The organism is Rhodoferax sp. ZS1R25 (assembly GCF_056521335.1).
Genome location: NZ_JBWMAZ010000002.1, coordinates 736,864 through 792,328 on the forward strand (window position 1 = coordinate 736,864; position 55,465 = coordinate 792,328).

A 55,465-nucleotide genomic window follows, 5' to 3' on the forward strand; every position below is an offset into this window, starting at 1 on the left:
GCCCTCATGTCTGTGGAAGGCGAGCTGGACGATATCTCTGGCGCCGGCCAGACCGAGGCGGTACACGACATCTGCAGCGGCGTGCCCAAGAGCCAACAGCGCCACTTTGAAGCCAAGGGCGCAGGCCACTACGGCATCTTCTCGGGCCGCCGCTGGCGCGAGCATGTGTACCCGCAGGTCAAGGCCTTCATCAAGGCCCATGCCGCGCCAGCAGCCAAAGCAGCTCCGGCTGCAAAACCGGCACCAGCGGCATTGGCCAAACCCGCCACCAAGGCGGTTGCAGCTAAAAAAGTGGCTGCAGCCCCCGTGAAACCTGCGCCAGCAGCTCCTAAAAAGGTAGCAGCCAAGCGCAGCGTCAAGGCCAAGTGAACGCCGGCACCACCGCTGCACCGGCCCTGGTGCAGCGCCTGCTGGACGCCCTGCCCCAAACCCAGTGCACGCGCTGCGGCTACCCCGACTGCGCGGGCTACGCCCAGGCTGTGGCTGCGGGTGAAGCAGGTATCAACCAATGCCCTCCGGGCGGCGCCGAGGGCATCAGTCGCCTCTCCGCCCTCACTGGCCAGCCCATCGTTCCTCTGGACCCCGCGTTTGGTGTGGAGGGCCCGCGCAGCGTGGTCTTCATCGACGAGAACTGGTGCATAGGCTGCACACTGTGCATCGCCGCCTGCCCCACCGACGCCATCATTGGCAGCAACAAGCGCATGCACACGGTGCAAGAGCAGCACTGCACCGGCTGCGAACTGTGCCTGCCCGTCTGCCCAGTGGACTGCATCCTGCTGGAGAACGTGAGTGGCACGCAGACTGGCTGGAGCGCATGGTCACAGCCGCTGGCCGACCATGCCCGCGCGCGCTACAGCGCCAGCCAGGCGCGCCGCACGCGCGAAGAGGCGGAGCAAGCCCAGCGATTGCAAGAGAAAGCAGAGATGAAGCTGGCCGACCTGCCCGCCCATTCCCAGCACACCGACCCCACCGTGCTGGACAAAAAACGTGCGGTGATTGAAGCAGCCCTGGCGCGTGCGCGCGCCAAGCAGGGCCCCAAGCCTTCCTAGCTCGCCACCAGGTTCTTGTAGACGCCGCAGCCCACGTAGACATCGTCCACTTGCTGGACAAACGAGAGCTTGGTCTGCACCTTGCCAGTGGCAGGGTTGGTGATTTCGTATTCCACCCAGCCCGGGCCCTGGCTGGCCTGGTGGATGATGGACGCGATCAGCGCGTCGCCATCGATACCGGCCACGTCTTGCACCCGCGTATTCACCTTGGCCGCATTGCCACCGAAGGCCAGGTAGGTGCCCTTGCCGTCCAGCACAAACACATACATGTCGCGGTCAAACAAACCCGTCTCTTTGGGCGTGACATCGCGCAAGAAACTATCGCGCGAACCGCTGCGCTGGCGCAGCGCAATGGCGCGCTCCACCAGGGCACGCGCCTCGTCGGTGGTGCCCTGTTGCAGCTTGAACACCTCCACCGCCTTGGACAGCGTGGAGGCACGCTCTTGCAGATCGGTGGACTGGCTCACCGCACGCTCCACCATGGCCGCGTTCTGCTGCGTGATCTCATCCAGTTGGCGCACTGCCGCGGTGATTTCAGACAGGCTGGAGCTTTGCTCGGCGCTGGACGCCGAGATCTGCGACATATTGACCGCCACGCCGCGCACACCTTCGACGATGCGGTTGATGTTCTCGCCCGCCGCACGGATCTGCGCCACCCCCGTGGCCACCTGGGCGCTGGACGAGGTGATGAGCTTGCGGATTTCCTTGGCCGACTCGGCCGAGCGCCCGGCCAGCGAGCGTACTTCCGACGCCACCACGGCAAAGCCACGGCCCGACTCGCCGGCCCGAGCGGCTTCCACCGCCGCGTTCAGCGCCAGGATGTTGGTCTGGAAGGCCAAGCCGTCAATCACGCCCACGATCTCGTCCATACGCTTGGTACTCGCCTCAATCGCCTCCACCGAGGCAATGGCCTGCACCATGCCGCGCGCGCCTTCTTCGGCCGTTTCGCGCACGCGCTGCGTGGTGGTGTCCGACTGCTGCGCCACCTGGGCGTTGCCCTCCACGGTGGACGAGAGTTCTTCCACGCTGGCCGCGGTTTGCTCCAGGTTGGCCGCTTGCTGCTCGGTGCGGCCCGACAGGGCCTCGTTGCCGCGCACCAGGCTTTCACCGGCATGGGCCACCAGCGCCGAGTTGCTGCGCACGCTGGCCACCATGATGGACACATTGGTCACCATGGCCTGCATGGCCACGGCCATGTCCGACAGTTCGTCTTTGCCCAACACGTTGGGCTTGTGGCGCAGGTTGCCGCTGGCGGTCTGCTTCATGAACTCCAGCACTTCTCTCAAATCGGCCATGAAGCTCATGTTGAAGGCCAGCATGAAATACACCACCAGAAGCACGGCCACACCACTGCCCACTGCGGTTATCCAGAGCATGCGGGTGACAGAGTCCTGTCGGCTTTGCAGCAACTGTTGCACACCGGTAACGGCCGAGCGCTGGAACTTGGCGACCTCGCCAATCGTCTGGGTGCCGGCGGCGAAATAGGTTTGCGAATCGCTGATGGCAGCACCCGCCGCAAAGCGCTCCCGCGCCATGCGTGAAAACTCGGTGGTGGCCGTTTGGGCCTGGGTGGCCGCAGGGTCTTTGAAGCCGAACTTGGCCATGAGGCTCTGCGAGTACTGCGCATCGCGCACCCAGGCGTCCAGCGCATCCAGCTGCGAGCGCACGCGCGTCGCGCCCACTTCGTCCAGCGTGGGTTGGCTCAGCAAACCAGCGCCCAGGCCACGCAGCTTGCCCACCTGCTCGGTCCAGGGGATGACGCGTGACACCACGGAATCCATCAGCAAATAGGTCAGCGGGTCGGGGTCATACAGCAGGCTGGAACTGTCGGCCACACCGTAGACAAAGCGGCCCAGGTCTTCCACCAACGCAGTGTGCTGGGCAAAACTCTCGGGCGCGGACTTGCCCTCCAGCGAAGGCACCAGACCGTCAATGCGGCTGCGCAGGTCGGCCCAGCCAGCGGGCACGGCAAAGGTGGTGACGGCGCCCAGTTTTTTGTCCAGGCTGTCACGCGCGGCGCGCAGGGCTTCGCGGGTTTTGTCGCGCCCGGCCTGGGCACCGGTGTTGCCCGACAGCACCATGTTGGATTGGCCGCGGTGCGTCTGGATTTGGCGGATCAGCTCGCTGGTGTCGTCCACCAGCGCAATGCCTTCCAGTTCGGCGCGGGCGATCTCCATGTCGCTCACCTCGCGCGCGACCAGCTGCCAGACGATGGCCAGCATGGGCAGCAGCAGCACGGCCGAGAGCACGCCCAGCTTGGTGCCAAAGCGCATCTTGCGCATGACCCACATGCCTGCCGAAAAAATCTGACCCAGCTTCATTGTTTTGTCTCCTGAACGGCTTTGCCGTCATTCAAGCACTGCTAGCTGACTCTAAACCTACCGAAAGCGGCGCAAATACCAAGAAACCCACAAAAAGCCCGGCCAAATGGCCCAAAAAATGGCTATTCAGGCCGTCAGGGCGGCCACCACGTCCGGCGGCGCCTGCACCAGCTCGATCAGCACGCCCTCCCCCGCAATGGGGAATTCGTCGTTGCTTTTGGGGTGCAAAAAACAGATGTCATACCCCGCCGCGCCTTTGCGGATGCCGCCCGGTGCAAAGCGCACGCCTTTGGCGGTGAGCCATTCCACGGCCACGGGCAGGTCGTCGATCCACAGGCCCACGTGGTTCAACGGGGTGGTGTGCACTGCCGGTTTTTTGTCCATGTCCAGCGGCTGCATCAGGTCCACCTCGACCTTGTACGGCCCGGTGCCCATGGAACAGATGTCCTCGTCCACATTCTCTTTTTCGCTTTTGAAGGTGCCGGTGACTTGCAGGCCCAGCATGTCCACCCACAGCGTCTGCAGGCGTTTTTTGTCAGGGCCGCCGATGGCGATTTGCTGGATGCCCAGCACCTTGAAGGGACGTTGGGGCGTGGCCTCGCTCATACAAACTCCACAATGGCCTGGTCCACGCTCAGGCTCTCGCCCTTGGCGGCCAGCACCTTGCCCACCACGCCATCGGCCGCGGCAAACAGCACGTTCTCCATCTTCATGGCCTCGATCACGGCCACACGCTCACCCGCCTGCACCTTTTGGCCAGGCACCACGGCCACATCCACCAGCAGGCCCGGCATGGGCGAGAGCACATAGCGGCTCATGTCGGGTGGCGCCTTGTGCGGCATCATCTTGTGCAGCGCGGCCATGCGTGGCGAAATCACCAGCGCGTCGATGCGCGTGCCGTCGTGCTGCACACGCAGGGCCAGCGGGTTCTTGGGGGTTCCACGTTCGATCTGCGCAGTGAACGGCTTGCCATTCACCGTGCCGTTGATAGCAATGTCGTTCAGGCGCGACTTGCTACGAATCACATAGCTGTTGCCGCCCACCAGCACCCGGGCCGAACCGGTTTCGCCCTCAAACTCGTCCACATGCACCGCGGTATAGGCGTTCTGGCCGTCGGCGGCCAGGGTCACCACCACATAGTCCTTGCCCGCGTTCACCGCATAGCCGGGAAGCTGGCCCGTCAGGCCAGTCGCACGCTCGCGCGATTTGCGGCGCACAAAGGCTGCCAGCGCCACCAGAAAATTCGCGTCGTCGTGCGGCACGTCTTCTGCATGGAAGCCCTTGCCGTAGTTCTCGGCAATAAAGCCGGTGTTGAAATCGCCCGCCACAAACCTGGGGTGCGCCAACAGTGCCGCCTGGAACGGGATGTTGCTGCTGATGCCGCGGATCACAAAGCCATTCAGCGCTTCGCGCATCTTGGCAATCGCATCCAGCCGGTCCTTGCCATGCACGATGAGTTTGGCAATCATCGAGTCGTAAAACATGGGGATCTCGCCGCCGTCCTGCACACCGGTGTCGACCCGCACGCCCAGCAAGTCAGCCGTGTTGCCCTGCCACATAGTTTGCTCGGGCGGTGCAAAGCGCACCAGGCGCCCGGTAGAAGGCAGGAAGTTGCGGAACGGGTCTTCGGCATTGATGCGGCACTCAATGGCCCAGCCATTGCGCTGCACATCTTGTTGCTCCAGCGGCAACTTCTCTCCGGCCGCTACGCGGATCATCAGCTCCACCAAGTCCAGCCCGGTAATGCACTCGGTGACCGGGTGCTCCACCTGCAGGCGCGTGTTCATTTCCAGAAAGTAGAAGCTCTGGTCCTTGCCGACCACAAACTCCACCGTGCCCGCGCTCTGGTACTTCACGGCCTTGGCCAACGCCACCGCCTGCTCGCCCATGGCCTTGCGCGTCGCGTCGCTGATGAAGGGGCTTGGCGCTTCTTCAATGACCTTTTGGTGGCGGCGCTGGATCGAGCATTCGCGCTCGTTCAGGTAAATCACATTGCCGTGGCTGTCTCCGATCAGCTGGATCTCGATATGGCGTGGCTCTTCGACAAACTTCTCGATGAACACACGGTCATCGCCAAAGCTGTTGCGGGCTTCGTTGCGGCATGACGTGAAGCCTTCAAACGCTTCCTTGTCATTGAAGGCGACGCGCAGACCCTTGCCACCGCCGCCGGCCGATGCCTTGATCATCACCGGGTAGCCAATGCCATTGGCAATCTCCACGGCTTTCTCGGCCGTTTCAATCGCATCGTTGACGCCGGGGATGCAGTTCACGCCGGCCTTGCCCGCCAGCTTCTTCGATTCGATCTTGTCGCCCATCGCGCCAATCGAATAGTGCTTGGGGCCGACGAAGATGATGCCTTCTTCTTCCACGCGTTTGGAGAATTCGGCGTTCTCGCTCAAGAAGCCGTAGCCCGGGTGTACGGCTTGCGCGCCGGTCTGCTTGCAGGCGGCAATGATCTTGTCGGCCAGAAGGTAGCTCTCGCGGCTGGGGGCCGGGCCAATGTGGACAGCCTCGTCGGCCAGCGCCACGTGGCGCGCCTCCTTGTCGGCGTCTGAGTACACGGCCACGGTTTGGATGCCCATCTTGCGGGCGGTCGCAATCACACGGCAGGCGATTTCGCCGCGGTTGGCGATCAGGATTTTGGTGAACATTCGCAGTCTCCTATTCGGGAATCAGTTTTTGTGCTTTGCGCAGCGGCGTGAAATGCCACCAGGGTTGCGCGGGGCCGCCGTTCATAAAGTCTTTGGCAGCCAGAAAGGTGTCGAGTACGCAGGGGTCATGCCGCGCCCCCATGGGCGTACGCAGCGCCTCATAGGTGGCGATCGGGTCCATTGCGGCCACGTCGGCGGGCGTGTGCACGCCCAGGCCGCGCAGGTCCCCCGCAATGGATTTGCCGATGTTGGGGATATCAGTCAGCACGCGGGCTTGGGCCGCATGGGTAGCTTTAGGCATGACGGGGTACCTCTGGCTGGACTTGCAACAAGGCCTGCACAAATCGCTGCGGGTTTTCCAGATCAGGAAAGTGCCCGCAGTCCTCCAGCACCACCACCTGCGCGTGCGGCACATCGTGCAAGATGGCATTGGGCTGCGTGAACTTGTGCGAGCGGTCTTGCGTGCCCCACAGCACGGTGCAGGGAATGCCATGCAGGCGCGCCGCATCCGCCGGCTCGCGCAGCAGGCCCTGCACCACGCCGGCCAGGCTGAAGCAGCCGCCACAGCGAAGCGCGTGGTGGGACACGCTGTGGAAGGGCTCCGCATTCGTCGCCTTTGGCAGTGCGATGCGGTACCAAGCAGAGGCCATCTTCTGGCGGAACACACGGCTCAGCAATTGGCCGAGCAATGGCACCTTCAACACCTTGGGCACCACGCGGTCCGTCCATCGGTGCATGGCTTCCAGCGACGGTGTTTGCGACAACACCAAGCGCTCCACACGCTGCGGCGCCATCTGTGCCACGCGGATGGCGTAGAAGCCATTGGCGCAGCTCAGCGCCAGCGTGGCCTTGGCCACACCGAGCTGGTCCATCAACTCCAGCATCGCTTTGGCGCCGCGCTGCAGGCTATGGTCGTAACTGCTGCCTGGCGCCGAGAAACCAAAGCCCGGCATGTCGAAACACAGCACACGGTAGTGCGGTGTTAACAGCGCAATCACCGCCGCGTAGTGTTCGATCACGTTGGGACCATCGGGCGACAGCACGATGCAGGGCTTGTCACCGCCCGAATCGAACACGCGGATGGCCCCCTGCGTGGTGTCCACCCAGCGTGTGGGCAGGCTGGAGGGCGGTGTCAGGCGCGCACGCCGCACCGCACCAGCACTCAGCCATGCGTCTAACCAGGTACTCCAGCTCGCCATACCGCTGCGCTTCAGAGGGGGATGTTCCCGTGCTTGCGCCACGGGTTTTCCAGCTTCTTGTCTTTGAGCATCACCAAGGACCGGCAGATGCGCTTGCGGGTTTCGTGCGGCAGGATCACATCGTCGATGAAGCCGCGGGCGCCAGCGACAAACGGGTTCGCAAACCGCGCCTTGTACTCGGCCTCTTTAGCGGCCAGCTTGGCCGGGTCGCCCTTGTCTTCGCGGAAGATGATTTCCACCGCGCCCTTGGCGCCCATCACCGCGATCTCGGCATTGGGCCAGGCAAAGTTCACGTCGCCGCGCAGGTGCTTGGAGGCCATCACGTCATAGGCACCGCCATAGGCCTTGCGCGTGATGACCGTAATCTTGGGGACTGTGCATTCGGCATAGGCATAGAGCAACTTGGCGCCGTGTTTGATGATGCCGCCGTACTCCTGACTGGTGCCGGGCATGAAGCCGGGCACGTCGACAAAGGTGATGACGGGAATGTTGAACGCATCGCAAAACCGCACAAAGCGCGCGGCCTTGATGCTGCTCTTGATGTCCAGGCAACCGGCCAACACCAAGGGTTGGTTCGCCACGATGCCAATGGTTTGCCCGTCCATGCGGGCGAAGCCGATGATGATGTTCTTGGCGTATTCGGGCTGGATCTCAAAGAAGTCGCCATCGTCCACGGTCTTGACGATGAGTTCCTTCATGTCATAGGCCTTGTTGGCGTTCTCGGGCACCAGCGTGTCCAGGCTCGCGTCCACACGGTCGATGGGGTCACCGCTTTTGCGAACGGGGGCTTTCTCGCGGTTGTTCAGCGGCAGGTAGTTGTACAGGCGGCGCAGCATCAGCAGCGCTTCCACGTCGTTCTCAAACGCCAAGTCCGCCACGCCACTCTTGGTGGTGTGGGTGATGGCACCGCCCAGCTCTTCGGCAGTGACTTCCTCATGCGTCACCGTCTTCACCACCTCGGGGCCAGTGACAAACATGTAGCTAGAGTCTTTCACCATGAAGATGAAGTCGGTCATGGCCGGGCTGTACACCGCGCCGCCGGCGGATGGTCCCATGATCATGCTGATCTGCGGAATCACGCCGCTGGCCATCACGTTGCGCTGGAACACGTCGGCATAGCCGCCCAGGGACGCCACGCCTTCCTGGATGCGCGCGCCGCCGGAGTCATTGAGGCCAATCACCGGTGCACCGACCTTCATCGCCTGGTCCATCACCTTGCAAATCTTCTCGGCATGTGCTTCGCTGAGCGCACCACCAAACACCGTGAAGTCCTGGCTGAACACAAAGACCAAGCGGCCATTGATCATGCCGTAGCCGGTGACCACACCGTCGCCGGGGATCTTCTGGTCCTGCATGCCGAAGTCCACGCAGCGGTGTTCGACAAACATGTCCCACTCTTCAAACGTGCCCTCGTCCAGCAGGATCTCCAGCCGCTCACGCGCGGTCAGTTTGCCTTTTTTGTGCTGCGCAGCGATGCGCTTTTCACCACCGCCCTGGCGCGCGAGTTCGCGCTTGGCTTCGAGTTGTTCAAGAATGGCTTGCATGGAAAATCCTTCTCGTCTGAAACGTTCTGATTGCTATTTATTTAGGAGCTGCTGGCGCAATGGATTCGAGGGCTGCAAGCAGATTTCGTGCTGCAGTGCTGGCTGCCAGCTCACCTGCCTGCACCGCCGCCGTGAGCCGCGGCAAAGCCGCGCGCACCGCCGGGTTGTGCTTGAACGCGTGCTTGAGCCCCGCGTCGATGCGCTCCCACATCCACGCCAGCGACTGGTTTTGGCGGCGGGTGTTGAAAAAGCCATTGGCGGTTTGCAGGGTCTGGAATTCGTTCACCGCGGCCCAGAAGGCGTCCACACCCGTGCCATGCAAGGCACTGAGCGACATCACTTTAGGCTGCCAATGTTTGTCGCTGTGCGGATCGTTCGGATTGCCATGCATGCCCAGCAGCCGCAGGCTGGAGGTAATCATGGCCTGTGCCCTGGTTGCTGCATCGGCGTCGATGTCCGCCTTGTTGATGACCACCAGGTCCGCCAGCTCCATCACACCCTTCTTGATCGCCTGCAGGTCGTCGCCCGCATTGGGCAGCTGCATCAGCACAAACATGTCGGTCATGCCCTGCACCGCGGTCTCGCTCTGGCCCACGCCCACGGTTTCGACAATCACGATGTCGTAGCCCGCGGCCTCGCAGACCAGCATGGCCTCACGCGTCTTCTCGGCCACGCCGCCCAGCGTGCCGCTGCTCGGGCTGGGGCGGATAAACGCTTTCTCGTGCATGGAGAGTTTTTCCATGCGCGTCTTGTCGCCCAGGATGGAGCCGCCGGACACACTGGAAGACGGGTCGATAGTGAGCACCGCCACGCGGTGGCCTTGCGCTATCAGGTACAGGCCCAATGCCTCGATGAAGGTGGACTTGCCAACGCCCGGCACGCCGCTGATGCCCAGCCGCAGCGACTTGCCGGTGTGCGGTAGCAGCGCAGTCAGCAGCGCGTCACCCTGCGCGCGGTGGTCCCCCCGCGTGGACTCCAGCAGGGTGATGGCTTTGGCAATGGCACGGCGCTGCGCAAGGGATTCCCCCCCGAGCAAACCGGCCTGCACGGCTTCAGGTGTCACCCGATGGCCTTTTCGATTTGACTCAGCACATCCCGTGCGCTCACCGGGATTGGCGTGCCCGGGCCGTAGATGCCTTTGACGCCTGCGGCGTACAGGAAGTCGTAGTCTTGCCGCGGGATCACGCCGCCGACGAAAACGATGATGTCGTCTGCGCCCTGCTTCTTCAGCTCGGCAATGATGGCGGGCACCAGGGTCTTGTGGCCGGCGGCAAGGGTGGATACGCCGACCGCGTGCACGTCGTTCTCGATCGCCTGGCGGGCGCATTCTTCGGGGGTCTGGAACAGCGGGCCCATGTCCACGTCAAAGCCCAGGTCGGCAAACGCGGTGGCTACCACCTTGGCGCCGCGGTCGTGGCCGTCCTGGCCCAGCTTGCTGATCATCACGCGCGGGCGGCGGCCCTGCTTTTCTGCAAAGCCCGCGATGTCGGCCTTCAGGGCGTTCCAGTATTCCATGGTGTCTCCATTGGAAGAATCGTAAGCCGCAGCGTACACGCCCGAGACCTTGTTGGTATCGGCGCGGTGGCGGCCAAAGGCTTTCTCCAAAGCGTCGCTCACTTCGCCCACTGTGGCGCGCAGGCGCACGGCCTGAATCGTCAGGTCCAGCAGGTTGCCCGTGCCGCTCTCTGCTGCAAAAGTGATAGCTGCCAACGCACTGCCTAGGCGGGCTGCGTCGCGTTTTTCCTTGATAGTTTGCAGGCGGGCGATCTGCCCGTCGCGCACCGCGACGTTGTCGATATCGCGCGCTTCAATCGCGTCTTCGGTCTTCAGCTTGTATTTGTTGACGCCGACGATCACGTCCTGCCCGCTGTCGATGCGCGCCTGCTTCTCGGCGGCGGCGGCTTCGATCTTCAGCTTGGCCCAGCCGCTGTCCACGGCCTTGGTCATGCCGCCCATGGCTTCGACCTCTTCGATGATGGTCCACGCTGCGTCGGCCATGTCCTGCGTCAGCTTCTCCATCATGTAGCTGCCCGCCCACGGGTCGATCACATTGGTGATGTGGGTTTCTTCCTGGATGATGAGCTGCGTGTTGCGGGCGATGCGCGCGCTGAACTCGGTCGGCAGCGCGATGGCTTCGTCAAAGCTGTTGGTGTGCAGGCTCTGCGTGCCGCCAAACACCGCGGCCATCGCCTCGATGGTCGTGCGCACCACGTTGTTGTATGGGTCTTGCTCGGTCAGGCTCCAGCCGCTGGTCTGGCAATGCGTGCGCAGCATCAGGCTCTTCGGGTTCTTCGCGTCAAAGCCCTTCATGATGCGGCACCACAGCAGCCGCGCCGCGCGCATCTTGGCAACCTCCAGATAGAAGTTCATGCCAATCGCCCAGAAGAATGACAGGCGCCCGGCAAAGTCGTCCACATCCAGCCCGGTGGCAATCGCCGTCTTCACATACTCCTTGCCGTCGGCCAACGTGAAGGCCAGCTCCAGCGCCTGGTTCGCGCCCGCCTCCTGCATGTGGTAACCCGAGATGCTGATCGAGTTGAACTTGGGCATGTTCTTGGCTGTGTAGCCAATGATGTCGCCGATGATGCGCATGCTGGGCGCGGGCGGGTAGATGTAGGTGTTGCGCACCATGAACTCTTTCAGAATGTCGTTCTGAATCGTCCCGCTCAATTGGTCTTGCGCCACGCCCTGCTCTTCGGCCGCAACCACATAGCCCGCCAACACCGGCAACACCGCGCCGTTCATCGTCATCGAGACCGACACCTTGTCCAGCGGAATCTGGTCGAACAGGATCTTCATGTCCTCGACCGAATCAATCGCCACACCGGCCTTGCCCACATCACCCGTTACGCGCGGGTGGTCCGAGTCATAGCCACGGTGCGTGGCAAGGTCGAACGCGACCGACACGCCCTGCCCGCCCGCAGCCAGCGCCTTGCGGTAGAAGGCGTTGGATTCTTCGGCGGTGGAGAAACCGGCGTACTGGCGGATCGTCCATGGACGCACCGCATACATGGTGGCCTGCGGGCCGCGCAGGTAGGGCTCAAAGCCGGGCAGCGTGTCGGCGTGTTGCAAGTGGGCCGTGTCTTCCGCGGTGTACAGCGGCTTGACCGCGATGCCGTCGGGCGTGATCCAGTTCAGTGCGTCCACATTGCCACCGGGGGCGGACTTGGCGGCCGCTTTGGCCCAGGCGTCCAGCGTGGCGGTTTTGAATTCGGGGGTCTTGTCGGTCATGGCGTGGTCCGCGGGTCGTTCATGGGCTCCCCCAAAGGCGTAGCCGCGAGGGTAATCCCGTCAGCGTTTGGGTGGAAGCGAGTTTACATTATTCATAATTATTGATTCAGAATATTGGTTGGAGCTTACAATTAGCCAACTTTTTTGAACTGGCCGCGCCAACTCTGCATGTCTGCACTGATGTCTGAAACCCGCCCCGCTGTCTCGCTGGCCCCCCGCCCTCTGTATGAGGAAGTGGCCGAACTGCTGCGCCAGCGCATCTTCCAGCGCGAGCTGGAGCCGGGTAGCTGGATTGACGAACTGAAGATTGCCGAAGAATTCGGCATCAGCCGCACCCCCCTGCGCGAGGCGCTCAAAGTGCTGGCCACCGAAGGCCTGGTGACCATGAAAGTGCGCCGCGGTGCCTATGTGACCGAGGTGTCGCAGCAAGACCTGTCGGACGTGTACCACCTGCTCAGCCTGCTGGAAAGCGACGCCGCCGGTGTGGTGGCCACCCAGGCCACCGACGCTGAACTGAAAGAACTGCAGACCCTGCATAAAGCGCTGGAGACAGCAGCCAAACCTGGAAAGGCCAATACCGACCAGTTCTTCGCGGTGAACGAACAGTTCCACATGCGCCTGCTGCAGATCGCCAACAACCGCTGGCGCGACCAGATGGTGGCCGACCTGCGCAAGGTGATGAAGCTGAACCGCCACAACTCCTTGCTCAAGACTGGTCGCATCGCCGAGTCACTCGCTGAACATCAGGCCATCATGGATGCGCTGACCGCGCGGGATGCAGTTGGGACGCAGTTGCGCATGCGGGAGCATTTTGCTAATGGGTTGGAGGCGGCGGAGTAGGGGCGATCATCTGCATTCACAGCAGCGTCGTGTCTTCACTGGGTCTTGCGCCAAGCAGATGCAGTACTAAATTTCTCAGGGACTCGCTCAAGTTGACCCAGATCCTTCAACCTGATGAATACATCCTTCATCTGATTTGAGTCTTTAATCCCTGTAATTTCACGCCCAAGAGCATTGGTTATCTCATCATGGTCCTGCATATATTGCATCACAAGCACTTCTGCTGAGGCCAGGGGCTCATGACGAATCCTGACAATGACCGAATTTTCGCCCTCAGAAATCTCAGGTGGCTTGAGCTTCAAATTCTTCATGGCCTCAAAAGCGGTGTTCAGCCCTTCACCTACATCCTTGTTTGGGGGGTTTGGAAATTTATTGATGAGCCGCACAATCTGCGGATTGCGGGCGCTCTGTGTTTCAAGAATATTTTCGACAGTGACATGCCCGGGAAGCTTCCCGGGACTCTCGATTTCTACGCGATTATCGAAGATTCGAATCAGGGTATCTGCAGTGATGCTGTAGTCACGATGTAGTACGGCATTAGTGATGACCTCATGTAGGGTTTCGTCCGGGTACTGCACAGCTTCCAAGCCTTCCGCACCAAGCTTTTTCGCGTCCTCAATAATTTTCTTTGTTTGCTCGACAGCCAAGTAAATTTGGCTATAAATATCTCCTTCCACAGTCAACGGTGTACCGGAGAGATGCTCCCTGCTAATTTCCTCCAGCTTTGTCTTGTAGCGCATAATTTTTATGCTGGACCTTTTAGGCAAGAAGACTGCGGGCTCATCGCAGAAGAGAAGAATTCCCGACACTCTTGAATGTTTTTCCTTGATTAAATCTTGATTCTCGAGGTACTTTTTCGGCTCCCCCGTTGGAATTACATTAATCATGAAACCAATGATGCTCTCGCTGTTTTCCACACGCTGGAGAGGACACTCAACCCACTCGTTCTCAAAAGTAATAATGCCCTTGTCGAATTCAAGTCGCTTTATTTTTTCATCTGTATCTAACTTAATCTTTCCAGCGTTGACGCGGAGATAAACCTCCCCAGCGGTGGATTTCACAATCTCTTTCACCTTCTTTACGGTGATGTGAAGAACATGGCCTGTAAAGCCATTGCAGGTTAGATACTCGAATGCAAGGTGGTTACCTAAATTGTGGCAGCTGAGAAGCGTTTGCGTGACTGCATTGGCGTCCTCAGGTGTATTAAAGCCGCGCCAAGTGCGAGACTTGTTAGCTTTGTCCTCATCGATGCCAATATAAATATCACCACCGATTGAGTTAGAAAATGCTGAGACGGTCTCGGAGAGTTTGGAGGGCTTAATCTCAATTGCCTTCACATCATTCAGGTAGTCTTCTTCTTTGCTGATGATGTCATTCGCCTGATCATGGCGAATTTCATAAACTGGATATGTCATTTGTCACCCTTCCCATTTTTTGTGCTTAGTGCCGCCTTGGAATAATAAGCTACCTGCCACCAAACAGGCAGACGGTGTTTGATTGCCTCTTTCATCGCCGACTGCGAGCTGCCTGCCTCTGCTTCTTAGCAGAGCTCGACGTCTAGTCGGTTAGTAACCGCAACGGTTGCGTTGTGGCTGTCGTCCAACTCGCATTTCCAAAGAATCCAGACGCTGCCTGGACCTATAAGCAAAATCCATAGTTCTGGTGCAGTAGCGGTGGCACCAGCTATTGATCGCGGAGCATCTGTAGCAAGCTCCGCCAAGAGCGTCCTCCCTCATTTCGTCACCCACCAAAGCATTCCCCGCATTCGTCCTGGAGACTCCTCTGATCACCCAGAGGAGCCGTCATGACCATGACCTGTTTCATCCGCTACGAAATCGACCCGTTCAAGAAAGACCAGTTCACGGCCTATGCTGAAAACTGGGCCCGCATCATCCCGCGCCTGGGTGGGCATTTGCTGGGCTACTTTGTGCCACACGAGGGCAGCGATTACGATGTGTGGGGCTGATCTCCTTCTCCAGTCTGGAGACGTATGGGGCCTACCGCCTTCGCGGGGACGGATGCGCCGCCATGAGGGGGAACGCGCGCCGTAGGTGACGCCGTTGGGTCGCAAGCACCTGACAGGTTTGCTGCCGTCCATCAACGCTTTAAGAACGAAATTGGCCTCTAGCCCCCGTAGAATATGCGCGAGCAGCTTCTGTTTTGATAGCAAGCAGCGAGCGCTGTGATCATAAGATCCATGCTGCCGAAATGCCGCGCGCCTCAAAGTAGGCGGCCAAACCATCAGCTTTGCGCGATGAATCCGCCATAGCGACATGCATGTCCGGGCGGATCAAATATACGGCTCCGCGCTCAAAGCCAGCCTTCTCAAATTCATCGTGCCATTCAAAGGCATGCAGCGGAACGCTCCGCTCCAGGCACCAGGCGGATACCTCCGCGGGGGGCTCTCCATAAACATGGACCTGCCAGCGTATGGCCTTGAGTGGCCCTAAGTTGTCAGAGTCACCGATGCGCACCCAGGGCATGCGGTCGCCAGCGTGGATGTCGCCAACCGATCCGGCGCTTAAGGGGCCGCCGCGGTAGTTCACGCGGGTTTGCGAGACGATCTCGAACATCTCCTCGCGCACCGCGTCGAACTTGAACGCAAGGGGCGCGACGACCGGAGCGATGTGGTGGCGGACCAGACCGGCAAGTTTGCTGTCGGAGGTCACGGCGGTGAACACGCGGTCGGTGGTGGCGACGAGCAATTCGGCAAAGGCTTTGCGCTCGAACTCGTAGGAATCCAACAGCGAGTCGGGCGCCGTGCCTTTGATGACGGCGGCGAGCTTCCAAGCCAGATTGACTGAGTCGCCAATGCCCGTGTTCATGCCCTGGCCGCCAGCGGGGCTGTGCACATGCGCGGCGTCGCCCAGAAGAAATGCGCGCCCGCGCCGGTACATATTGGTCACGCGGTGGTGTACCCGGTAGGTGGAGAACCAGTTGACCTCTTCGATCTGGATGCCCATGGCTTCAATAGCTTCTTTGCCCACGTCATCAAACGTCAGCTCCCCGGCATCTGCGCGCTCGGCACGCTCGCCGCGCACGGCCCCGATCAGGCGAGCACGCCCTTGATCGTCGTAGCTCATCAAGAGCACGAAGTCGGAGACTTCGAGAGAGATATGGATCTCGCCCAAAGGCGTCGGGCTGGCGGTCTTGATGTCCGCGACATAGAAGACTTGCGGATAGGTTCCGCCTTCGAACGTGGCGCCCAACGCATGCCGCACGACGGAGCGCGCGCCATCACAACCGGCCAAGTAGCGCGCGCGGCAGACGGACTCGTTACCCTCGCCGACATTTACGCGCTTGACGCGGACTTCGACGATGTCGCCCTTCTCTTCGAAGCCGATGACTTCTGTCTCACGCTCCACCTCCACCCCGAGTTTGCGCAGCGCGTCGACAAGGGTTTGCTCGTGGCGGTCCTGCGGATAAACGAGGACGTAGGGATAGGGCGAGATTTGCGCGCCCGCCGCCGCCAACTCTATCCGCGCCCTCCTCTTGCCACCTGCCCAGATGTTGAAAGCCGGGTTCTGCATTCCGGCTGCGACCACCGTGTCCGCAAGGCCTACCTGCGTGTAGAACTCCAGCGTGCGGGCCTGGACAGCCATCGCACGCGAGGTGGTTCCGGGGCCGGCGGTCTTGTCGACGATGCGGACCGACACGCCCTGGTGCGTCAGCCACAGTGCCAGGACGAGGCCGGTGGGGCCTGCTCCAACAATGAATACGTCAGTTTGGGTTGATTCGTATGTCATCAGTTCTCCGAAGTTGTGGTTCAGCGCCCCAGCTCAAGGCCAGCAGTCAATCAGGTACCTGACCACCATACACCGGCGACGATGGCAAGAAGAACCAGCACCAACACCCAGACGGGCACCCGCTCGTCGTCCCGCTCGAACTCAAAGATGCCGTTGATGACCACGCCGATGAGCGTGCCCACGAATGGTCCAAATAGCAGGCCGACGGCGCCAAAGCCGATAGCGCTCCAAGCAACCCAGTGGCCGAAATCCACCGGCATCCTGGATGGCCCCATCGTGCTGGAGTAGACACCAAAGAGCCACGCCAGCGCTAAACCAACGATGCCTCCAAACAAGGCGCCTAGCGCTGCAGCTGTGAGGCGATCGCCAAGGGTGAGTTTTGTCATCTTTGTGCCGGAATTGAGATAGAGATAAACCTGTTTTGTGAGGGTTTTATAACGGATTGGCCAAGCAATTGGGCTGCACCCTGAACACTGGGTTTTGAATAAATATTGGCCTGTATCCCCCGTGGAATATGCGCAAGCAGCTTCTTTTTTCATAGCAAGAGTCGAGTAATCAATCAGTAGTTCTGGTGCAGCAGCGGTGGCACCAGCCGCGGGTCGCGCAGCTTTTCCACCCACCATTGCAAGGCCGGCCCGGCACGGTGCGAATGCCAGCCTACAAACAGCAGATTCGGCTCGCGCGGGTCTTGGGTTTCTAGCGCCACCAGCGTGCCCTGCTCCAGATGCTGGCGCACTTTCTCTAACGGCAGCCAGCCCACGCCCAGGCCTGCTACTTGGGCGGCAATCTTCGCGCGCATGCTGGGCATGGCCAAGCGCTCCTGGTGCGTCTGCACGCCGTAGCTGCGGGCAACGGCAAGGCGCGAGGTATCGGCCACCACGACCGAGCGGTGCGCGGTAATCGCTTCCATCGACAGCGGCTGCCCTTTCTTCGCTGCGCGCGCAAGCGAGTGCCGCGGCGATACGGCGAAGACCCATTCCAGCTGCGTCAACTCAAACCATTGCAGATGCGCCATCGCAGGTGGTTCGTTGGTGGCGGCGACCACCAAGTCGGCGCGCTGGTCCAGCAGCGCCTCCCAGGTGCCACCCAGCACCTCGTGGGCAAAGCGCAGGCGCACGCCGCTGTTCAGCGCATCGAAGTCGGTAACCAGCGGCAGCAGTGCCTCGATGTTTGCCAGCTCGTCGGTCACGATGCGCAGCTCGGACTCCCAGCCGCGCGCCACCTGCTTGACGCGCTCGGTCAGGCGCCGAGCCTGGGCGTGCAACTGCGCGCCCTGCTCGACCAGCAGCAGGCCGGCAGGCGTGAGCGCGATGCGGTAACCGGCGCGGTCAAACAGCAGTGCATCCAGCCGCTCTTCGAGCTGGCGCGCGGCGTAAGACACGGTGGACGCGGCCTTGCCCAGGCGCTCGGCCGCACGCGACAGGCTGCCGGTGGCGCGCACGGCCTCCAACAGCTGTAAATCTTCCAGGCTCAACATATTCGATAGTTTCGCATGAGTTCATCGAATTTGTGATGTCTATAGACCCACCTAAAGGCAGAAACTTCATCCATCAACCCTGCAGTGGGGTTGAAAGCCCCGTAAATCATCAACGAAACAACTGAAGGAAACATCATGAACCGCTTTGAAGGAAAGAATATTTTGGTCACCGGTGGCAGCAGTGGCATCGGCGCCGCAGCCGCTATCGCCTTTGCCCGCGAAGGCGCCCGGGTGGCGATCACGGGCCGAGACGCCGAAGGCCTGGCCCGCGTAAAGGCCGAGTTGGGTCCGAACGCGCTGGCTTTGGTCAGCGAAGCTGGCGATGTGTCAGCCCAGACCGCGCTGGTCGCAACGCTGCAAGCGCAGATGGGCGTGATTGACGGCGTGTTCATCAACGCCGGCGTGGCGAAGTTTGGCCCGCTGGCGCAGATCGACGAAGCGCTGTGGGACAGCAGCTTTGACACCAATGTCAAAGGCCCCTACTTCCTGATCCAGCGCCTGGCTGCGCTAATGACGCGCGGCGGCTCCATCGTGCTGAACGGCTCGATCAATGCCCATATCGGCATGCCGAATTCCAGCGTCTACGCTGCCAGCAAGGCCGCGTTGATTTCGCTGGCCAAGACCTTGTCGGCCGAGCTGCTGCCGCAGGGCGTGCGCGTCAATGTGGTCAGCCCCGGCCCGGTGACCACGCCGTTGTACGGCAAGCTGGGCTTGGCGCCAGACCAACTGCAGGCGATGGCCGCAAGCATTCAGACGCAGGTACCGCTGGGCCGCTTCGGTACGCCAGAAGAAATAGCCGCCACGGTGTTGCATCTGGTTTCCAAGGAATCTGGCTTCATTGTCGGCACTGAGATCATTGCCGACGGCGGTATGAGCCAGATGTGAGGCAGATGCGCAGAGTTTTACAACGGGTCCCCCGCTCGCTCCAAATAACTCTGCGCCATCAGCCCTAGCTGCTTCTTGATCGCCTCACGCTGGGCCACGGGCGGCAGCGTGGTCACCAACACCTGGGCGGGGCCAATGAGGGAAGTGGTCAACACAAAGCTCACCAGGCTCGGGTCCTGAAAGCGCCGGTCGGTGCAGCTGGCCAGCAGATCGCAGATGGCCAACTGGGCGCGTTGCGTCATGGTGGCGGTCACTGCATCGCGCCCCTGATCAGACGGAATCGCGTACAGCGCCTGCGACACGTCAGAGCGTGCCATCTTGGCGTCGATAAAAGCATTCACCAAGGCGTGTGCCATCTCGGCAGCAGTGCGGGCCCTGTAGCTGCTGCAAACGGCCTCCATCTGCCCAATCACGTCTTCCAGGTGTTGCTGCAACACAGCCGCCAACAGCGCCTGTTTGTTGGGGTAGTACTGGTAGACCGAACCCACTGATACGCCCGCCCGCTCTGCCACGCGGGTCGTCGTCAGGCCATGGATTCCGTGCGACAGTAAAACCTGAATACTTCCTTCGTGAATGACCTTCAAAGTCTCCTGGGAACGCCGCTGAACGGGCGGTTTCCTTGGCGACAAGCTGGGTTTTGGCGGCATGGTGGAACGCGAATATTAAAACTGAATTATTGTTCATATTATCCATTCCTCACTGCTTTTCCTTGAGGATTTCCATGAACAAAACCATTCTGATCACCGGCGCCAGTTCGGGCCTGGGCCTGGCCCTGGCACAACGCCTGTCTACCCAGCCCGGCCTGCACCTGGTGCTGCCGGTGCGTAACCCCCAACGTGGCGAACAGTTGCGCGCTGCCCTGCCCCACACCAGCTTGAGCACCCCGCTGCTGGACCTGTCACAGCTGGACAGCGTGCGGCGCTTCGCCCCGCAGGTGCAGGCGCCGCTGGACGCGGTGATGTTCAATGCCGGCGTGCAATCGGCTGACTCGCTGATCCGCACGGCCGACAACCTGGAGCAGACGTTTGCGGTTAACCACCTGGCCCACCATGTACTGCTGCGTGCGTTGCAGCCCGCACTTCAGCCCGATGCCATCGTTGGCTGGACGGCCAGCGGGACCCACACCCCGGAAGACCGCATGGCCAAAAACTTTGGTTTTGCAGGTGCGCACTATCTGCCGCCCGAGGTGCTGGCCCAAGGCCAGTACGCCAGCGCGCCCAACATCGCCCAGATCAACCGCGATGCCTATGCCAGCTCCAAGGGACTCAACGTGCTGTCAGCACGTCACTTTGCCGCCCGCGAGCCTGGCCAGCGCCGCTATTTCTCCTACGACCCTGGCCTGATGGCCGGCACGGGCCTGGCGCGCGAGCAAGGGGCGCTGCTCAATCTGGTGTGGAAATATGTGCTCCCCGTAGTGAGCAAAGCAATCAAGGGCACCAGCACGCCGAAGGTCTCTGCGCAGTTGCTGGCCCGCATTCTGCTGGGCAAACACTCACTGCCTAACGGCGCGTATGTGGAATTCAGCGGCGCGCAAAATCCTCCCCATGTGCCACCGCGCGAAGCTGCTTACTCCGAACGGCTTATGGCGTTCAGCGACGGCTACTGCTAATCAAGCCCTTTGTAGACATCCGTTTGGACGCTTGCCGACATACAGCGGCGGCGCGTATATTGATCGGGCACGAAAACACTTGAAGCCCAAGGAGAATGCGATGAGCAACCGCCACGGTACACCGATCTGGTACGAATTGATGACCAAGGACCCTTTGGCCGCTCGACGCTTCTACTGTGCCGTGGTGGGCTGGGAGATCAATGAATCTCTGCCAGCCGGATCCACGATGGACTACCGCATGATCAGTGCGAAGGATGGCTTGGTTGGCGGCGTTTTCAGACTGACAGAAGACATGTGCCAGAACGGTGCCACCCCGTGCTGGTTGATGTACATCGGCGTGGACGATGTCGACGCGAGCGTGGCGGCAATCACCGCGGCCGGTGGGGCGGTGCACATACCGGCATTCGATATTCCCAGTGTCGGGCGTATCGCGATGGTCTCGGACCCGCAGGGTGCTCCGTTCTATGTGATGCGCGGTGCGAGCAACGAGGCGAGTACGGCATGTGACCCCGACCGCGCTGGACACGGTGCGTGGCACGAACTGCATGCCTCCGACGGCCCGAAGGCGACCGACTTCTATTGCACTCAATTCGGTTGGAGCAGGTCGCGTGCGGTAGACATGGGGCCCATGGGCACTTACCAGTTGTTTGACATAGGTGACCGCAATCTTGGGGGCACCATGACGGACTCTAATTTTCCGCGTCCGGCGTGGTTGGTCTACTTTCGCGTAGACGGGATCAAGAGCGCCGCGCAGCGCATCGTCACGGCAGGTGGCAAAGTAATCAATGGCCCCATGGAGGTGCCTGGCGGTGGCTGGATCTTGAATGGACTGGATCCCGAGGGCGCGATGTTCGCATTAACGGGCACCCAATAATTCGTCTCGCGAGACCTTACCCTCCCCGCCCCTTGCCAACATACGGCAGCGCAAACAAATACAGCCCTGTAACGAGCATCAAGAAAAGCGGAGGCAGCGGTGAATAGGTGATCCAGGCGGGTGGTTCACCTTGCGCCCTGACCGCAAAGTTGGCGATGACGGTCAACGTGAAGACGATGGACAGCCAGCGGTGGCTCTGGCGAATCCAGTGGTTTGCTTGAGTGCTCATGTGGTTTCCTCTCACGCCTTGCGGGCCTGGATCATCTTCCAGCCATTGCCCGATGGATCGCGAAAGCCCGCGTCCACGGCGCCGTAACGGTCTAAGGGCTCTTGCGTGAATTCCACGCCCAGGGCCAGCATGCGGTCATAGGCGGCGCGGCAGTCATCCACCTCGAGAACGAGGGGCGGCATTGCGCCTTTGGCGACCATGGCCTGAAGCGTCTGCGCGGTTGCCAGGTCATGCACCGGCGGGCCGGGCTTGAAGAGACCGAGCTGGAATGACGACTGACCCGGGGACTTCACGGTCAGCCAGCGGTAGTCCCCATTGCGTACATCCGCCTGTACCTCAAAGCCCAGCTTGTCGCCGTAGAACGCGAGCGCCTCGTCCTGGTCTCGCACATACACACCCACCACTTGTACCGTCTGGCTCATCAGATTTCCCTTTCAGTTCATGAAGTCACTTTTATATCGCTGGCCAAACGGCGGCGCTTCTCCAAAACTGCTGTTCTGAGGTCGGGCCGGTGTGCAGCGCTGACGATGCAGGCAGGCACACTCTGCAGTTCGGCGGCCGCGGCGCGCGCGCGTAGGCGTACCGTGCTCGGTGTGTCGCCAGTGATGTCGCGGAAGATGCGCCCGAAAGTGCCAAGGCTGCGCCAGCCGGTCTGAAAGGCGATTTCGGTAATGCCCAGGTCGCTGTCGCGCAATAGCGCAGTGGCCCGTTCGATGCGGCGAGTGAGTAGATAGCGGTGTGGCGGGACGCCAAAGGCTTCTTTGAACGACCGCGCAAAGTGGGCCTCGGACACATGGCTGACCTCTGCCAGCCGCTGCACCGGCCACTCTTCATGCGAGGCGGCATCCATCCGGTCTTTGGCACGCAGCAGGCGGCGCAATAGCTCAGGGCTTTGGTTTTCCGTATCTATGCCCATGACGCCCTAGCCCGCCGCCACGATCACATGGGCCTGAATTTTTCCAGCCACCGGGCCTGCGCCATGACGGCGGGCGATGGCCTCCGTCGCACGGTCTGTGCACAGCGAGAGCAGGCTGGCATCGCGCGCCTCGATTTCGTTGCGCAGCGGCGTGCCATGGCAATAGGCGGTGGCGGCAGCGCGGGCTGACGATGCGTGGCTCAGCTTCTCGCGTGTCTCGATTTGAATATCGGTGAACCCCGCACGACTCAACTCTTCACGGATCACCGCGACATCGTGGTAGCCGTGCGGCGTGCGGGCAAGGAACCGTGGCGGGTCGTTTGGAAAGACCGCAGCAACGGCGTTGGTGACGTCATCGGCAAAGGCGTTTTCCTCAATGCGGTCCCAGACACTGAAGACAAAGCGTCCACCTGGCCGCAACACGCGACGCGCCTCGGTGTAACCGATAACCCGATTGGGAAAGAACATGGCACCGAATTGGCAGCACACCACGTCGAACGTGGCATCTTCGAACGGCAGGCTGAGCGCGTCCGCCTGTCGCCAGGTGATGCGGCTGTCCGCCCCCTGCCGGACGGCTGCGTAGTCGAGCATGGGTTGATTGAGGTCGGTCACCACATAGCGCGCATCGGGCTTCAGTTTGGGTGCAAGCAAGCGCGTGACCACACCGCTGCCCGCCGCCGTCTCCAGCACCGCGCCGGGTGACAACGCTGCGACACGCTGCGCCGTGTCGACAGCATAGGCCTCGAAGATCAGGGGGACCATCAGCGTGTCGTAGAACTTCGGGATCGAGCCCGCGAACACTTTGTCGCTCTCAGCCATACGCCATCCTTCGCAGCTTTTAACTGCACTATTGTGCCGCGCAAGGCATCCAGCGCTCAGCCCGGCGCTTTCTCAGGCAAGGTATCGCCGAAGACTGCCACGCGGTCCCGCCCCGCGATCTTGGCTGCATACAGTGCCGCATCGCTGCGCTGCACCAGCAAACCGGGGCTGTCGTCCGGCCCTGTGGAATACGCAAGGCCGATACTGGTGGTCACGCGCAGCGTAGTGCCATCCAAGTCAAACGGCACGCGAATGGCCGCGAGTATTTTGGTAGCCACTGCCAGAGCATCGTCGGTGCTGCGCAGCCCTTCCATGAGCACCACAAACTCGTCACCGCCCATGCGCGCCACGGTGTCGCTGTCACGCACGGCGCGGGTTAAGCGGTCGGCCACGGCACGCAGCAGTAGATCCCCGCAGTCGTGGCCCCGGGAGTCATTGATCTGCTTGAAGTGGTCGATATCCAGGTAGAGGAGGCCCACCGATTCCTTGGTCCGCTGGCCGCGGGTCAGCGCCTGTGCAATGCGGTCGTCGAAGAGGCGGCGGTTGGGTAGCTCAGTCAGGCTGTCGTGGTGCGCCAGGTACGACAGCGCCCGTTGGTGTTCGTGCTGCTCGGTCGTGTCAAAAGCCAGCACGTTGAAACCCACCACACTGCCGTCTTCTGCCCGATCGGGGATGTAAGAGACGGTGACAAACTGCGGGTAGTTTCCGCGTGGCGCTGGGGTTTCGTGGGTGAACTGCACGGTCTCGCCGGCCAAGGCTTTTTGGATGCGTGGCAACGCGACCTCATAGCGCGCATCGCCCAGCAGGTCCCGTGGCGTCTTGCCCAGCAGGTCCGCCAATGGCCGACTAAACCAGCGCTCGTAGGTCGCGTTCATGAAGCGGTAATGCAGATCCTTGTCGATAAACCCGATCAACGCGGGCACGTTGTCGGTAATGGCTTGCAAGCGCCGCTCACTGCTGACCGCACGGACCTCGGATTGCGAGATCGCCTTGATCAGCGGCCCCACCGTCTTTCTCAGCAATATGATGCCGATCGCCAAAGAAATAACCAGCACGACGATGGAGCGCCAAATCAAGTTGTTAATGGGCTGGTACACATCGGCCGTATTCACTTTGGACAGCGCCACCAGGCCCGTGTTGCCCAGCTGGGCATAGGCGTGCAACGAGATCACACCGCGGGAATCCGACGCATTGCGAACCCCGGATTGGCCGTCTATCGCATCGTCCACCGGCAGGCGGGGGCGGTTTCCCAAGGGCGGCAGGGCCCAAGGGGCGGGATGGAATTTCGATGGGAAGCAAGCGATGTTGCCCGCCAGCTTTCCGCAGATGGTGGCCTCGGCACTGTCGTTGCTGTAGGTGTCGGGCACGTACACCTTGGTCAATGCAGGCAGCTCCCGCTCGGTCGTCACATAGGCGATGACCTTGCCGGAGTCCGACGTGATTTCGGAGGATGCGCGGAAGAAAAACCCCTGCGAACGCCACATCAGCTCACCGCCCGCGGGCTGGCGAAGCGGAATGCTCATTTCAATGGGGTTGGTGATATGCCCCACGTCTACCGTGGGCGCGCCATCCGCCCAACGCAGGGATATGCTCGAAAATCCTTGTTGCAGCAAGCGCTCCACGGCGAAATGCAATTGCGCCACATCGGCAGGATTGCGCTGCTGCGCCACTTTGCGGATCAAGATCGTCAGCAGGGGGCGCGCGTTCAGCGTGCCCGTTTCGGCCACGGACTGCGCAATGATGACGCCGGCAAGCCGGCCCTGCCCCTCCAGCTCAGACCTCAGCTTCTCACGTATGGCCTCTTGCTGGTAGTTGGCAAAGATGATGGCAGTGTTCAATGCCCCAGCCATGCCCATGGCCAACAAAATCAGCGTGCCGGTCAACAGAATGTTCTTTTGCTGCTGGCCCGCCGAGTAGGTCTTCAGGTTTGCAAACTCGCGGTACTCGTAATACACACCCAATGTCAGCAGGCCCAGGCCAAAGGCCGTGGGGGCCGCCATGCGGTTGAACTTGTACCAGCCGTACAGCAGCGTGGGGTCCAACATCAGCCCAGTGATGCCGGTGACCACCAACACCAGCTGCAGGCTGCTGCACAGGGGCACCAGCCATTTGCGCACCGGCGCATCGGGCTTGCAACTCAGAAACAGCGCCACACCGAGAAGGATCAGCGCAAGGCAGGTATTGGGTGCAACCCTGCCCGGCCGCGGGCTTCCGTCCTGAATCGCCCTGTGCAGTGACTCCCAGTCCAGACCCAGCGCCACGTCAAAAATATCTTCGTACAGAATGAGGCTCGCACCAACGATGAGGATGATGGAGATGGCCTTGCGCAATGGAATGCGGTACGGGCCGGCAGGCAGGATCAGGGCGATTCCAGCCAGCACAAATGCGATGGCCGAGTTGAAGCTGACCGAATTGGAGGCGGGAACAATCTTTACCATCCCGGGGTTGTTCAGCAACCAGCCGATGATCAGTTCAATACCCAGGGCAAGGGTGAGATAGCCACACAATCGTGTGACCAAAGAGCCGGTGACCGTTTCTTCCGATCGGGGTGCTGTGGGCATTGTGGGCAACCTATCCAACATACGCTGACTCTTGGATCACTGGGTGCATGCCAGCTGGCGGTCAGACAGCGGAAGTATGCCCAAAATTCACCGCTCGGCAAACCCGCAATTGCTGGGCATCGCCACCAAACGATGGCACGGTCTGAGGGGTTGCATTTGAAAGTCTGCCGATAATCAACGCATGGACCTATCACGACTGCCCCACCGAATCACCGGCCCTTCGGCATGGGTCGGCCCTACCATGGCGAAGGATGAACGCAGCTGGCTGTACCGCCTATCAACCGAAGATATTGCGGATCTGGAAAACGCGGCACGGCAATACCTGTCGCTAGGCCGCGACATCGGTGAGATTGTGGCCGCCGATTTCCCTCTGTCCTCATTCGCCGGCCACTTGAAAGCGCTGCAGCATAAGCTGTTGCATGGCAATGGCATCGAAGTGCTGCGCGGCTTGCCTGTTGAGGGCTACAGCCAGGAATTTGCCGCCGCTGTCTTCTGCGGCATAGGCGCCCATCTGGGCAGTGCACGCTCGCAGAATGCAGCGGGCCACATCCTCGGGCATGTACGCGACCTGGGCGCATCGTCCCAAGACCCGAACACACGGATTTACCAAACGGCCGAGCGTCAGACCTTCCACACCGACAGCGCTGACGTGGTGGGCCTGTTGTGCATCCGCGAAGCAAAGGAAGGCGGACGCTCCTTGCTGGTGAGCGCAGAGACGATCTACAACCGCATGCGCGCGCTGCGCCCCGATTTGCTGGAAAAACTGTTTGACCCCATCGCCACCGACCGCAGGGGCGAAGTACCTGAAGGCGCCAAGCCATGGATGGAGATACCGCCACTTAGTTGGCATGAGGGCCGCCTGACCGTGTTCTACCAACGCCAGTACATCGACAGCGCGCAGCGATTCGAGGGTGCCATGCGCTTGACACCCGCGCACGTGCAGGCGCTGGATCTGTTCGATGCCTTGGCCAATGACCCCGACCTGCATTTCGGCATGCAGTTGCAGCCCGGTGACATGCAGTTTGTCTACAACCATTCGCAGCTACATGACCGCACCGGATTTGTCGATTGGCAAGATCCAGGCAAGAAGCGACACCTGCTGCGGCTGTGGTTATCCGTGGCCGGAGACCGGCCGTTGCCCGAATGCTTCAAGGAACGTTACGGCTCCATCGAAATCGGCAAACGAGGCGGCATTATGACGAAAGAAACCCGGCTGCACGCGCCGCTGGACCAACTGTCAGGCTGCAAATAAATACATATCCAGGCTTGCGTTTAGCTCTCGAGCGCTCCATATGCTGCGGTGCAACAAGTACTTATGGAAGGCATACCCCATGCGCTCATTTACAGATTCACTGGCACAAGCCAAGGAACTGACCCTTCAAGGCCGACTCATGGAAGCCACCAGACTGATTCAAAGCGGGCTGGGGATAGAGACGCCCTCTGCGCCGGACCCAGCACAGTCCAGCGCTTATGCCGGAAACAACGCGGGCTTCGCCACGCAGGCAGCCCCGATGGCCCAACCCGTCCCCAATTGGCGCGCGCACAAAGCTGAGGCGGTGGATATTGAATTCCGGGAAGAACCTGACGTTGCTGCGCCCATCCGAGCCCCTACCGTAGACCCCGCAGCAACGGCCCCGGCATCCTTCACGCTGCACGCGTTCCAGGCTGGCGCCCAAAGTTACAACTACCGACTGTTCATTCCCAGCAGGACCAGCGTGGAGTCCCTGCTACCCGTCGTTGTCATGCTGCATGGCTGCAAGCAAAACGCCGACGATTTTGCCCGCGGCACCGCCATGAACGCCATTGCGGAGCGCGAGAAATTCATCGTGGTGTATCCGGAGCAGATTCGCCAAGCCAACAGCATGGGGTGTTGGAATTGGTTTGAACCGCAACACCAGCAGCGGGCCCAAGGCGAGCCCGCCATGATCGCCGCGCTGGTTACCAAGCTGGTGGCAGACCATGCGGGAGACTCGTCGCGCGTCTACATTGCCGGGCTGTCGGCAGGCGGGTCCATGGCCGCCCTGGTGGGGCAGCTCTATCCAGAGATCTTCGCCGCAGTGGGCGTGCATTCGGGTCTTGCGCCAGCCGCGGCCCATGATGTTGCCTCCGCATTTAGCGCCATGCGCAAGGGGCCGGGCTCTGGGCCCAAACGTCCCATTGCCTTGCCCACCATCGTGTTTCAGGGGTCAGGCGACAAAACTGTGGCGCCTGCCAACGCGCAGGCCATCGTCAGGGCCGAGCTGGATGCCTTTTCCGCACGGGGCACTGTTTTGCAAAAGAACACTGAAGGCACCAACCCCGGTGCTGGCCGCAAAGCCACCCGGGAACGCTGGACCGACGCCAACGGCAAATGCATGGTGGAGAGCTGGAATGTGACGGCCGCACCCCACGCCTGGGCGGGAGGAAACGCCAGCGGATCGTTCACAGACCCGCAGGGGCCCAGTGCGTCAGAGGCTATGTTCAGCTTCTTCCGGCTTCACTCCAAATAGGAGTCTCGCCCCATCGATGCAAGCAGCGGGGTCAGGGTTGGAGGCTTGCGATCAGGTACCGAAGGACCAGCCCCGCAGCGTGGCTGCCACTGCCAATTTCCAGCAGATCGCCTTCTTTGTCACGGTCCTCCATCTCACCATTGGCATTGAAGGAAAACTCCCCTAAGTGCTTGAACGGCTCCGCTGAATAATCGTTCTTCACGTAGGCGTTGACGTAGCCCCTGGTCGCACCCTGTGTGTCGAAGCGCGCTGAAAACACGAACTGCACGATGGGGCCATGGCGTAATCGCGCGCTGAACCGACCTGGCTCCAGGTCCAATTTCACTTCAATATCGCGAATCTCAAAAGCTTTGCCGGTCAACACCTCGTGCGCACGCACGGCAAACTCTTCGAACTCGCGGGACAACTTGTCCATTTGTCCACTTGCGCGAACTCCAGTGTTGATGAGTGCATCAAGATCTAGCATCGCTGTTCCTTTTTGAAGTTGCAGGCCGATCTCACGGTATCACACAGACTTGGTGAATGCCTAAAAAAGTGAAGCGCCAGCCGATGGCGTTTTACGCCCAGTAACAAGTCTATGACGTCATTGCACGCCTATGTAATGTTTCGCACAGTGCACGCCCCATGGCTGAACTATCTTGAAACCTGATCAACCAAGGAATCAACATGGCAACATCCAAAAGCGCTCCCACCCCCATCACCAAGGCCTCCAGCGCCGGGAAAGTAGCAAAAACACAGGACGCGATTGCAATCCTGCGCGCAGACCACAAGCTGGTCAGTGAACTGTTCTCCGAATACGAAAAAACCCATTCAACGTCGAAGAAGAAAGAACTGGTCACGCAAATTTGCACGGAACTCAGCGTGCATGCCCAGGTGGAGGAAGAAATTTTTTATCCCGCCGTGAAGGCGGCGTTGCGCGACAAAGAGCTGGTGCCAGAAGCAACCGTTGAACATGCATCGCTGAAAGACTTGATCTCCCAAGTCGAGGGACAAGAACCCGACGGTGAAATGTTCGATGCCAAGATCACAGTGCTGTCGGAATACGTCAAACACCACGTCAAGGAAGAACAGAACGAAATGTTCCCTAAGGCAAAAGACAGCGAGCTCGACATGGAAGATCTTGGCGCGCGCATTCTCGCGCGCAAGGAAGAGTTGAACCTACAAATGGCTGCGTAGAGTCGCGCGACCTCCCCAACATCAGCTTTGCAGATAACCATCTGCTCCAAAGATTGCAGACTTTCCCAGGTCCGCAATGCGCTCCGTTCAACACGTTGAGCGGCTTCACTCTCCCAAGGAAAACTCATATGTCCACAAGCAATGCAGGTAAAGGTTCGTCCAAGCAGCAATCGCCCGGTAGCACCCGGGGCGGCACACATGAACAGCAGCAAAGCCACAAGAACAGCTAAGTAGCTGCTCTATGAGCGTTCGCAAGGGCTTGCTTCGGCAAGCCCTTTTTTCTTTCCAAAGCTGCACTCTCTCAGTACGTTGCCCCACACACGCAGATACAACTTGAAGTACATCTGCACTCCGCCTGTGCGGTTTCGTACAGATGTTGGGGGCTCCAAAGTAGATGCTGAAGTCCTTTCAACCATCTCTAGGAGAACCCCATGAACGACAAACGCCAACCCTCTGAAGATTCCTCCAATCGCGACCCGATCACAGGTGAGCCCGGTGCACACCCTGTGGGAACCGGTGTGGGCGCCATCGTCGGTGGCGCCGCAGCAGGTGCTGCGGTAGGAAGTGTGGCGGGCCCGGTAGGAACCGTGATTGGCACCGCCGCGGGCGCTGTCGTCGGTGGCCTGGCGGGTAAAGCTGCTGCCGAGGAAATTGATCCCACCGTCGAAAGCGCGTACTGGCGTGAGAACTACGCCACCCGGCCTTATGTCGAAAAGGACGCCACATTCGATGACTACTCGCCCGCCTACGAATACGGCGTTGATTCGGCCGCCGAATTCGACGAGCAGAACTTCGATGACGTGGAGTTGGATTTGTCGGAGAACTGGGAATCGGTCCGTGGCGGGTCTTCCCTGAGCTGGGAGCGCGCACGCCACGCGACACGTGATGCGTGGAATCGCGTTCGCAATGCAGTGTGAAGCCAGGGAAGAGGGTCCACACCATGAACAGTAATTCGCCCGCAAAACCTGTCACGGAACAGGACCTCGCCGTCGCACAGGCCGACCAGACCGAGGCCCTGGCCGCAGGAATGCCCTTCAACGCCAACAAGGCGTTGGAGCACGGTGCCGCGCAGGGAGCTCATCCTCCCCCAGGCCAAACCGTCACACCGGAATCCAGACTGCCCACCGCCAGCACCTTGACTGAAGACCTGGGCACAGAAAAGACCGGCAGTTTTGCGTCACCTGGTCTCAACGCGACCATTGAAACCCTGGACCGTGTGCGGGTGGATTCCAGCGATCAGGTGCTGACCACCAACCAGGGCGTCCCCATCGCAGACAACCAGAGTTCCCTCAAGGCCGGAGTGCGTGGCCCGGTGCTGCTGGAAGATTTCATCTTGCGCGAGAAGATCACGCATTTTGACCATGAGCGCACCCCGGAACGCATCGTCCACGCACGGGGTTCCGCGGCACATGGCTATTTCGAGTGCTATGAGCCGCTGACCCAGTACACCAAGGCCGCGCCGTTTCAGTTCTCGGGCAAGGAAACGCCGGTGTTCGTGCGCTTCTCCACCGTGGCGGGCGAACGCGGCTCCAAAGACACCGCCCGCGATGTGCGAGGGTTTGCGGTCAAGTTCTACACAGACGAAGGCAATTGGGATCTGGTGGGCAACAACATGCCCGTGTTCTTCATTCAGGACGCTATCAAGTTTCCTGACCTGGTCCACGCGGTAAAGCCCGAACCGCACAATGCCATGCCCCAAGCAGCCAGTGCACACGACACCTTTTGGGACTTTGTATCGCTGATGCCGGAATCTACCCACATGCTGATGTGGGCCATGAGCGACCGCGCCATCCCGCGCAGCTACGCCACGATGGAAGGTTTCGGTGTCCATACCTTTCGCTTGGTAAACGCCGAGGGAAAGTCTGTATTCGTCAAATTCCATTGGAACCCGAAGTACGGAACCCATTCGCTGGTGTGGGATGAAGCGGTCAAGATTTCTGGTGCCGACCCGGACTACCACCGCCGCGACTTGTGGGAGCGCATTGAGGCTGGCGTATTCCCCGAATGGGAGCTGGGCCTGCAGATGTTCACCGAAGAGCAGGCCGAGGCATTCAGCTTCGACATCCTGGACGCCACCAAGCTGATCCCTGAGGAGCTGGTGCCCATCACCCCGGTGGGCCGCATGGTGCTGAACCGAAACCCTGACAACTTCTTCGCGGAGACCGAGCAGGTGGCCTTTTGTGCCGCACACGTGGTACCCGGCATCGATTTCAGCAACGACCCGCTGCTGGCCGGGCGTATCCATTCGTATGTGGACACGCAAATCAGTCGGCTCGGCGGGCCCAACTTTCATGAGATCCCCATCAACGCCCCGGTGGCCCAGGTGCATAACAACCAGCGCGATGGCATGCACCGCCAAGCCATTGCACGGGGCCGGGTGTCGTACGAACCCAATTCACTGGCCGGGGGCTGCCCTTTTCAGGCGGGCGCTGGCCAAGGGTTTGTGACCATTCCGCAACGCCTGGCCGCCAAAGAAGAACACTCCAAAGTCCGGAGCAAGCCCGAGAAGTTCGCCGACCACTACACGCAAGCCACGCTGTTCTACGACAGCCAAACGCCCGTGGAACAGGCACACATTGCAGCGGCCTTCCGGTTTGAGTTGAGCAAGGTGACCATCCCGGCCATCCGGGAACGCATGGTGGCGTCGTTGCGCAACGCATCTGAAGCGCTGGCCGCCACGGTCGCAGAAGGGCTGGGCATGGACACCCTGCCCGACCCCATGCCACGTGCGCTGGCAAAGCCACCGAAACCCGAGCTCACCAAGTCCGAACGCCTCTCGCTGACAGCGCGGCCGGGCGATGGAAGCATCAAGGCACGCAAGGTGGCGATATTGGTCGCCCACGGGGTGGTGGGACGAAGCGCTTTGGAGTTGCACCACGCCTTGTTGGCAGAAGGCGCCGTTCCCCGCTTTGTCGCACCACGCATCGGCACCATCCAAACCACCGACAACAGCACCATCCAGGCGGCTGCATCCCTGGAGAACGAACCGGGGTTCCTCTTCGATGCGCTGGCCCTGGCGGACGGCGAAGCCGCCGTAGCCGAACTGGAAAAAGACGGCCACACGATGGAGTTCATCAAGGATCAGTTTCGCCACTGCAAGACCATCCTGGCCGTGGGCGCGTCCCGAAGCCTGCTGGCCGCCGCGGGCGTTCCCCTCGATTCACCGGGTGTCCTTGCTGGCGCCGCTTCTTCAGCGACCACCAAAGCCTTTGTTGCCGGAATCGCACGCCATCGCCATCCCGAGCGAGAGACGGACCCGCCCTTCATCTAAGCACCCGGAACCTCATGAAACACCCTGCTACCCATTCCGTTCACAGCCCGCCACTTGCACTGTTGGGCGCAGAGCCGTTCCGCGCGGCGATGGAATTTGCCCTGCACAAACTTGGCAAGTCAGACGCGGGGAGTCCCGGCGACGGGCATCCGGTCGTGATTTTTCCGGGTTTGGGCGCGGACGGAAGATCCGTCGCCCCATTGCGCGCACACTGCCGCGCACTGGGCTACGACGCATTCGACTGGGGCCAAGGGTTCAACACCGGCCCCAAGGGTGATCTTGACGCCTGGCTGCACACGTTGAAGTCGCAGGTCGCGGATTTGCTGGCAGGCCATACCCAACAAGCCACACTCATCGGCTGGAGCTTGGGCGGTCTGTATGCACGTGAAATCGGCAAGCTGATGGCGCCGCGCGTGCGGCAGGTGATCACCCTGGGCACCCCGTTCAATGCGAAGGCCGACCACACCCATGTGGGCTGGCTCTACCGTTTGCTCAGCGGCAGCCCTGCGGCGATCGATACGGCCTTGAGTCACCGCCTGCGCACCCCGCCCCCCATGCGCACCACCGCGATCTACAGCCGGTCCGACGGTGTGGTGGCCTGGCAAACCTGCCGCCACGGCAAGCGCACCAGCCTCGTCCATGACATCGAAGTAGACAGCAGCCATATTGGCATGGGTTGGAACCGGAATGTGCTGGCGGCGGTTGCAGACCGCCTCTGTCAGCCACCAGGGCCGTGATCCAACAGAACAGGGCTCAGGGCAGCAAGCGCTCGTATTCGAGCTTGACGGTCGCGTAGCACTCACAGGCACGCGTCTCCAATTTCTCGCGCTTCAGCACCGTCACGTGGCCACGCGTGTAGCTGATGAGACCGTCTCTTTGCAGGTTGCCAGCCACCAAAGAGATGCTTTCGCGGCGGGTACCCAGCAGGCTGGCGATCAGCTCATGGGTGACCACCAGATTGTTCTCATGCAGACGGTCAATGCTCATGAGCAACCACCGGCAGAGTTGCTGGTCCAGCGTGTGGTGTTGGTTGCACACGGCGGTTTGCGAGGTTTGGCAGATCAGCGCCTGCGTGTACAACAACGACAAATGCTGCAACTGCCCGCCCAACGCAAATTCGCGCTTCATGGTTTGGCGATCTAGCCGGTAGGCGTGGCCCGCGCTTTGCACCTTGGTATTGCTCGGCATGCTTTCGCCCCCCATGAAAATGGAGATGCCCACCATGCCTTCGTTGCCCACCAACGCGATCTCGCTGGACGAGCCGTCCTCCAGGGCGTAAATCAGCGACACGATGCCATCGGTGGGAAAGTGCAGGAAGTTCACATGGTCGCCCGACTCCGACATGGTCCACCCCAGCGGCATCGGCACCAGCTTCAGGTCTGGCAGCAAGCGGGCGAAGTCGGCCTGCGGCAGGGCCGCGAGTATGCGGTTGTGCTTAGGGTCCGGCACTAAAGAACGTGTGGTCATGATTGGGCGGCGTAAAGCCCGACAGTGACGAAGAACGCGCTTGCGGTATGTACGCCGGGTCACATAGTGCCCCCGCCACCCATCGCGCGCCCCTACTCCCGCTTGCGCACAAACAAGCTCTGCGTCGCCCGCCCGATCAGCCCCAGCTCGTCGTACAGCGCCGACTCGGCCAGGCCGCCGCCGTGGTTGGACAAATGGGTGCGGGCGTCCAGGCAGATCCACTCGCCCACGGGGCGGCGCAGGAGGTTGATGGTCAGGTCGGAGTTGACGAAGACATGGGTGGACAGATCGAGAATGGCGCTGATGCCGTTGCCCGAATCGGCCGCCACCGCCACGCGCTGGTACGGGCTAGGCTTTTGCCCCTGCACCAGCGGGTAGCTCAGGCGGAACCACACGGCACTGGGGCCTGCAAACATGCGGCCGGCCGCAATACGGCTCTCCACCAGATCCGGGTACCCCACTTCGCCCTGTGCAAACGGGAAGCGTTGCACTGGCGAATCTGCCGGCGTCTTGGGGGCCTTGGGCAGGGGATGGCCGGGCAGGCCTTGGGGGATGTCCACCGCGTCCTCGCGCTGGAACAAGGCGGTCGCGCGGATCAGTTCCTTGCCATCGGCCAGCGCCACCGCGGAGAAGTGCCCGGCGTTGCGGCCCACATAGTCTTCCTGCACGCGCACCTCAATGTCGGCAATCGGCACCGGGCGCAGCAGATTGGCTGTCAGCCGCGCCATGTGCAGCAGCCCGCGCGCCTGAGCCGCCGCTTCCAGCGCGTGGCTCACCAATGCAATAGGGGGGCCCGCATGTTGCTGCTGCGGATGCCAGGGCCCGCGCGTGAGCTGGCTGGCACGGAACACATGCGCGTCCAGTGGCGAAAAGGCGGCGGCAGGCGCACGCGCCGGCGTGGGTTCAACCGTATTTGGCATGTCAGTTACTCCTCTTTTGATAGCTGCTAGCGCATATTCCACGGGGGCTAGCGGCCTATTTTGTCTAAAACTACGCCTGCCACACCCCAAACCCCGCTGCGCGCAGGCTGATGCCCAGCTCCACCTCCATGTCACGCGCGGCCTCGTACTGCATGGGGTTATAGGCCTCGTACAGGTCAGGCAGCAGGCGCAGGCCAAATTTCAGCACATAGCTGTTCGACTGGATGCCGGCCTTGTGCTTGTCAAAGCGGATGTCTGGGTCCAGTCCGGTCATGCCCACGTAGACACAGGGCTTGCCGGTGAGGTAGCCGGGGTTGGCCCGCATGAACTTGGCAAGCTCCAACACTTTGCGGGACAACTCCACCACATAGACATGGTGATGCGCGCGCTTGGCCATAGCTGTCTCCTGCGCGTCTGGCGCGTGCTAGCGCCGCGACACCCCGTAGACACCGGGCAAAATCAGCGCGGCACCCACCAGGTGGTGCACCCCCAGCGGCTCGCCCAACACGCCCCAGGCAGCCACCGCGGCGTACAGCGGCCCCAGGTACAGCGTGACCGCCACGCGGCTGGCGCCCAGCACCTTTTGCGCGGCACCGTAAATCCAGTACGCGGCCAGCCCTGGGGCCAGCGCCGCAGCCAGAACCAGCCAGGTGGCCGCCCAGGACCAAGCCGGTGTCTCGGGCAACCCGGCCTCCCACACCGCACAGGGAATCAGCACCAGCACGCCGCCCGCGCAAATGGCCGCCAGCCGCGCGGTAGGCCCCAGCGGGCTGGGCCACAGCTTTTGCAGCAGCGCATAGGCCGCCCAAGCCACCATGGCCACCACGATCCACGCGTCGCCCACCACCCACTGCACCTGGCCCAGCGCCAGCCACTGGCCCTTGACCACCACGTGCACCACGCCGGCCAGCGCCACCACCACGCCCAGCACCTGCTGCGCGCGAAAGCGCTCGCCCAGCCACAGCACCGCGCCCACAGCAATCAGCACGGGCGATGCGGCGTAAATGAGGGAAATGTTCATGGCGCCCGTAGTGCGTGCGCCCAGGTAAACCCAGGCGCCGCACACCAGCATGCCGCAAAAGCCCAGCACCACGTACTGGTGCCACACGGCCAGAATGGCACGGCGTTGTGCCCACAGCTCCCGGCGCGCCACCGCCCCCAGCAGCACGCCAGCGACTGCCCAACGGCCCAGGGCCAGTGCATACGGCGCAATGGTGCCCGGTGCCCAACGCGCGACGATGAAGTTCACCGCCCACAGCGCCGGAATCAGCCACAGGCCCAGCAGGGCCCAGCGCTCCTGCTCAGGCCGCGACAAGCGCTTGGCCCCGGGCAATCGCCATCACGTCACGGGCCGGCAGGGTCTTGTAACGGTGGTCGCTCCACACCTGGCGCCACTTGCGCGCCCCCGGCAAGCCGTGGCGCAGGCCCAGCATGTGGCGGGCAATGCTGTACCACGAGGTGCCGTGTGCAGCCGCTTCGCGCTCCATGTACTCCACCATGGCCAATTCAATGCCATCCCGCGTCAGCTCTGCGCTAGCTGCTCCGAAAAACGTAGCATCCCACTCGGCCAGCCACCACGGGTTGTGGTAGGCCTCGCGGCCCAGCATCACGCCGTCTACGTGCTCCAGCTGCTCGGCTAGCTGGGCGCTGGTGGTCAGGCCGCCATTGATGGCGATGGTGAGGTGGGGAAAGTCTTGTTTGAGCTGGTGCACCAGCTCGTAGCGCAGTGGCGGTATCTCTCGGTTCTCCTTCGGAGAGAGTCCCTTGAGCCAGGCGTTGCGTGCGTGGGCAATGAACACGGTGCAGCCCGCGTCGGCCACCGTGCCCACAAAGTCGCGCACAAAGCCGTAGCCCTCTTCCTTGTCAATGCCAATGCGGTGCTTCACCGTCACGGGAATGTCCACCACGTCCACCATGGCCTTCACGCAATCGGCCACCAGCGAGGCCTCGTTCATCAGGCAGGCGCCAAAAGCCCCGCGCTGCACGCGCTCGGATGGGCAGCCACAGTTGATGTTGATCTCGTCATAGCCCCAGTCTTGCCCCAGCCGGGCGCACTGCGCCAGGTCGGCCGGCTCACTGCCGCCCAGTTGCAGGGCCACGGGGTGTTCCTCGGCATTGAAGCGCAGGTGACGCGGCACATCGCCATGGATCAGCGCGCCCGTGGTCACCATCTCGGTGTAAAGCAGCGCGTGGCGGCTTAGCAGGCGGTGGAAGTAGCGGCAATGGCGGTCGGTCCAATCCATCATGGGCGCCACAGACAGGCGCCAGGGATTGGGGGCAGCAGGAGAAACAGACATGGGCTGGATTATCCCAGCCCGGCCCCTCCCCTGCGGCGCGCAAGCCTTTAAAGCGAGGTCTGCACCCGGTTGCGGCCGTTTTGCTTGGCTTGGTAGAGCAGCTGGTCGGCCCGCTCCACCAGCACCACGGGCGAGGTGTTGGGGTCGGCCATCGCGCCACCCACGCTGACGGTGAGCGGGCGGTGCAAACCGGTCAGTGCCTGCACCGCCAGGCGAATGCGCTCGGCCACGGCACGCATGTCGGCAATCTGGGTGTCGGGCAGCACCACGCCAAACTCTTCACCACCGTAACGGGCCACATGGTCATAGGCGCGGGCCTGCGACTTGATCGCCGTGGCCACCGCCTGCAGGGCTACGTCACCGGCCTGGTGGCCGTATTGGTCGTTGTAAGCCTTGAAGTGGTCCACATCCACCATCAGCAGTCCCAGGCCCGAACGGGCACGCAGAGCGCGTGCGTACTCGTTGGCCAAAATGCGGTCGAACGCACGGCGGTTCTTCAGGTTGGTCAGTGCGTCGGTCAGGGTTTGCTTGGTCAGCTCGTGGTTTTCTTCCTCCAGCTGCTTCTCATGCTCTTCCAGCTCGTGCTGGCGTGCCAGCTGAGCGCGGGTCAGCATCTCCAGCTCGGCATTGGCGCGGCGCAGGGCCAGCAGCTGCACCACCTGGCGCGACAGCGCCTTGAGCGCGTTAGCCTGCGCCTCGGTCAGCTTGCGCGGCACGCGGTCGATCACGCACACCGTACCCAGAGCAGAACCCGAGGCCGTGACCAGCGGCGCACCCGCATAAAAGCGAATTTCCGGGCCACCGGTCACCAAGGGGTTGTCCACAAAGCGCGGGTCCTTCAGCGCGTCTGGCACTTCCATCAGTTGGCCAGGGTCGGTGATGGCGTGGGCACAAAAGGCAACACCGCGCGGTGTTTCCATGTCGTTGATACCGACACGGGCCTTGAACCACTGGCGGTCTTCGTCAATCAGGGAGATCAGCGCAATCGGGGTGTCGCAGATGAAAGCGGCCAGGCTGACGACATCGTCATAGGCCTGTTCGGCAGGCGTATCCAGGATCCCCAAGCCATGCAGCTCCAACAGCCGCAAGGTCTCTGTCACGTGGGCAGCACTGTCCATATCAGGCACCGTCCTTCGGTAGTGAGAGGCGCACAACTAAATCGTCACGCACCATGGAGCCTGATTGTGCACCAGTCCCATCCACAAAGCCCATGCCGAACTGGCCGCCAAAGCAGCCCCGGCCAGGCGCACGCCCCACTGCCCGTCCCCCAGCTGTCCGCCCCGCAAACGCAACCACAGCCAAGGCCCCAGCAGCATGGTCACCGAGGTACCCAGCGCAAACAACGCCATCACACCGGCGCCGGCCAGCACATCGCCCGCCAATGCGGCGACCAACAAGGCGGAATACAGCAGGCCACAGGGCAACAAGGCCCACGCCACGCCCAGAAACAGGGGGGCACCGCGGCCCCAGCGCAGGCCCAGGCTGCGGGTATGCCGCCACACTGCGCTGGCACCGGCCTGCAGCCACAGCGGCTGGCGCGCCTGCCAGAGTAGCAACAAGCCCAGCACCAGCGCCGCCACATGCACCATGGACCACACGGGGCGCAGCGCCGCACTCTGCACCGCCAGCCAGCCCAGCCCCTGCATGGACGCCGCGGCCAGCGCACCCAATGCGGCATAGCCCAGCACACGACCGACTTGAAAGCTGAGCAGCGCAGAGGTTTGGCGCGGGCCCGCCGCCTGCCCGATGCCTGCGCAGGCAGCACCACACATGGCCACGCAGTGGGGACCGCCCACCAGGCCCATCATCAGGGCGGTGAGCGCCAGAGAAGCTTGCATCGGGCGATGCTAAATGATCTTGGAAAACCGGGCGCGGGTGCGGTCGGTCTGCAGGTACTTGTCAAACACCATGGCCACGGCACGCACAAAAAACCAGCCTTGTGGGGTGACCTGGATACCGGCGTCATCCACCGTCACCAGTCCCTGTTCCACCAGCGCCTCCAGGGCCTTCATTTCCGCCGCAAAGTAGCTTTTGAACTCCACCAGATAGGCCAGGTTGATGGACTCGAACTGCAGCTGGCCCTGGCACATCAGCGCCATGATGACGGCGCGGCGTACCAGGTCATCGCGTGTAACGGCCAGGCCGCGCACCACGGGGAATCGGCCCTGGTCGAGGTAGTCGTAGTACTCGTCCAGCGTCTTGGCGTTTTGGCTGTAGGTGGCGCCAATGCGGCCAATGGCCGACACCCCCAGCGCGATCAGGTCGCAGTCGGGCTGGGTGCTGTAGCCCTGAAAGTTGCGGTGCAGCCGCCCCTGCCGCTTGGCCACGGCCAGGGCGTCGCCGGGTAGCGCAAAGTGGTCCATGCCCACATACACATAGCCCGCCCCCATGAAGGCCGCCAGCGAGCGCGACAGCATGGACACCTTGGACGCTGCACTGGGCAAGGCCACGGTGGCAATGCGCCGCTGCGGCTTGAAGCGCTCGGGCAAGTGTGCATAGGCATACAGCGCAATGCGGTCAGGTCGCAGCTGGTTCACCTGGGCCAGCGTGCGGTCAAACGACTCGGGGCTTTGCTGCGGCAGGCCGTAGATCAGATCGACATTGATGGACTCAAACCCTCGGGCTCGCGCGGCTTCCACCAGCGCAAACACCTGCTCGGCCGGTTGCACGCGGTGCACCGCCTTTTGCACGGCGGGGTCAAAGTCCTGCACACCAAAGCTCAGGCGGTTGAAGCCCAGCTCGGCCAGGGTGTCCAGGCGCTGCACATCGATGGTGCGGGGGTCCACCTCGATGGAATATTCGCCGCCGGGTACCAGGTTGAAATTGCGCCGCAACATGCCCATCAGTTCACGCAGTTCTGCGTCATTCAAAAATGTGGGGCTGCCACCGCCCAAATGCAGCTGGCTAACCGACTGCCCCCGCCCGATCAGCGCGGTATGCAGGTCCACCTCGCGGCTCAGGTAGCGCAGGTAGGGCGCGGCGCGGTCATGGTGTTTGGTGATGATCTTGTTGCAGGCGCAGTAGTAGCACAGCGACTCGCAGAACGGAATATGCACATACAAGGACAACGGCAGCGCCAGCGCGGCGGCGCCGCTGCGGCGTTGCGACAGCGCCTGGGCGTAGTCGTCGGCGGTAAACGCCTCGACAAAACGGTCTGCCGTGGGGTACGAGGTGTAACGCGGCCCGGACACGTCAAAGCGGGTCAACAATCCTTCAGATACAGAGGTGGGTTCGGCGACAGCGTTCATGAATGCTCCAGGCTACCGCACAGACTGTGACGGAAGACTCTCGCAAACTCCTTGACCTACATCAAGGAGCCGGCGCATGACCAGGAACATAATTGATCTGCATCAGGGGAACCACATGTTTGAGCCAACCGCAACCACCACTAAAGCAATCGAGGCGCACGCCACTATTGCCATTGCGCCCGCAATGCCCCTGACACCCCAAGCCATCAAGGTCGCCTGCTCCAACTGCAACCTGCGTGAACTGTGCATGCCCCTGGGCCTCAGCCCCAGCGAGCTGGACAAGATTGACGATGTGGTGGCCAGCCGCCGCAAGGTCAAGCGCGGGGACACCCTGTTTCGCAGCGGCGAACGCTTCACCAGCCTGTATGCCATCCGCACCGGTTTCTTCAAAACCTGCGTCGCTTCGGAAGACGGCCGTGACCAAGTCACGGGCTTCCAAATGGCCGGCGAGGTCATTGGGCTGGATGGCATCGTCAACGACCACCACACCTGCGATGCCGTGGCGCTGGAAGATGCCGAGGTCTGCGTCATGCCGTTTGACCGCATTGAAGAACTCTCCCGCGAAGTGAATGCGCTGCAGCGCCATGTGCACAAGATCATGAGCCGCGAGATCGTGCGCGAGAACGGGGTCATGTTGCTGCTGGGCAGCATGCGCGCCGAGGAGCGTTTGGCCGCGTTTTTGCTGAATCTGGTGCAGCGCCTGCACGCACGGGGCTTTTCGCAGTCAGAACTGGTGTTGCGCATGACGCGCGAAGAAATCGGCAGCTACCTGGGCCTGAAGCTGGAGACCGTGAGCCGCACGTTCTCCAAATTTGTAGACGACGGCATTGTGGAAGTGAAGCAGCGCCATGTGCGCATCGTCAACACCGATGCGCTCAAAGACATCGTGAACCCCAAGGTCTGCGGCTGAGCTTTATTCGTTGACCTCGGCGGCACTCAAGCCCAACAGTGCCGTGAGGCTGCTGGACACGGCGGTCACGGCCCAAAACACAAAGAACGACAGGGTATAGACCCCCTTGCGGGGCAGCTCTAGCGGCAGCCCCAACCACTGCAGGTCCTGCGGGTCCACCAGTGCAAACACCACAAGCTCCAGCACACAGGCCATCAAGAAGGCCGGCCACACGATGGCCATCCATTTGCCGCGCATAAGACTCCTTTGACGCAAACCGCTCAGGGTGCTTTGGGCACGGGCGCGGACTCAACCACACCGGTTGCCGCATGGTTGCGGGCCTGCATGGCAGGCGCCAGGCTCTGCGGTGCATCCGCCAGCGTGCGGTTGATCTCCACGCCGTTTTGGTAGTAGTTTTCATCCACCAGTGGGTCGGACCCTACGGCGGCGAGGTAGAAGGTGAAGAAGCTGGCGATGACCACGGTCAGCGGCCCCGAGACCACCAGCCATACGTGGCCAAATTGCCACCAGGGGCGTGGATCTACGGCTGTGGAATCGGACATAAAAATCTCCTCAACGGGGAACAATGAACACGGATTTTTCGGCAACCTGGGCGCCGCCCTGCTCTGCGGTCACCATGAAATGGATGGGGTGCGAACCCGCCGCAGTGCCCTCGTAGGGCAGCTGCACGCGCACGGCCACCCAGCGCGACTGCGTGGCCTCTATTTCTATGGCAGGCTCGGACGCCACGGCCAGCCCGGGCAAACCCTCCACCGCAATCTGGAAGCGTTGCGGGGTTTCGGTCGCGTTCATCACCTGCAGGCGGAACACGTTTTCAATACGGCCACCCGCGACAATGCGAGCGAGTGCACCGCGGTCGCGCTCCACATCCACCTTGAAGGCGGGCCGCAGGTACAGGCTGACCAGCATGGCCAACACCACCGCGCCCAGAACGCCGGCATAAACCAGCACCCGGGGGCGCAGCACGTGGCGCAGGGTTTGGGCCGGGGTCCACTGCTGGCTCACGGCGTTTTGGGTGGAGTACTTCACCAGCCCACGGGCATAGCCCATCTTGTCCATTACCGTGTCGCACACATCGGCGCAGGCACCGCAGCCTATGCACTCATATTGCAGGCCATCTCGGATATCGATGCCCGTGGGGCACACCTGCACGCACAGGCTGCAGTTCACGCAGGCGCCCAGGTTCAGCGCCGCTGGGTCGGCTTTCCGGGAGCGCGCGCCGCGCGGCTCACCCCACGCCTCGTCGTAGGTGACCACCAGGGTGTCGTTGTCGAACATCGCGCTCTGAAAGCGCGCATAGGGGCACATGTATTTGCAGACTTGCTCCCGCAAAAAGCCTGCATTGCCGTAGGTGGCAAAGCCATAAAACAGCACCCAAAAAATTTCCCAGGGCCCCAGGCCCCAGGCCAGCACTTCACGCGACAGCGTATGGATGGGCGTGAAGTAGCCCACAAAGGTAAACCCCGTCCACAGCGCTACGGCAATCCACAAGCCCTGTTTGGCGGTCTTGCGCACGACCTTGTCAGCCGTCCAGGGGCCTGCATCACGGCGCATGCGGGCTGAGCGGTCGCCTTCGGTCAGTTTCTCCAGCCACAGAAATATTTCGGTATAGACCGTTTGCGGGCAGGCGTAGCCGCACCACAGGCGGCCCGCCACCGCGGTGAACAAAAACAGCCCCAGCGCAGAGATGACCAGCAGACCTGTGAGGTACACAAAGTCTTGCGGGTACAGCACCAGGTTGAAGATGAAGAAGCGCCGCGCGCCCAGGTCAAACAACACCGCCTGGCGCTGGCCCCACTCCAGCCACGGTAGGCCGTAAAACACCAGTTGGGTCAGGAACACACAGGCCCAGCGCCAGCGCGAGAAAAAACCGGTCACGCTGCGCGGGTAGATCTTCTTGTGCGCCTCGTACAGGGCCACCATCTCCGCGTCGGCCCCTTCGGGCGGCGCAATCGGCCCCTTGTCAGGCGACACGGCGATGGGGATCACCTTGTTGTGCGGGGCCTGGGCAGAAGTGGTCAAACGGATTCCTGAAGACAGGCCCTACTTGGCCACCGCACCATTGGACAAGCCCCATACATACGAGGCAAGCACCTGGATTTGCGCGGGCGTGAGCTTGTCCGCCTGGGCCGGCATCTGGTTCATCTTGCCGTTGTTGACCATGGCGATGATGGCGTTCTCGCCGTAGCCATGCAGCCAGATGTCGTCGCTGAGGTTGGGAGCACCCAGGGCCTGGTTGCCCTTGCCGTCCATGCCGTGGCAGGCCGCACACGCCGTGAACTTGGACTTGCCCAGCGCGGCGCGCACCGAGTCGTGCGGGCTGCCGGACAGGCTCAACACATAGTTGGCCACATTCTTCACATCATCGGGTGTGCCCACCGCAGCGGCCATCGGTGGCATTTGGCCCACACGGCCCAGGGTTATGGTTTCCATGATCTTTTCGGGTGTGCCGCCGTGCAGCCAGTCAGCGTCGGTGAGGTTGGGGAATCCCTTGGAGCCGTGCGCATCCGAGCCGTGGCACTGGGAGCAGTTGTTCATGAACAGCCGTTCGCCAATCGCATGGGCTTGGGGGTCTTTGGCAATGTCTTCGGGCTTCATGGCCGCAAACTTGGCGTACAGGGGCGCCACCGCCTCGTTGCCCTTGTCCACCTCGGTCTGGTACTGGCCCGCCTGGGTCCAGCCCAGCTTGCCTGCATAGGTACCCAGGCCCGGGTAGAGCGCCAAGTACACCAAGGCAAACACAATGGTGATGATGAACAGCCACACCCACCAGCGGGGCAGCGGGTTGTTCATCTCGCGCAGGTCACCATCCCACACGTGGCCGGTGGTGTTGTCGTGTGCAGTCATGGCGCGGGCTTTGCCGCTGAACCACAACAGCAATAGGCAGGCCACGATGCCAATCACCGTGATGGCCGCCACATAGACGGACCAGAAGTCGTTGGTAAAGTCACTCATCTTGATTCCTTGTTCGGGTCAGTCCTGCTCGAAAGGCAGGTTGGCAGCTTCGTCAAAGTCCGCGGATCGCTTGCGCGACCAGGCCCACCAGACGATGCCAATGAACACGACAAAACTGACCACCGTGGTCACCGAGCGCAGGGTATTGATATCCATGGTGTGCTCCCGGTGGCTTATTTGAGGGCCAGGCCCAGAACCTGCAGGAAGGCAATGGTCGCTTCCAACTCGGTCTTGCCCTTGACGTCTGCGCTGGCCTTGGCAATCTCTTCGTCCGTATAGGGCACACCCACCTTGCGCAGGGCTGCCATGTGGCTGGGCAGGCTGTCTGCATCGACCAGCGTTTTCTCCAGCCACGGGTAGGCGGGCATGTTGGACTCGGGTACCAGGTCCCGCGGATTGGTCAGGTGGATGCGGTGCCATTCGTCGCTGTACTTGCCGCCCACGCGGGCCAGGTCTGGCCCGGTGCGCTTGCTGCCCCACTGGAAGGGGTGGTCATACACCGACTCGCCCGCCACCGAGTAGTGCCCGTAGCGCAGGGTCTCGGCGCGGAAGGGGCGAATCATCTGCGAGTGGCAGTTGTAGCAGCCTTCACGCGTGTAGATGTCGCGCCCGGCCAGCTGCAGCGCGGTGTAGGGCTTAATGCCCTTGATGGGCTCGGTGGTGGATTTCTGGAAAAACAAGGGCACGATTTCCACCATGCCGCCCACCAGCAGCACCAGCAGGATCAGCACAATCATCAGAAAGTTGTTGGTCTCCACCTTCTCATGCGAGAGACCGGATTGGGGTGTGGGAGTTGTCATGGGATTAGCCTCTCAAGCGTGTGCGACGGCTGCAGGAATGTTGACGGCCACAGCGCGCCCTGCCGTCGCGGTCTTCAGCGTGTTCCACAGCATGATCAGCATGCCGCCCAGGTACAGCAGCCCGCCCAGCAGGCGCAGCACATAGAAGGGATAGGTGGCTTTCACCGATTCCACAAAGGTGTAGGTCAGCGTGCCATCGGGGTTGATCGCGCGCCACATCAGGCCCTGCATCACACCGGCAATCCACATCGCGGCGATGTAAATCACGATGCCGATGGTGGCAGTCCAGAAGTGCAATTCAATCGCCTTGACGCTGTACATCTGCTTCTGGCCGAACAGGCGCGGAATCAGGTAGTACATGGAACCCATGGTCACCAGGCCCACCCAACCCAGGGCGCCCGAGTGCACGTGGCCGATGGTCCAGTCGGTGTAGTGACTCAGCGCGTTTACGGTCTTGATGGACATCATCGGGCCCTCGAACGTGGACATGCCGTAGAAGGACAGGGACACGATCAGGAAACGCAGGATGGGGTCGTCCCGCAGCTTGTGCCAGGCACCGCTGAGCGTCATGATGCCGTTGATCATGCCGCCCCAACTGGGCGCCAGCAGGATCAGCGAGAACACCATGCCCACCGACTGGGTCCAGTCCGGCAGCGCTGTGTAGTGCAGGTGGTGGGGGCCCGCCCACATGTAGGTGAAGATCAGTGCCCAGAAGTGGACGATGGACAGGCGGTAGCTGTACACCGGGCGCTCGGCCTGCTTGGGGATGAAGTAATACATCATGCCCAGGAAGCCTGCGGTCAGGAAGAAGCCCACCGCGTTGTGGCCGTACCACCACTGCACCATGGCGTCCTGCACACCGGCATAGGCCGAGTAGCTCTTCATCCAGCCCGCGGGAATAGCCGCACTGTTCACCAGATGCAGGATGGCCACCGCCAGAATGAAGGCACCAAAGAACCAGTTGGCCACGTAGATGTGCTTGACCTTGCGCGTGCCGATGGTGCCAAAGAACACCACCGCAAACGACACCCAGACCAGGGTGATCAAGATGTCAATCGGCCATTCCAACTCTGCATATTCTTTGCCTTGGGTGTAGCCTAGCGGTAGGGAGATGGCAGCCGCCACAATGACCAGCTGCCACCCCCAAAACGTGAAGGCCGCCAGCTTGTCGCCAAACAGCCGGACCTGGCAAGTGCGCTGCGCCACGTAGTAGGCCGAGGCAAATAGGCCGCAACCACCGAAGGCAAAAATGACCGCGTTGGTGTGCAGGGGGCGCAGGCGCCCATACGACAGCCAGGGAATGCCGAAGTTGAGTTCGGGCCAGGCCAGTTGGGCGGCGATGATCACCCCCACCAGCATGCCGACCACGCCCCAGACCACCGTCATGATGGCGAATTGGCGCACAACGGTGTCGTTGTACACGGTCGCCTGTTGATTTGGAAATGCCATTGGTACCTCTACTTGGATAACTGCTAAGCGAGTGTCAGCCCCGGCGACGCTGCCAGGGTTGACCCATATCAACTGCGGGCCAGAAAACCCGCGACCGGTTCAGGGGTCGCGCAGGATGCGCTCGCCCTCGGACTCGATGTCCTCGAACTGCCCCCGGTCGATGGCCCACCACAACCCTCCCAGGATGAAGAAGACCAGCACCACAGACAAAGGAATCAGCAAATACAGAATGTCCATCAAGCCCCCTGCGGTGTGACGGGTGCCAGTGTTGCACCGCCTTTGCTTAGGCGCAAGGCATTCAGCACCACCACCAATGAACTGCTGGCCATGCCCAGGCCCGCCAGCCAGGCCGGCAACCAACCCAGCACGGCCAGAGGGACACAGGCCGCGTTGTAAAGCAAGGCCCACCAGAGGTTCTGCCGCACCACCTGCATGGTCCTGCGGGCCAACTGCACCGCCAGCACCACCTGCTGCAGGCTGCCGCCCAGCAGCACAAAATCAGAATGCGCCTGGGCCAACGGCACGGCATTGCCAAACGCAAACGAAACATGGGCCCCCGCCAGCACCGGACCGTCATTGAGCCCATCGCCCACCATGGCCACTGTGTGGCCGGCGCGCTGCAGCTGCTGCAGATAGGCCAGCTTGTCCGCTGGCGAGCAGGCGCCCTGCGCTTGCGTGATACCCAGCCGGGACGCCACTTGGGCAACCGACTCTGCCCGGTCGCCCGACAACAGGTGCACCGCCACGCCCTGCGCACGCAGTGTTTGCACCACGGCCGCAGCCTCGGCACGCAAGACCTCGTCCAACCCAAAGGTGGCGATCCAGCCCTGGGCGTCGCTCAGGTGCACTTGCAAGCCGCAGAGGCCCGGCGCCGGGCTGCCCACCTCGCAGAATGCGGCCGCACCCAAGCGCAGAAGGCCACCCGGCCCCTGTGCCGCAGCCTCCACCGTCCCGCGGGTCACAACGCCCTGCACGCCCTGCCCTGCAAATTCCTCTGCGGCGGCGCAGGCCCACTGGTCCACCAGCCCCGCCTCCCGCGCCGCCGCAACCAGCGCCCGCGATGCCGGATGCAAGGAATGCTGCGCCACCGCACAGGCCATGGCCAAGGCGGCGTTGGGCGACACGCCAGCGCGGGTGTGCACAGCCTGCAGGCCCATAGCGTCACGTGTCAGGGTGCCGGTCTTGTCAAAAACCACGGTGTCCACACCGGCCAAGGCTTCCAGCGCCTGGAGCCTGCGCACCAGCAGCCCGGCCTTGGCCAGGCGGCCTGCGGCTGCGAGCATGGCGGCCGGGGTGGCCAGCGACAGCGCGCACGGACACGTCACCACCAGCACCGCCACCGCCACCATGAGGGCGTGGCCGGGGTCGCGCCCCCACCACCAGGCACAGGCCAGGGCCGCCGCCAGCAGCACCGCCACCAAAAAAGGCTTGGCCAAGCGGTCGGCCAGCAGCGCGCCCCGGGGTTTGGTGGTGGAAGCGCTGTCCATCAGCGCCACGATATGCGCAAACCGCGTTGCCTCCCCCACCTGCTGCACGCGCACCAGCACCGTGGCATGCACGTTGTGGCTGCCCGCCACGACGCTGGCGCCTACCCCCCGCGGCAAGGCGCGCGACTCCCCCGACAGCAGCGCCTCGTCCACCAGCGTGTGGCCGTGCTCCACCACACCATCGGCGGCAAAGGCCTGGCCGGCCTGCACGCGGATCAAATCGCCCACCTGCAGGCGGCGTACTGCCACGGGTACAAAGCTGCCATCTGCTGCCTGGCGCTCCACGCTGTCGGGCAGGCGATTCATCAGCGCCTCCAGCGCCCCCGCCGTGCGGTCGCGCAGGCGCAGCTCCAGCCAGCGGCCGGTCAGCAGGAAGAACACGAACATGGTGAGGGAGTCAAAGTAGACCTCGCGGCCAAACAGGCCTTGCGGGTCAAAGGTGCCGGCAGTGCTCACTCCAAAGGTGATGGCCATGCCCAAGGCCACCGGCAGGTCCATGCTGATGCGGGCATGCGCAATGTCTTGCAAGGCGCTCTTGAAAAACGGGCCGCAGGAAAACAGAACCACGGGCAGCGTCAGCACCCACGAGGCCCAGCGCAGCAGCTGCTCCATCTCGGCGGTCAGATCACCGGGCTGGGCCACGTAGGCCGGCCACGCGTACATCATCACCTGCATCATGCACAGGCCCGCCACCAGCCAGCGCCATAGCGCCTGGCGGGCGGCCACGCGGCGGCGTTCACTGGCAAACACATCGTTGGCAGGCAGCGCGCGGTACCCCACGCGCTGCACCGCCTGCATCCAGCGGGAGGGTTGCACGGCAGACGCCAACCACACCACGCGTGCACGCTGGCTGGCGGCGCTAACCTGCGCACTGAGCACGCCGGGCACCCGACGCAGGGCGTCTTCCACCGTGAGGGAGCAGGCCGCGCAGTGCATGCCTTCGATCACCACGCTGGACTCCCACTGGTCGGGCGCCTGGGGGGTGGAGCGGCTGAACGCACTCCACTCCTGCGGGTCGTCCAGCAGGGCCAATACCGCGGGGGTGTGCGGCACATGTGCGGGGCTGGACAGGGCTGCGACGTTCATGGATGAAGTGTGCGGGGTTACATGTGTAAAAAGCTTGATACAGATCAAGCAGCCATGCGGAAACCAGCGTAACCTGAAAGCCTCTCACCCACAAGGAGCCAGCATGTACCAACGCATCCTCGTCGCTACCGATGGCACGCCTCTGTCTGACAAGGCCGTCAACAGTGCCATCGAACTGGCCGCCTTGTGCGGTGCAGAAGTGGTCGCACTGCAGGTGGTGCACCGATATCCGCAAGCCTATTTTGATGGCGGTATTGCACTCGAATCTGAAGACGTGCAGCGCGTAGAGAAAAGCTGGGCCGACGCCGCGCAGGTGGTGGTGGATGCCGTGCAGGAAAAAGCCCTGGCCAAGGGTGTCAAAGCCCAGGCCCTGGTGGTGCGGGCCGAAGTCGTGTCAGACGCGCTGCTGGCCGCGGCCAAACAGCAGCACTGCGACCTGATCGTGATGGCGTCGCATGGGCGGCGTGGCTTGCAACGCCTGCTGCTGGGCAGCGAGACCCAGCACGTGCTCACGCACAGCCACATTCCCGTGCTGGTGCTGCGCTAAGCACAGGCGCTCAGGCGTCTTGCTGGTAGCGCTCGCGCACGGCCATCACATCTTCCCAGGCGGTCAGAAAACTCTGCACGCACTGCGGGTCGAAATGCGTGCCCGAACCGGCGGTGAGAAAGTCCACCGCCTCTTCCAGCGTCCAGGCCCGTTTGTAGGGGCGCTCAGAGGTCAGCGCATCGAACACATCGGCCACAGCCACGATGCGGCTGAACAGCGGAATGGCCTCGCCACGCAGGCCCTGCGGGTAACCGCTGCCATCAAACTTCTCGTGGTGGCCCAGCGCAATCTCGGCCCCGGCCTGCAGCACCTTGGAGGCACTGCCGTGCAGCAGCTCGTAGCCATAGCGGGCGTGCTGCTTCATCACCGAAAATTCGGCATCATTCAGGCGCGCAGGCTTGAGCAAAATATTGTCGGCAATGCCCACCTTGCCCAGGTCGTGCATGGGTGCGGCCTGCAATAACAACTCCTGGTCCGCATCGGACAGGCCCAGCCCGCGGGCAATGAGCTTGGAGTAGTGCGCCATGCGCGAGATGTGGGCGCCCGTTTCGGGGTCCCGAAACTCGGCGGCGCGGGACAGGCGGATCACCGTATCACGCTCACGCGCCAGAATCTCGGCTGTGGCCTTTTGCACCTCTTCGGCCAACCAGCTGGCGCGGTCGGCCAGCTTGTTGCGGGCGTCGCTCAGGATCAGCATGTTTTTGGCCCGGGCCAGAAATTCCACCTTGTCCACTGGCTTGCTCAAGAAGTCATTCGCGCCCGAGTCCAGCGCGCGGTAGCGCACCGGTTTCTGGTCGTTGGCGGTGACCATCATGATGGGCACGATGTCGCGCCCCGGCAGCTCGCGGAACAGGCGGATAAAGGCCAGGCCGTCCAAGCCCTCCATCTGGTAGTCCACGATCACCAGGTCCACCGACGTGCGGGCGGACCAGGCCAACGCTTCTTGCGGGCTGGAAAAAGGCACCGCAACGCAGCCATCGAGTTTTTCTACCAACGTACTGAACAAATGGAGGTTGGCGTCGTTGTCATCAACGATAAGTACATGCTGCATGGGGTCAAGTATGCCCGCACCCCTCAGGCAGTGCGGTATTGCTCACGCAGCAGGTTCTTTTGCACCTTGCCCATGGCATTGCGCGGCAGCTCGGCCACCACCACGCAGCGCTTGGGCACCTTGAAGTTGGCCAGCATGGATTTCAGCGTGGCGACCACCTGCCCAGGGTCCACCGTGGCGCCTGCCTGCGGCACGACCAGGGCCACACCCACCTCGCCAAAGTCGGCATCGGGCACCCCCACCACGGCGCTCTCGGCCACGCCGGGCAGGTTGTTGATGTAGCCCTCGATCTCGGCGGGGTAGACGTTGTAGCCGCCGCTGATGATCAGGTCCTTGCTGCGACCCACGATGGTCACGTAGCCCTGGGCGTCCACGCGGCCGACGTCGCCCGTCTTGAAGAAGCCGTCGGCCGTGAACTCTTGCGCGGTTTTTTCGGGCATCTGCCAGTAACCCTGAAACACATTGGGCCCCCGCACCTCGATGCCCCCGGTTTCGCCCTGGGACAGGTCTTTGCCGGCCTCGTCGCGCACGCGCAGTTGCACGCCGGGCAGCGGCTTGCCCACGCTGCCGACCACGCGCTCCCCATCCGCAACGCGGCCAGGGTTGGAAGTCAGCATCACGGTCTCAGACATGCCGTAGCGCTCCAGAATGGTGTGGCCCGTGCGGGCCTGCCACTGGTGGTGGGTGTCCACCAACATGGGCGCCGAACCGGAAACAAACAGCCGCATGTTCTTCGTCACCTGCGGCGTGAGCCCGGCCTCAGCCAGCAAGCGCACATAGAGCGTGGGCACGCCCATGAACACGGTGGCGCGCGGGAAGTGCTGCAGCACCACCTTGGGGTCGAACTTGGCGCACCACACCATCTTGCTGCCATTGATCAGCGCGCCGTGGATGGCCACAAACAAGCCGTGCACATGGAAGATGGGCAGTGCATGGATCAGCACGTCACCAGGCTTCCAGTCCCAGTAGGTCTGCAGCACGCGCGCATTGCTCAGCAGGTTGCCGTGGCTCAGCATGGCGCCTTTGCTACGGCCCGTGGTGCCACTGGTGTAGATGATGGCGGCCAGGTCATTGGCATCGCGGTGCGCGATGGTGTGGGTGGTGGGGAACTGCGATGCGCGGTCCAGGAGCGAACCAGTGCGGTCATCGTTCAGCGTGAACACATGGCGGGTGCCGGCCAGAAAGGCCATCTTGCTGATCCAGCCAAAGTTGCGCCCGCTGCAGACTACGACCGCAGGCTTGGCGTCTTCGATGAAGTAGGCCATCTCGGCACTTTGGTAGGCGGTATTGAGCGGCAGGTAGACCAGGCCAGCGCGCAGCGTGGCGAGATACAGCACCAGCGCCTCCACCGACTTTTCCACCTGCACGGCAATGCGCGCGCCCTTGGGCAGCTCCAGAAACTCCAGCAGATTGGCCACCATGGCGGTGGCTGCGTCCAGGTCGCGCCAGCTGTACTGCAGGTCGGCATCGGTCTCGACAGCGCAGGCACTTGGGTCGTGCGGAAAGGCGGCGCGCAGCGCGGCAAACAGGTTGGCGTTCTCGGGTTGGGTGGCCATGGTCGGGTCTCAGGTATCTGGTTGAAAACTGCGGCTGGCTAAAACTGCGGCTGGCGCTTGGCCAGAAAGGCCGCAATGCCCTCGCGGTGCTCGGCACTGTCGGCATAGGCGTAGGCGGCAGCCGTGCGGACTGCTATCAAATCAGGAGCTTCTGGCGCAATATCCACGGGGGCTAGAAGCCTATTTTGTGCCTGAAGCGCCCGCAAGGTCTGTTTGTTCATGCGCGCCGCCTGTGGGGCCAGGCTGGCCACGCGCTGCGCCAGCGCCTGGCTGTGTATGGCGACGTCGGCGTCGTTTTGCACCTGCAGCAGGAAGCCGCGCGCCAGCATGGCGGGGGCATCAAACACCTCGGCTGCCAGCAGCATCGCACGGGCCACAGTGTTGCCCGCGGCCTGGGCCACCAGGGCCGCCTCACGCGGGGCCATGGGAAAACCCAGCCGCGCAATCGGTGCGCCAAAGCGGGCCGACTGGCCTGCCACACGCAGGTCGCAGCAGCTGGCAATCTCCACGCCCGCCCCCATGCAGTTGCCCTCAATCTGCGCGACGATGGGCACATCGCAGTCCAGCATGGCCTGCAGGCCCCCCCAAACCTCGTCCTCGTGGAACTGGCGCAGATCCGCTTCGTTGAAGCGAAAGCTGGGGTACTCGGCAATATCACCACCCGCGCAGAAGTGGCCGCCCTCCCCGCGCAGCAGCACGCAGCGGGCTTCTGGGTCGGACTGGAGGGTGGTGAACACCGCTTGGAGTTCGCGCCACATGGCGCGTGACATGGCGTTGAACTTGCCGGGGTGCGACAGCGTGACCGTCACGATCCCCCGCTCTTCGTCCGCGCCCTGCGCTACCTGGATGCTGCCCGCCATGCCTGCCTTTGTTCTGTCAGTCCAGCTTGGCGCCAGACGCTTTCACCACGGCAGCCCAGCGTTTCACCTCAGCTGCCACAAACGCGCCAAATTGCGCAGGCGTGAGTTTGCCAAACTCGGCGCCGTTGTTGGCCCAGCTGGTTTTGATTTCATCCGCTTGGGACAGGCGAGTCACCTCTTCCACAATGCGCGCCTGCACATCGGCCGGCGTGCCCTTGGGCGCCCACAGGCCGTACCAGGTGGTCACGGTGTAGTCCGGCAGGCCCAGCTCGGCCGCGCAAGGCACATCGGGGAAAGCCGGGTTGCGCTTGTTGCCCGACACCATGAGCGCCTTGATGCGACCGCCCTTGATGTGACCGGCCGAGGAGCCCAGGCCGTCAAACATCATGTCCACACTACCGGCCATCAGGTCTTGCAACGCAGGGCCTGCGCCGCGGTAGGGAATGTGGGTGATGAAGGTATTGGTCTGCTGCTTGAACAGTTCGCCCGCCAGGTGGTGCGAGGTGCCGCCGCCGGCCGAGCCGTAGTTCATCTTGCCGGGGTTGGCCTTCACCTGGGCCAGGAAGGCCTTGAAGTCGCCGGGCACGTTTTTCGGGTTCACCACCAATACCTGGGGCACGTTGGCCACCAGCGCCAGGGGGATGAAGTCTTTCTGGATGTCGTAGTCCAGCTTGGGGTACATGCTGGGGGCGATGGCGTGGTGCACAGCGCCCATGAACAGCGTGTAACCGTCGGGCGCCGCTTTGGCCGCAATGCTGGCGCCCAGCGTGCCGCCGGCGCCGCCCCGGTTGTCAATCACCAGCTGGGTGCCGGTGAGCTTGGCGAACTGCGCGGACAGGGGGCGCGCAAACGCATCGGTGCCACCCCCTGCCGGAAACGGCACGATCAGCGTCACGGGCTTGGCGGGCCAACGCGCGGCTTGGGCCAGGGCGGTGAGCGGTGCGGCCGCCCAGGCCAGGCCGGCAGCGGCTGCTGTTCGCAGCCAGTGGCGGCGGGCGGTCAATGGGGTATGGGGTTGTGTCATGGAGGTCTCCTGAGAATTGTTATTGGAAAGTCAACTCGCTGATGGCAGACGCCACCGGAATCTTGCCCTGGGCCAGCATCTCGCGGTGCTTGTCCAGGCGTTTGAGGTCGTACAGGTAATTGACCATGAGCCCGTACGACTGCTTCAGCCCCTTGGGGGACGGATCGCTGGCCCAGTTCAGCCGCTCCACGCGGGCGCCGTTGCCCAGGTGAAAACGCGCCACACCGTCCAGCGGCTTGCCCTGTGTGGTTTCGTGCCCCAGGTACTGCGCGGCACAGCGCAACAGCATGTGGCGCATGGCGGACGAAGGTTTGAGCGAGAGCGCGGTCTCGGCTGCGGCCAAAAAATGCGTAGCGGAGACCGGCTCAAACCCCACGGCCCGGCCCAACTCGTCCCGCGCATTCGTATCCAACCGCTCGATCAAGCTGGCCGCGTTCTTGCCGAGCCATTGGCGAAAACCCGGAATGGGCGAGAGCGTGGCAAAGGTCTTGAGCTTGGGGAATTCGGCCTTCAGCGTTTCCACCACGCGCTTGATCAACGAGTCGCCAAAGCTCACACCGCGCAGGCCATCCTGTGTGGTGCTGATGGAATAGAAAATCGCGGTGGTGGCGGCGTTCAGGTCGGCCGCATCGGCCGATTCGTCCAACAACGGCGTGATGCTGTCGGCCAGCGCATCCACCAGCGCCACCTCCACAAAAATCAGCGGCTCGTCGGGCAGGCGGGGGTGGAAGAAGCCATAGCAACGCCGGTCGGAATCGAGCCGGTTTTTCACATCGGCCCAGCTCTTGATGTCGTGCACGGCCTCGTACTTGATGAGCTTTTCCACCAGTGAGGCGGGTGAGTCCCAGCTGATGCGGCGCAGGTCCAGAAAGCCCACGTCAAACCAGGTGGAGAACATGTACTCCATCTCCACATCCAGCG

55 protein-coding genes and 1 pseudogene (2 of these 56 running past the window's edge) are annotated in these 55,465 nt (G+C 62.2%); 15 read left to right on the plus strand and 41 right to left on the minus strand.

Annotation, left to right across the window (positions count from 1 at the left end; translation table 11 throughout):
* Both AC097R_RS14260 and rsxB read left to right on the plus strand, forming a co-directional pair.
* Positions 1-369: the 3' end of a polyhydroxyalkanoate depolymerase gene (locus tag AC097R_RS14260; protein ID WP_479598796.1), read on the plus strand. 1,056 nt of this gene lie to the left of the window's left edge; the window shows 369 of its 1,425 coding nt (coding positions 1,057-1,425); its start codon lies off the left edge, out of view; the stop codon is at positions 367-369.
* Positions 366-1,049, plus strand: a complete 684-nt coding sequence (gene rsxB, locus AC097R_RS14265; protein WP_479598797.1) for an electron transport complex subunit RsxB — start codon at positions 366-368, stop codon at positions 1,047-1,049. The genes AC097R_RS14260 and rsxB overlap by 4 nt, the downstream gene beginning before the upstream one ends.
* Here rsxB and AC097R_RS14270 read toward each other — a convergent pair.
* The 8 genes from AC097R_RS14270 to scpA all read right to left on the minus strand — a co-directional run bounded on the left by AC097R_RS14270 (position 1,046) and on the right by scpA (position 11,995).
* A complete protein-coding gene (locus AC097R_RS14270) occupies positions 1,046-3,370 on the minus strand; it encodes a methyl-accepting chemotaxis protein (protein WP_479598798.1) in 2,325 nt (774 codons plus the stop codon). The two genes, rsxB and AC097R_RS14270, sit on opposite strands and share 4 nt — an antisense overlap.
* Before the next feature lie 126 nt (positions 3,371-3,496).
* A complete protein-coding gene (locus tag AC097R_RS14275; protein WP_479598799.1) occupies positions 3,497-3,976 on the minus strand; it encodes a VOC family protein in 480 nt (159 codons plus the stop codon).
* On the minus strand, positions 3,973-6,021 hold the full coding sequence (locus AC097R_RS14280) for an acetyl-CoA carboxylase biotin carboxylase subunit (RefSeq protein WP_479598800.1): 2,049 nt from the start codon (positions 6,019-6,021) through the stop codon (positions 3,973-3,975). The genes AC097R_RS14275 and AC097R_RS14280 overlap by 4 nt, the downstream gene beginning before the upstream one ends.
* A 10-nt stretch (positions 6,022-6,031) precedes the next feature.
* Positions 6,032-6,322: a helix-hairpin-helix domain-containing protein gene (locus AC097R_RS14285; RefSeq protein WP_479598801.1), complete on the minus strand. Its 291-nt coding sequence runs from the start codon at positions 6,320-6,322 to the stop codon at positions 6,032-6,034.
* Entirely contained in the window at positions 6,315-7,220 is a 906-nt protein-coding gene (locus tag AC097R_RS14290; RefSeq protein WP_479598802.1) for an alpha/beta fold hydrolase, read from the minus strand. The genes AC097R_RS14285 and AC097R_RS14290 overlap by 8 nt, the downstream gene beginning before the upstream one ends.
* Positions 7,221-7,231: 11 nt before the next feature.
* Positions 7,232-8,764, minus strand: a complete 1,533-nt coding sequence (locus AC097R_RS14295) for an acyl-CoA carboxylase subunit beta (RefSeq protein WP_479598803.1) — start codon at positions 8,762-8,764, stop codon at positions 7,232-7,234.
* 37 nt (positions 8,765-8,801) lie between these two features.
* Complete coding sequence (gene meaB / locus AC097R_RS14300) at positions 8,802-9,827, minus strand: methylmalonyl Co-A mutase-associated GTPase MeaB (protein ID WP_479598804.1); 1,026 nt, start codon at positions 9,825-9,827, stop codon at positions 8,802-8,804.
* The gene (scpA, locus tag AC097R_RS14305; RefSeq protein ID WP_479598805.1) at positions 9,824-11,995 is read right to left on the minus strand and encodes a methylmalonyl-CoA mutase; all 2,172 of its coding nucleotides are present in this window, start codon (positions 11,993-11,995) and stop codon (positions 9,824-9,826) included. The genes meaB and scpA overlap by 4 nt, the downstream gene beginning before the upstream one ends.
* 180 nt (positions 11,996-12,175) lie before the next feature.
* On the opposite strand from scpA, the gene AC097R_RS14310 reads away from it, so the two are divergent.
* Positions 12,176-12,835 (plus strand): GntR family transcriptional regulator, encoded by a 660-nt coding sequence (locus AC097R_RS14310; protein ID WP_479598806.1) that lies wholly within the window; start codon positions 12,176-12,178, stop codon positions 12,833-12,835.
* Positions 12,836-12,870: 35 nt separating this feature from the next.
* On the opposite strand, the gene AC097R_RS14315 is transcribed toward AC097R_RS14310, so the two are convergent.
* Positions 12,871-14,250 carry an ATP-binding protein gene (locus AC097R_RS14315; RefSeq protein WP_479598807.1) on the minus strand — a complete coding sequence of 460 codons (1,380 nt, stop codon included), beginning with the start codon at positions 14,248-14,250 and terminating at the stop codon, positions 12,871-12,873.
* A 389-nt stretch (positions 14,251-14,639) separates the two neighbouring features.
* On the opposite strand from AC097R_RS14315, the pseudogene AC097R_RS14320 reads away from it, so the two are divergent.
* Positions 14,640-14,845: pseudogene (locus AC097R_RS14320) on the plus strand (NIPSNAP family protein); the annotation flags it as partial.
* A 176-nt stretch (positions 14,846-15,021) separates the two neighbouring features.
* Here the strand turns inward: AC097R_RS14320 and AC097R_RS14325 are convergent.
* The 3 genes from AC097R_RS14325 to AC097R_RS14335 are packed head-to-tail and all read right to left on the minus strand — an operon-like array spanning position 15,022 to position 18,058.
* Positions 15,022-16,581 (minus strand): FAD-dependent monooxygenase, encoded by a 1,560-nt coding sequence (locus AC097R_RS14325; RefSeq protein WP_479598808.1) that lies wholly within the window; start codon positions 16,579-16,581, stop codon positions 15,022-15,024.
* Positions 16,582-16,631: 50 nt separating this feature from the next.
* Positions 16,632-17,120, minus strand: coding sequence for a hypothetical protein (locus AC097R_RS14330; RefSeq protein WP_479598809.1), 489 nt, complete (start codon positions 17,118-17,120; stop codon positions 16,632-16,634).
* 20 nt (positions 17,121-17,140) lie between these two features.
* Positions 17,141-18,058 carry a LysR family transcriptional regulator gene (locus AC097R_RS14335; protein ID WP_479598810.1) on the minus strand — a complete coding sequence of 306 codons (918 nt, stop codon included), beginning with the start codon at positions 18,056-18,058 and terminating at the stop codon, positions 17,141-17,143.
* 135 nt (positions 18,059-18,193) lie between these two features.
* Here AC097R_RS14335 and AC097R_RS14340 point away from each other — a divergent pair, with 135 nt between their 5' ends.
* On the plus strand, positions 18,194-18,943 hold the full coding sequence (locus AC097R_RS14340; protein WP_479598811.1) for an SDR family oxidoreductase: 750 nt from the start codon (positions 18,194-18,196) through the stop codon (positions 18,941-18,943).
* A gap of 17 nt (positions 18,944-18,960) precedes the next feature.
* On the opposite strand, the gene AC097R_RS14345 is transcribed toward AC097R_RS14340, so the two are convergent.
* Complete coding sequence (locus AC097R_RS14345; protein WP_479598812.1) at positions 18,961-19,527, minus strand: TetR/AcrR family transcriptional regulator; 567 nt, start codon at positions 19,525-19,527, stop codon at positions 18,961-18,963.
* A 137-nt stretch (positions 19,528-19,664) separates the two neighbouring features.
* Here AC097R_RS14345 and AC097R_RS14350 point away from each other — a divergent pair, with 137 nt between their 5' ends.
* A complete protein-coding gene (locus AC097R_RS14350) occupies positions 19,665-20,552 on the plus strand; it encodes an SDR family NAD(P)-dependent oxidoreductase (protein ID WP_479598813.1) in 888 nt (295 codons plus the stop codon).
* 100 nt (positions 20,553-20,652) lie between these two features.
* A complete protein-coding gene (locus AC097R_RS14355) occupies positions 20,653-21,426 on the plus strand; it encodes a VOC family protein (RefSeq protein WP_479598814.1) in 774 nt (257 codons plus the stop codon).
* A gap of 16 nt (positions 21,427-21,442) precedes the next feature.
* On the opposite strand, the gene AC097R_RS14360 is transcribed toward AC097R_RS14355, so the two are convergent.
* Genes AC097R_RS14360 through AC097R_RS14380 form a run of 5 tightly spaced genes read right to left on the minus strand, consistent with a single transcriptional unit; the run spans position 21,443 to position 25,951 of the window.
* Positions 21,443-21,655 (minus strand): hypothetical protein, encoded by a 213-nt coding sequence (locus AC097R_RS14360; RefSeq protein WP_479598815.1) that lies wholly within the window; start codon positions 21,653-21,655, stop codon positions 21,443-21,445.
* A gap of 11 nt (positions 21,656-21,666) precedes the next feature.
* Positions 21,667-22,077: a VOC family protein gene (locus AC097R_RS14365; protein ID WP_479598816.1), complete on the minus strand. Its 411-nt coding sequence runs from the start codon at positions 22,075-22,077 to the stop codon at positions 21,667-21,669.
* Between the two features lie 17 nt (positions 22,078-22,094).
* Positions 22,095-22,571 (minus strand): helix-turn-helix domain-containing protein, encoded by a 477-nt coding sequence (locus AC097R_RS14370; protein WP_479598817.1) that lies wholly within the window; start codon positions 22,569-22,571, stop codon positions 22,095-22,097.
* A gap of 6 nt (positions 22,572-22,577) precedes the next feature.
* A complete protein-coding gene (locus AC097R_RS14375; protein WP_479598818.1) occupies positions 22,578-23,390 on the minus strand; it encodes a class I SAM-dependent methyltransferase in 813 nt (270 codons plus the stop codon).
* 56 nt (positions 23,391-23,446) lie between these two features.
* Positions 23,447-25,951 carry a diguanylate cyclase domain-containing protein gene (locus AC097R_RS14380; protein ID WP_479598819.1) on the minus strand — a complete coding sequence of 835 codons (2,505 nt, stop codon included), beginning with the start codon at positions 25,949-25,951 and terminating at the stop codon, positions 23,447-23,449.
* A gap of 181 nt (positions 25,952-26,132) precedes the next feature.
* On the opposite strand from AC097R_RS14380, the gene AC097R_RS14385 reads away from it, so the two are divergent.
* Both AC097R_RS14385 and AC097R_RS14390 read left to right on the plus strand, forming a co-directional pair.
* On the plus strand, positions 26,133-27,203 hold the full coding sequence (locus AC097R_RS14385) for a TauD/TfdA family dioxygenase (protein WP_479598820.1): 1,071 nt from the start codon (positions 26,133-26,135) through the stop codon (positions 27,201-27,203).
* Between the two features lie 79 nt (positions 27,204-27,282).
* Positions 27,283-28,440: an extracellular catalytic domain type 1 short-chain-length polyhydroxyalkanoate depolymerase gene (locus AC097R_RS14390; RefSeq protein ID WP_479598821.1), complete on the plus strand. Its 1,158-nt coding sequence runs from the start codon at positions 27,283-27,285 to the stop codon at positions 28,438-28,440.
* 31 nt (positions 28,441-28,471) lie between these two features.
* On the opposite strand, the gene AC097R_RS14395 is transcribed toward AC097R_RS14390, so the two are convergent.
* Positions 28,472-28,906 carry a hypothetical protein gene (locus AC097R_RS14395; protein ID WP_479598822.1) on the minus strand — a complete coding sequence of 145 codons (435 nt, stop codon included), beginning with the start codon at positions 28,904-28,906 and terminating at the stop codon, positions 28,472-28,474.
* A gap of 200 nt (positions 28,907-29,106) precedes the next feature.
* On the opposite strand from AC097R_RS14395, the gene AC097R_RS14400 reads away from it, so the two are divergent.
* The 4 genes from AC097R_RS14400 to AC097R_RS14415 all read left to right on the plus strand — a co-directional run bounded on the left by AC097R_RS14400 (position 29,107) and on the right by AC097R_RS14415 (position 33,624).
* On the plus strand, positions 29,107-29,616 hold the full coding sequence (locus AC097R_RS14400) for a hemerythrin domain-containing protein (RefSeq protein WP_479598823.1): 510 nt from the start codon (positions 29,107-29,109) through the stop codon (positions 29,614-29,616).
* Between the two features lie 431 nt (positions 29,617-30,047).
* The gene (locus tag AC097R_RS14405) at positions 30,048-30,533 is read left to right on the plus strand and encodes a hypothetical protein (protein WP_479598824.1); all 486 of its coding nucleotides are present in this window, start codon (positions 30,048-30,050) and stop codon (positions 30,531-30,533) included.
* A 23-nt stretch (positions 30,534-30,556) separates the two neighbouring features.
* Positions 30,557-32,887, plus strand: a complete 2,331-nt coding sequence (locus tag AC097R_RS14410; RefSeq protein WP_479598825.1) for a catalase — start codon at positions 30,557-30,559, stop codon at positions 32,885-32,887.
* A gap of 14 nt (positions 32,888-32,901) precedes the next feature.
* Entirely contained in the window at positions 32,902-33,624 is a 723-nt protein-coding gene (locus AC097R_RS14415) for an esterase/lipase family protein (RefSeq protein WP_479598826.1), read from the plus strand.
* Positions 33,625-33,640: 16 nt separating this feature from the next.
* On the opposite strand, the gene AC097R_RS14420 is transcribed toward AC097R_RS14415, so the two are convergent.
* From AC097R_RS14420 to hemN, 8 genes are all read right to left on the minus strand, one after another.
* Positions 33,641-34,354, minus strand: a complete 714-nt coding sequence (locus AC097R_RS14420) for a Crp/Fnr family transcriptional regulator (protein WP_479598827.1) — start codon at positions 34,352-34,354, stop codon at positions 33,641-33,643.
* Between the two features lie 92 nt (positions 34,355-34,446).
* On the minus strand, positions 34,447-35,274 hold the full coding sequence (locus tag AC097R_RS14425) for a thioesterase family protein (protein WP_479598828.1): 828 nt from the start codon (positions 35,272-35,274) through the stop codon (positions 34,447-34,449).
* A 70-nt stretch (positions 35,275-35,344) separates the two neighbouring features.
* Positions 35,345-35,671 (minus strand): hypothetical protein, encoded by a 327-nt coding sequence (locus AC097R_RS14430; RefSeq protein WP_479598829.1) that lies wholly within the window; start codon positions 35,669-35,671, stop codon positions 35,345-35,347.
* A gap of 27 nt (positions 35,672-35,698) precedes the next feature.
* Positions 35,699-36,589, minus strand: coding sequence for a DMT family transporter (locus tag AC097R_RS14435; RefSeq protein WP_479598830.1), 891 nt, complete (start codon positions 36,587-36,589; stop codon positions 35,699-35,701).
* Complete coding sequence (dusA, locus tag AC097R_RS14440; RefSeq protein ID WP_479598831.1) at positions 36,576-37,571, minus strand: tRNA dihydrouridine(20/20a) synthase DusA; 996 nt, start codon at positions 37,569-37,571, stop codon at positions 36,576-36,578. Before dusA ends, AC097R_RS14435 begins: the two co-directional genes overlap by 14 nt.
* Before the next feature lie 47 nt (positions 37,572-37,618).
* A complete protein-coding gene (locus AC097R_RS14445; RefSeq protein ID WP_479598832.1) occupies positions 37,619-38,689 on the minus strand; it encodes a GGDEF domain-containing protein in 1,071 nt (356 codons plus the stop codon).
* A gap of 36 nt (positions 38,690-38,725) precedes the next feature.
* Positions 38,726-39,409, minus strand: a complete 684-nt coding sequence (locus tag AC097R_RS14450; protein ID WP_479598833.1) for a sulfite exporter TauE/SafE family protein — start codon at positions 39,407-39,409, stop codon at positions 38,726-38,728.
* 9 nt (positions 39,410-39,418) lie between these two features.
* Positions 39,419-40,819, minus strand: coding sequence for an oxygen-independent coproporphyrinogen III oxidase (gene hemN, locus AC097R_RS14455; protein ID WP_479598834.1), 1,401 nt, complete (start codon positions 40,817-40,819; stop codon positions 39,419-39,421).
* Between the two features lie 190 nt (positions 40,820-41,009).
* Here hemN and fnr point away from each other — a divergent pair, with 190 nt between their 5' ends.
* Positions 41,010-41,729: a fumarate/nitrate reduction transcriptional regulator Fnr gene (fnr, locus tag AC097R_RS14460; protein ID WP_479599555.1), complete on the plus strand. Its 720-nt coding sequence runs from the start codon at positions 41,010-41,012 to the stop codon at positions 41,727-41,729.
* Between the two features lie 3 nt (positions 41,730-41,732).
* Here fnr and AC097R_RS14465 read toward each other — a convergent pair whose 3' ends face one another.
* The 9 genes from AC097R_RS14465 to AC097R_RS14505 all read right to left on the minus strand — a co-directional run bounded on the left by AC097R_RS14465 (position 41,733) and on the right by AC097R_RS14505 (position 49,506).
* Positions 41,733-41,966, minus strand: a complete 234-nt coding sequence (locus AC097R_RS14465; RefSeq protein ID WP_479598835.1) for a hypothetical protein — start codon at positions 41,964-41,966, stop codon at positions 41,733-41,735.
* A 23-nt stretch (positions 41,967-41,989) separates the two neighbouring features.
* A complete protein-coding gene (locus AC097R_RS14470) occupies positions 41,990-42,271 on the minus strand; it encodes a FixH family protein (protein WP_479598836.1) in 282 nt (93 codons plus the stop codon).
* A 10-nt stretch (positions 42,272-42,281) separates the two neighbouring features.
* Positions 42,282-43,751: a cytochrome c oxidase accessory protein CcoG gene (ccoG, locus tag AC097R_RS14475; protein ID WP_479598837.1), complete on the minus strand. Its 1,470-nt coding sequence runs from the start codon at positions 43,749-43,751 to the stop codon at positions 42,282-42,284.
* 21 nt (positions 43,752-43,772) lie between these two features.
* On the minus strand, positions 43,773-44,684 hold the full coding sequence (ccoP, locus tag AC097R_RS14480; RefSeq protein WP_479598838.1) for a cytochrome-c oxidase, cbb3-type subunit III: 912 nt from the start codon (positions 44,682-44,684) through the stop codon (positions 43,773-43,775).
* Between the two features lie 18 nt (positions 44,685-44,702).
* The gene (locus AC097R_RS14485) at positions 44,703-44,840 is read right to left on the minus strand and encodes a cbb3-type cytochrome oxidase subunit 3 (RefSeq protein WP_479598839.1); all 138 of its coding nucleotides are present in this window, start codon (positions 44,838-44,840) and stop codon (positions 44,703-44,705) included.
* 17 nt (positions 44,841-44,857) lie between these two features.
* Complete coding sequence (gene ccoO / locus AC097R_RS14490; RefSeq protein WP_479598840.1) at positions 44,858-45,484, minus strand: cytochrome-c oxidase, cbb3-type subunit II; 627 nt, start codon at positions 45,482-45,484, stop codon at positions 44,858-44,860.
* A gap of 12 nt (positions 45,485-45,496) precedes the next feature.
* Positions 45,497-46,933, minus strand: a complete 1,437-nt coding sequence (ccoN, locus tag AC097R_RS14495) for a cytochrome-c oxidase, cbb3-type subunit I (RefSeq protein ID WP_479598841.1) — start codon at positions 46,931-46,933, stop codon at positions 45,497-45,499.
* Positions 46,934-47,032: 99 nt separating this feature from the next.
* Positions 47,033-47,170, minus strand: coding sequence for a cbb3-type cytochrome oxidase assembly protein CcoS (ccoS, locus tag AC097R_RS14500; RefSeq protein WP_094478692.1), 138 nt, complete (start codon positions 47,168-47,170; stop codon positions 47,033-47,035).
* Entirely contained in the window at positions 47,170-49,506 is a 2,337-nt protein-coding gene (locus AC097R_RS14505) for a heavy metal translocating P-type ATPase (RefSeq protein WP_479598842.1), read from the minus strand. Before AC097R_RS14505 ends, ccoS begins: the two co-directional genes overlap by 1 nt.
* A 103-nt stretch (positions 49,507-49,609) precedes the next feature.
* Between AC097R_RS14505 and AC097R_RS14510 the strand changes: the two genes are divergently transcribed.
* Entirely contained in the window at positions 49,610-50,053 is a 444-nt protein-coding gene (locus AC097R_RS14510) for a universal stress protein (protein ID WP_479598843.1), read from the plus strand.
* Between the two features lie 10 nt (positions 50,054-50,063).
* Here the strand turns inward: AC097R_RS14510 and AC097R_RS14515 are convergent, their stop codons facing one another.
* The 5 genes in view from AC097R_RS14515 to AC097R_RS14535 are tightly spaced (at most 38 nt apart) and all read right to left on the minus strand, a layout consistent with a single transcriptional unit that may run on beyond the window.
* Complete coding sequence (locus AC097R_RS14515; protein ID WP_479598844.1) at positions 50,064-51,104, minus strand: HD-GYP domain-containing protein; 1,041 nt, start codon at positions 51,102-51,104, stop codon at positions 50,064-50,066.
* A 23-nt stretch (positions 51,105-51,127) separates the two neighbouring features.
* Positions 51,128-52,660 (minus strand): malonate--CoA ligase, encoded by a 1,533-nt coding sequence (locus AC097R_RS14520; RefSeq protein ID WP_479598845.1) that lies wholly within the window; start codon positions 52,658-52,660, stop codon positions 51,128-51,130.
* 38 nt (positions 52,661-52,698) lie between these two features.
* Positions 52,699-53,520 carry an enoyl-CoA hydratase/isomerase family protein gene (locus AC097R_RS14525; protein WP_479598846.1) on the minus strand — a complete coding sequence of 274 codons (822 nt, stop codon included), beginning with the start codon at positions 53,518-53,520 and terminating at the stop codon, positions 52,699-52,701.
* Positions 53,521-53,536: 16 nt separating this feature from the next.
* Entirely contained in the window at positions 53,537-54,544 is a 1,008-nt protein-coding gene (locus tag AC097R_RS14530) for a Bug family tripartite tricarboxylate transporter substrate binding protein (protein WP_479598847.1), read from the minus strand.
* A 19-nt stretch (positions 54,545-54,563) separates the two neighbouring features.
* A protein-coding gene (locus AC097R_RS14535) for a malonyl-CoA decarboxylase domain-containing protein (protein ID WP_479598848.1) crosses the window boundary here: on the minus strand, positions 54,564-55,465 show its 3' portion. The gene runs 613 nt beyond the window's last position; only the last 902 of its 1,515 coding nucleotides appear in the window; its start codon lies off the right edge, out of view — the gene reads right to left on this strand; it ends in the stop codon at positions 54,564-54,566.

What these genes read in the sequence shown, in the direction of transcription:
- AC097R_RS14270 (WP_479598798.1), bottom strand. Translation starts at nt 3,370, where the DNA reads ATGAAGCTGGGTCAGATTTTTTCGGCAGGCATGTGGGTCATGCGCAAG.
- AC097R_RS14275 (WP_479598799.1), bottom strand. Translation starts at nt 3,976, where the DNA reads ATGAGCGAGGCCACGCCCCAACGTCCCTTCAAGGTGCTGGGCATCCAG.
- AC097R_RS14280 (WP_479598800.1), bottom strand. Translation starts at nt 6,021, where the DNA reads ATGTTCACCAAAATCCTGATCGCCAACCGCGGCGAAATCGCCTGCCGT.
- AC097R_RS14285 (WP_479598801.1), bottom strand. Translation starts at nt 6,322, where the DNA reads ATGCCTAAAGCTACCCATGCGGCCCAAGCCCGCGTGCTGACTGATATC.
- AC097R_RS14290 (WP_479598802.1), bottom strand. Translation starts at nt 7,220, where the DNA reads ATGGCGAGCTGGAGTACCTGGTTAGACGCATGGCTGAGTGCTGGTGCG.
- AC097R_RS14295 (WP_479598803.1), bottom strand. Translation starts at nt 8,764, where the DNA reads ATGCAAGCCATTCTTGAACAACTCGAAGCCAAGCGCGAACTCGCGCGC.
- scpA (WP_479598805.1), bottom strand. Translation starts at nt 11,995, where the DNA reads ATGACCGACAAGACCCCCGAATTCAAAACCGCCACGCTGGACGCCTGG.
- AC097R_RS14310 (WP_479598806.1), top strand. Translation starts at nt 12,176, where the DNA reads ATGTCTGAAACCCGCCCCGCTGTCTCGCTGGCCCCCCGCCCTCTGTAT.
- AC097R_RS14315 (WP_479598807.1), bottom strand. Translation starts at nt 14,250, where the DNA reads ATGACATATCCAGTTTATGAAATTCGCCATGATCAGGCGAATGACATC.
- AC097R_RS14325 (WP_479598808.1), bottom strand. Translation starts at nt 16,581, where the DNA reads ATGACATACGAATCAACCCAAACTGACGTATTCATTGTTGGAGCAGGC.
- AC097R_RS14330 (WP_479598809.1), bottom strand. Translation starts at nt 17,120, where the DNA reads ATGAAAAAAGAAGCTGCTTGCGCATATTCCACGGGGGATACAGGCCAA.
- AC097R_RS14335 (WP_479598810.1), bottom strand. Translation starts at nt 18,058, where the DNA reads ATGTTGAGCCTGGAAGATTTACAGCTGTTGGAGGCCGTGCGCGCCACC.
- AC097R_RS14340 (WP_479598811.1), top strand. Translation starts at nt 18,194, where the DNA reads ATGAACCGCTTTGAAGGAAAGAATATTTTGGTCACCGGTGGCAGCAGT.
- AC097R_RS14350 (WP_479598813.1), top strand. Translation starts at nt 19,665, where the DNA reads ATGAACAAAACCATTCTGATCACCGGCGCCAGTTCGGGCCTGGGCCTG.
- AC097R_RS14355 (WP_479598814.1), top strand. Translation starts at nt 20,653, where the DNA reads ATGAGCAACCGCCACGGTACACCGATCTGGTACGAATTGATGACCAAG.
- AC097R_RS14360 (WP_479598815.1), bottom strand. Translation starts at nt 21,655, where the DNA reads ATGAGCACTCAAGCAAACCACTGGATTCGCCAGAGCCACCGCTGGCTG.
- AC097R_RS14365 (WP_479598816.1), bottom strand. Translation starts at nt 22,077, where the DNA reads ATGAGCCAGACGGTACAAGTGGTGGGTGTGTATGTGCGAGACCAGGAC.
- AC097R_RS14370 (WP_479598817.1), bottom strand. Translation starts at nt 22,571, where the DNA reads ATGGGCATAGATACGGAAAACCAAAGCCCTGAGCTATTGCGCCGCCTG.
- AC097R_RS14375 (WP_479598818.1), bottom strand. Translation starts at nt 23,390, where the DNA reads ATGGCTGAGAGCGACAAAGTGTTCGCGGGCTCGATCCCGAAGTTCTAC.
- AC097R_RS14380 (WP_479598819.1), bottom strand. Translation starts at nt 25,951, where the DNA reads ATGCCCACAGCACCCCGATCGGAAGAAACGGTCACCGGCTCTTTGGTC.
- AC097R_RS14385 (WP_479598820.1), top strand. Translation starts at nt 26,133, where the DNA reads ATGGACCTATCACGACTGCCCCACCGAATCACCGGCCCTTCGGCATGG.
- AC097R_RS14390 (WP_479598821.1), top strand. Translation starts at nt 27,283, where the DNA reads ATGCGCTCATTTACAGATTCACTGGCACAAGCCAAGGAACTGACCCTT.
- AC097R_RS14395 (WP_479598822.1), bottom strand. Translation starts at nt 28,906, where the DNA reads ATGCTAGATCTTGATGCACTCATCAACACTGGAGTTCGCGCAAGTGGA.
- AC097R_RS14400 (WP_479598823.1), top strand. Translation starts at nt 29,107, where the DNA reads ATGGCAACATCCAAAAGCGCTCCCACCCCCATCACCAAGGCCTCCAGC.
- AC097R_RS14405 (WP_479598824.1), top strand. Translation starts at nt 30,048, where the DNA reads ATGAACGACAAACGCCAACCCTCTGAAGATTCCTCCAATCGCGACCCG.
- AC097R_RS14410 (WP_479598825.1), top strand. Translation starts at nt 30,557, where the DNA reads ATGAACAGTAATTCGCCCGCAAAACCTGTCACGGAACAGGACCTCGCC.
- AC097R_RS14415 (WP_479598826.1), top strand. Translation starts at nt 32,902, where the DNA reads ATGAAACACCCTGCTACCCATTCCGTTCACAGCCCGCCACTTGCACTG.
- AC097R_RS14420 (WP_479598827.1), bottom strand. Translation starts at nt 34,354, where the DNA reads ATGACCACACGTTCTTTAGTGCCGGACCCTAAGCACAACCGCATACTC.
- AC097R_RS14425 (WP_479598828.1), bottom strand. Translation starts at nt 35,274, where the DNA reads ATGCCAAATACGGTTGAACCCACGCCGGCGCGTGCGCCTGCCGCCGCC.
- AC097R_RS14430 (WP_479598829.1), bottom strand. Translation starts at nt 35,671, where the DNA reads ATGGCCAAGCGCGCGCATCACCATGTCTATGTGGTGGAGTTGTCCCGC.
- dusA (WP_479598831.1), bottom strand. Translation starts at nt 37,571, where the DNA reads ATGTCTGTTTCTCCTGCTGCCCCCAATCCCTGGCGCCTGTCTGTGGCG.
- AC097R_RS14445 (WP_479598832.1), bottom strand. Translation starts at nt 38,689, where the DNA reads ATGGACAGTGCTGCCCACGTGACAGAGACCTTGCGGCTGTTGGAGCTG.
- AC097R_RS14450 (WP_479598833.1), bottom strand. Translation starts at nt 39,409, where the DNA reads ATGCAAGCTTCTCTGGCGCTCACCGCCCTGATGATGGGCCTGGTGGGC.
- hemN (WP_479598834.1), bottom strand. Translation starts at nt 40,819, where the DNA reads ATGAACGCTGTCGCCGAACCCACCTCTGTATCTGAAGGATTGTTGACC.
- AC097R_RS14465 (WP_479598835.1), bottom strand. Translation starts at nt 41,966, where the DNA reads ATGCGCGGCAAATGGATGGCCATCGTGTGGCCGGCCTTCTTGATGGCC.
- AC097R_RS14470 (WP_479598836.1), bottom strand. Translation starts at nt 42,271, where the DNA reads ATGTCCGATTCCACAGCCGTAGATCCACGCCCCTGGTGGCAATTTGGC.
- ccoP (WP_479598838.1), bottom strand. Translation starts at nt 44,684, where the DNA reads ATGAGTGACTTTACCAACGACTTCTGGTCCGTCTATGTGGCGGCCATC.
- AC097R_RS14485 (WP_479598839.1), bottom strand. Translation starts at nt 44,840, where the DNA reads ATGGATATCAATACCCTGCGCTCGGTGACCACGGTGGTCAGTTTTGTC.
- ccoO (WP_479598840.1), bottom strand. Translation starts at nt 45,484, where the DNA reads ATGACAACTCCCACACCCCAATCCGGTCTCTCGCATGAGAAGGTGGAG.
- ccoN (WP_479598841.1), bottom strand. Translation starts at nt 46,933, where the DNA reads ATGGCATTTCCAAATCAACAGGCGACCGTGTACAACGACACCGTTGTG.
- ccoS (WP_094478692.1), bottom strand. Translation starts at nt 47,170, where the DNA reads ATGGACATTCTGTATTTGCTGATTCCTTTGTCTGTGGTGCTGGTCTTC.
- AC097R_RS14505 (WP_479598842.1), bottom strand. Translation starts at nt 49,506, where the DNA reads ATGAACGTCGCAGCCCTGTCCAGCCCCGCACATGTGCCGCACACCCCC.
- AC097R_RS14510 (WP_479598843.1), top strand. Translation starts at nt 49,610, where the DNA reads ATGTACCAACGCATCCTCGTCGCTACCGATGGCACGCCTCTGTCTGAC.
- AC097R_RS14515 (WP_479598844.1), bottom strand. Translation starts at nt 51,104, where the DNA reads ATGCAGCATGTACTTATCGTTGATGACAACGACGCCAACCTCCATTTG.
- AC097R_RS14520 (WP_479598845.1), bottom strand. Translation starts at nt 52,660, where the DNA reads ATGGCCACCCAACCCGAGAACGCCAACCTGTTTGCCGCGCTGCGCGCC.
- AC097R_RS14525 (WP_479598846.1), bottom strand. Translation starts at nt 53,520, where the DNA reads ATGGCGGGCAGCATCCAGGTAGCGCAGGGCGCGGACGAAGAGCGGGGG.
- AC097R_RS14530 (WP_479598847.1), bottom strand. Translation starts at nt 54,544, where the DNA reads ATGACACAACCCCATACCCCATTGACCGCCCGCCGCCACTGGCTGCGA.